General features: G+C 71.5%; 12 protein-coding genes and 1 pseudogene (1 of these 13 cut by a window edge). 12 read left to right on the forward strand and 1 reads right to left on the reverse strand.

Annotated features, from left to right (window positions below; genetic code table 11):
* From ACIQBL_RS45375 to ACIQBL_RS45420, 10 genes and pseudogenes are all read left to right on the forward strand, one after another.
* On the forward strand, positions 1–262 hold the end of the coding sequence (locus ACIQBL_RS45375; protein ID WP_401954174.1) for a fatty acid desaturase. The gene continues 677 nt to the left of window position 1, outside the view; the window shows 262 of its 939 coding nt (coding positions 678–939); its start codon lies off the left edge, out of view; the stop codon is at positions 260–262.
* Positions 263–410: 148 nt separating this feature from the next.
* Positions 411–1,487 carry a pyridoxal-phosphate dependent enzyme gene (locus tag ACIQBL_RS45380; RefSeq protein ID WP_401954177.1) on the forward strand — a complete coding sequence of 359 codons (1,077 nt, stop codon included), beginning with the start codon at positions 411–413 and terminating at the stop codon, positions 1,485–1,487.
* A 104-nt stretch (positions 1,488–1,591) separates the two neighbouring features.
* Positions 1,592–1,804 (forward strand): annotated as a pseudogene (locus ACIQBL_RS45385) (MbtH family protein); the annotation flags it as partial.
* A gap of 83 nt (positions 1,805–1,887) precedes the next feature.
* Complete coding sequence (locus ACIQBL_RS45390; protein ID WP_401954179.1) at positions 1,888–2,856, forward strand: alpha/beta fold hydrolase; 969 nt, start codon at positions 1,888–1,890, stop codon at positions 2,854–2,856.
* 142 nt (positions 2,857–2,998) lie between these two features.
* On the forward strand, positions 2,999–4,075 hold the full coding sequence (locus ACIQBL_RS45395) for a sulfotransferase domain-containing protein (RefSeq protein ID WP_401954182.1): 1,077 nt from the start codon (positions 2,999–3,001) through the stop codon (positions 4,073–4,075).
* Entirely contained in the window at positions 4,042–5,973 is a 1,932-nt protein-coding gene (locus ACIQBL_RS45400) for an ABC transporter ATP-binding protein (RefSeq protein WP_401954184.1), read from the forward strand. The genes ACIQBL_RS45395 and ACIQBL_RS45400 overlap by 34 nt, the downstream gene beginning before the upstream one ends.
* A gap of 88 nt (positions 5,974–6,061) precedes the next feature.
* Positions 6,062–7,648, forward strand: coding sequence for an MBL fold metallo-hydrolase (locus ACIQBL_RS45405; protein ID WP_401954187.1), 1,587 nt, complete (start codon positions 6,062–6,064; stop codon positions 7,646–7,648).
* A 3-nt stretch (positions 7,649–7,651) separates the two neighbouring features.
* Positions 7,652–9,394 carry an acyl-CoA dehydrogenase family protein gene (locus ACIQBL_RS45410; RefSeq protein ID WP_401954189.1) on the forward strand — a complete coding sequence of 581 codons (1,743 nt, stop codon included), beginning with the start codon at positions 7,652–7,654 and terminating at the stop codon, positions 9,392–9,394.
* Complete coding sequence (locus ACIQBL_RS45415) at positions 9,384–11,054, forward strand: acyl-CoA dehydrogenase (RefSeq protein WP_401954192.1); 1,671 nt, start codon at positions 9,384–9,386, stop codon at positions 11,052–11,054. Before ACIQBL_RS45410 ends, ACIQBL_RS45415 begins: the two co-directional genes overlap by 11 nt.
* A gap of 11 nt (positions 11,055–11,065) precedes the next feature.
* The gene (locus ACIQBL_RS45420) at positions 11,066–11,365 is read left to right on the forward strand and encodes an acyl carrier protein (protein ID WP_401954194.1); all 300 of its coding nucleotides are present in this window, start codon (positions 11,066–11,068) and stop codon (positions 11,363–11,365) included.
* 84 nt (positions 11,366–11,449) lie between these two features.
* Here ACIQBL_RS45420 and ACIQBL_RS45425 read toward each other — a convergent pair whose 3' ends face one another.
* A complete protein-coding gene (locus ACIQBL_RS45425; protein WP_401954197.1) occupies positions 11,450–13,171 on the reverse strand; it encodes a fatty acyl-AMP ligase in 1,722 nt (573 codons plus the stop codon).
* A gap of 366 nt (positions 13,172–13,537) precedes the next feature.
* Between ACIQBL_RS45425 and ACIQBL_RS45430 the strand changes: the two genes are divergently transcribed.
* Positions 13,538–32,617: a non-ribosomal peptide synthase/polyketide synthase gene (locus tag ACIQBL_RS45430; RefSeq protein ID WP_401954199.1), complete on the forward strand. Its 19,080-nt coding sequence runs from the start codon at positions 13,538–13,540 to the stop codon at positions 32,615–32,617.
* Positions 32,614–50,405, forward strand: a 17,792-nt coding sequence (locus ACIQBL_RS45435; RefSeq protein ID WP_401954201.1) for an amino acid adenylation domain-containing protein, incomplete at its 3' end; no start/stop codon positions are given. The genes ACIQBL_RS45430 and ACIQBL_RS45435, both read left to right, overlap by 4 nt.

Here is a 50,405-nt window from a genome sequence, read left to right on the forward strand (position 1 = left end):
CGGCTCCAAGACCGTGTTCGAGTCGACCGTGTCCAACCTCGGGCTGTTGCAGCGATTCCTCATCCACCCGCACGGCGACGGCTACCACACCGCGCACCACCTCTGGCCGGGCGTTCCGCATCACCGGATCCGGAAACTGCACCGGAGTCTGGTGGCGAGCGATCCGGAGGGGTACGCGGCGCAGCTTCGTCACCGGACTCGTTTTCTTTCTCAGCCCGTCCGGGGGCTCCGGCAAGCGGGTCGCGCAGGACCGCAGGACTGAGCCGGTCCGATCTGCGTGAGTCCGTGCGAGCGGGCGGAACGCCGGCGCCGGTGGCGCGACGGCTCTTCGACCGGCACGTCCCGGGGTGCTTCGCGAGAACAGGCTCGCGTCGAAGCGAATATTCGTCAGTTCTGCTGGAGGTTAGACAATGGGCCGGACTCCGGCGCGCAGTACGGCCTCGATTCTGCAGAACAGCCTCAGGCCCACACCCACGGTGATCGCCACCTTCGAGTACCTCGGCAGACGGCGCAGGTTTCTGCTCAAGCTCGAAGCCGAGAACATCACCGGATCGATCAAGGATCGAACGGCGATCGGCCTGATCCTCATGCTCGAACGCGAAAGACCGCTCACTCCGGGCACTGTCGTCGTCGAGTCGACGTCGGGCAACCTCGGCATAGCGATGGCGTCACTGCTGCGGCAGATCGACTGCCGTTTCATCGCGGTCATCGATCCGCGGACACCAGGCGCGACACGCGAGCGGCTGACGCGCCTTGGCGCGGAGACGGTACTCGTGGACACGCCGGATCAGTACGGCGGGTATCTGATCAGCCGCCTCAACGAAGTAGCGCGCCTGCTCGAACTCCATCCCGGCTACCGGTGGCCCGACCAGTATCGCAACAGCGCCAATCCCCGGATTCACGAGCGCACGACCGGCCGGGAGATCGCCGAGCAGGGCGGTTCCGCCTGCGACGGTGTCTACGTCGCCGTTTCGACCGGCGGCACGCTCGCCGGTGTTTCGTCGTACCTTCGCCGCCACCGTCCTGACATGCACATCGTGGCGGTCGACGCGGCGGGGTCGCAGGCGATCACCGAGAGCGCGGGCCGGCGGGTGGTGCCCGGCATCGGGTCCAGCCTGCGATCGAGCTTTCTCGACGCGAGCTGCTACGACGATTTCGCGGCGGTCGGCGCGGCCGAGTCCTTCGCGATGTGCCGGGTACTGAGAGAGGACCTTGAGCTCGCCGTGGGCGGTTCGAGCGGCTGTGTGATCAGCGCGATGGTGGCGGCGGCGGAGCGGCGGAAAACACTGTTCCCGTTGTGCCTCTGCCCCGATGAGGGCACCAAGTACCTGGATACCTTCTACTCGGATCGCTGGCTGGCGGATATCGGACTGTTCGGCGAAACGGTCGCGGCGATTGACCGGCTTCGCGCCGACGGGTTGCGGTTCAGGTGGGAGCGGCCGGATGCCGATCCACTGCCGGAACCGGTCCTCCACTTCGAAAGCTGAGAGTGTTTAGAATGTGCGCTGTTGCCAGCGATAAGGCAATCGGGCATTATGAAATCGAATTCCGGTTTTGGCCAAAAGGTCGGCGTAGGCAAAAGGAGCGGACAGTGGCGACGAACCCTTTTGAAGACGAGGACGCCCAGTACTTTGTTCTGATAAATGACGAGGGCCAGCATTCTCTTTGGCCCGCCTTCGCCGACGTTCCCGAGGGCTGGAACGCGATCTTCGGCGAGGACAGCCGGAAGGAGTGTCTCGACTTCGTCGAGAAGAACTGGACCGACCTACGGCCCAACAGCCTGATCCGGCAGATGGAAGAAGATGCCGCGGCGCGGCGGAACGGGTCGGCGACGAACGGGATGCCGGCCGGACCGCGGGCGGCCACGGAAGAGGTCGCAGACAGGAAGTGACCGCCCGCGGCGGATTCACGGCCGCGCCATCGCTGCCTGCGTGCAGAGAGAGTTCAACTGATTCGCCGCCGCAGTTGAACGAATATGCGACCGATGGCCGCGCGGAGGTCGTCGCGGTACGTCGAGCGGAGCGAGTGAATGGTGGTCTATCAATGCCGTATGCGTCTGTCAACGGTATCCGGCTGGCATACGAGCGAACCGGCCAGGGGGAACATGTTCTCTTGATCATGGGCCAGGCGGCCGGCGGGAACGTGTGGACGATGCATCAGGTGCCCGCGCTGAACCAGGCAGGGTACGAGACCGTCACGTTCGAGAACAGGGGAGTGCCCCCGTCGGACGTTCCACCGGGCAGGTACTTCCTCGACGATCTGGTGACCGACACCGCCGAGCTGATCGAGGCACTGGACTTCGGCCCGTGCCGGCTGGTCGGGACCTCGATGGGGGCGCTCATTGCCGCCGAACTCGCCGTCGCCCGGCCGGACCTCGTCACGTGCTGCGTGCTGATGGCCATGCGCTCCCGGGCGGACGTCCTGCGGCGTGCGCTGTACTCCGGGGAGCGGATGCTGGCGGAGAACGGTGTCCGACTGCCGCCTGCCTACGACGCGCCGAACTCGGTGCTGCAGATGTTCTCGCCGGCGACCTTGAACAGCGACACCGCCGTCGCGACGTGGCTGGACATCTATGAGATGTCGGCTTCCCGGAGAGGGGCGGCCGGCGGCCAGAGCTCCATCGACCTGACCTCCGACAAGCGCGATCTCCTCCGCCGGATCGGTGTGCCGTGCCGGGCGATCGCCTTCTCCGACGACCTGATGTGCCCGCCGTACCTGGTCGCCGAGGTCGCCGAGGCGATTCCGGACTGCGACTACGTCGAGATCGCGTCGTGCGGTCATGTCGGTTACCTCGAACGCCCGCACGAGGTGAATGCGGCGATCGTCGAATTCCTCGACAAGAACCGGTCGTGCTGACGTGTGGAAGCCGGTCCGCCGCGGCGGACCGGCCGACGTGGAGGCGACCCGATGGGATGGAAGTGACCGTATGGCTCCGCTGAGTACCGAGCAATCGAGAGTCGAGCTTTTCCACGAAGCGCTCAGGTGCGACGGGCCGGTCATGGAGGCGCAGCTGGCCGCTGCGGGATTCGGCGACATCACCTGGCCCGAGAACCTCGTCCTGCTCGGGTCGTACCTGCGCCGTCACGCCGTGCTGGACCTGCCCCAAGAGCTGGGGCTCGGCCCGGAGACGACGGATGAGCTGGCCGGCAAGCTGATCCAGCGCGGCTACCTCGGACCGGACGGCGCCACCGACCGCGGCCGCAGGGCGCTGTTGAGCACCATGGTCATCGTCCGCGCCGACCGGTGGAAGGCTCTACGGTTCCGGCCGGACGACATCGTCGTCTCCGCCCAGGTCAAGAGTGGAACGACCTGGCTGCAGATGATCTGCGCGCTGCTGGTCTTCCAGCAGCCGGACCTTGCCGCCCCACTGTCGGTGCTGTCGCCCTGGCTGGACGGGCCCGACGATCGCCGGGATGACGTGCTGGCCCTGCTGGAGGGCCAGCAGCACCGGCGGTTCATCAAGACACACAGCCCGCTGAGCGACATCACCCGCAGCCCGCAGGCGACGTACATCGCTGTCGGGAGGCACCCCCTGGACGCCGCCATTTCGCTGTACCACCAGCGGGCGAACATGCTGGATCGCGAGACCGGCGAGGCGCGGTCGTCCGAACACCGCGATCCGCCGCGCGAGTGGCTGCTGAAGTGGCTTCAGAAGGAGACCCGCCCACCGGTGCCGCCTGATTCGCTCGCCGGAATGCTCCGCCACATGTCGAGCGCCTGGGCCCTGCGGCACGAGCGCAACGTGGTGCTGCTGCACTACGACGAGCTCGCCGCGGACCTGACCGGCCAGATGCGCTACCTCGCGCAGCGCCTGGACATCACCGTCCCGGAGACCGCGCTGCCGGAGCTGGTGAAGGCCGCGACGTTCGACCAGATGCGTGATGCGGCCGGCCGCATCAAGCCGCTCGGCGGCGTGCTAGCCGACGACTCCGCGTTCTTCCGGTCCGGCCGGTCGGGCTCCGGAACCGAACTGCTCACCGACGACGAGCTCGCCGGATACTACGAGCGCGCGGCGCAGGAACTCCCACCCGACCTGCTGGTGTGGCTGCACGGGCGGTGTTCACGTTGTACGTAGCGGGCGGCATCGGCACGCGCAACCTGCGGCCGCGGATCGACGATTCGGTCACCCGGCAGAAGATCAAGCCGGGCACGGTCCGGCGCGTCATCCCTTACCTGTTGCGGCACCGCTGGTGGTTGGTGCTGCTGGCCTCGATGGCAGTTCTCGATTCCCTGGTGACCGTGGCGACGCCACTGCTGCTGAAGATGATCATCGATGACGGGATCATGGATCGGCGGCTGGCGGTCGTCGTCACCCTTTCGCTGGTCGCCGCGGGCCTCGCGCTGGTGGACGCGCTGGTCGTCTACGTCCAGGCGTGGTTGTCGGGGCAGATCGGTCAGGGGCTGGTGTGCGACCTGCGCATCGCGGTGTTCGACCACGTCCAACGCCAGCCGATCGCGTTCTTCACCCGGGCCCAGACCGGCTCGCTGGTGAGCAGGCTGAACACCGACGTCGTCTGGGCGCAGCAAGCGGTCAGTGTCCTGGTGGCCCAGGCGCTGTCGACCGTGCTGACGCTCGGCCTGGTTCTCGCGGCGATGTTCTACCTGTCCTGGCAGATCACCCTTGCCGCCGCGGTGCTGGTGCCGACGTTCCTTCTCCCCGGCAGGTTGATAGGGCGCAGGCTGCAGCGGCTGACCCGGGAGAACATGCAGCTCGACGCGGAGATGGGCTCGATGATGAACGAGCGCTTCAACGTGGCGGGCGCCATGCTGGCGAAGCTTTACGGCAGGCCGGAAGAGGATGCGAAGGCGTTCGCCGACCGGGCGGGCAGGGTCCGTGACATCGGGGTCTGGATCGCGGTGTACGGGCGGATATTCATGATCATCACCATGCTGCTCGCATCGCTGACCACCGCGCTGGTGTACGGACTGGGCGGCGGCCTGGTCCTGGCCGGCGCCTTCAAGATCGGCACGCTGGTGGCGATGGTCACCCTGCTGCTGCGGGCCTACGGTCCGGTCAACCAGTTGTCCAGCATGCAGGTGAGTGTCATGACCGCGCTGGTGGGTTTCGACCGGGTCTTCGAGGTGCTGGACCTGAAGCCGCTGATCACCGAGCGGCCCGGGGCGCTGGAGCTGTCGCTGGCGTCGGGCGAGAGCGCGCCGGAAATCGAGTTCGACCAGGTCTGCTTCAGATACCCGTCCGCTGCCGAGGTGTCACTGGCCTCGCTGGAGTCGGTGGCCCTGCCGGCACCCGAGATGTCCAGTGATACGCCCGTTCTGCAGGACATCAGTTTTCACGTTCCGGCCGGAAAGCTGACGGCGCTGGTTGGGCCGTCGGGCGCCGGGAAGACCACGATTTCTCATCTGGTCTCCCGTCTCTACGACCCCACTTCCGGGGCGGTTCGCATCGGCGGCCACGACATCCGCGATCTGACCCTCAATTCGTTGCGGCAAGCAGTCGGCGTGGTGTCGCAGGAGGCGTACCTGTTTCACGACACGATTCGTGCGAACCTGTCCTATGCCCGGCCCGAGGCCTCGGAGCGTGAGCTGATCGAGGCGTGCGAGGCGGCCCGGATCTGGGACACCATCTCGGCGCTGCCCGACGGTCTCGACACGATCGTCGGTGACCGCGGCTACCGCCTTTCCGGCGGCGAGAAGCAACGTGTCGCCCTGGCCAGGCTGCTTCTGAAGTCACCGCCGATCGTGGTGCTCGACGAGGCGACCGCGCACCTCGACTCGGAGTCGGAGGCTGCCATCCAGCGGGCGCTGAACACCGCCCTGCTGAGCCGGACCTCACTGGTGATCGCGCACCGTCTGTCCACTGTTCGCGAGGCCGACCAGATTCTGGTGATAAACGGCGGGCGGGTGCAGGAGCAGGGTACGCATGAAGAGCTGCTTGCCAGCCGTGGGCTTTATTCGGAACTGTATCTGACGCAGTTTTCCAGGCAGCCGGCGGACAGTCGATCGACTGCGTGAAATGCCGTTTCGATTCCGAATCGGCGAGCGCCGCCTGATCACCCGATGCCGGCCATGGTGAATCCAGCGAATAGATTGAGGAATGGGTATGGGTGAAGACGAGGTTTTCCTGCGGCAGGACGTGAACATCGAGCCGCTGGTGGACAGGTTCTACGCGTGGCTGCACACGGTCGCGCCGGTACAGGCGTCGATGAACCTCGCCTTTGTGCAGGTTCCGCTGCTGGAGTCATATCTTCAGTCGCCGCAGGTGCACGCCAATGCGAGCCGTAATCCGGAGCTGCGCGGCGGACTCTTCGTCAACGTCGACGGGGACCGGAGCAAGGAGATCGGCGAGCTCCTCGCCACCATCAAGCGGGACCGTGCCGACATGCTGAAGCTGGCCGGCGCGGTGGCACAGGCCGAGGACCTGGTGCGCCAGAGCGCGACCGGCTTCGACATGACGCCGCTGTATCCGAAGCTGCCGCCGGAGCTGTCGGGCCTGGTGGAACTGGCCTACGACACCAGCAACCAGGCGTCGGTCAGGTTCATCGAACCCCTGGTGTACGACAGCAAGGCCTACACCGAGGACCGGCAGTCGGTGCAGCTGTCGCTGGAGACGGGTGTCGAGCGGCCGTTCATTCTGAGCACCCCCCGGCTTCCGTCCGAGGACGTGCTGGAGCTGCCGGTCCCGTTCCGGCACCCAGGCCTGGACGAACTGCTCCAGGCGCGGATCCGGCCGACGACGGTCAACCGGCTGCGTGAGGCGCTGGGCCTCGACGACCAGCAGGTCAAGGGACTCGGTCGGCTGCTCACGAGCGCGCCGGACCTGGCGCCGGACCGGGAGATCGGCTCGGGCGCGCGGATCCGCTACTTCGGTCACGCCTGCCTGGTGATCCAGACGCCGGAGGCCGCGATCATGACCGACCCGTGGGTGAACGCCGACATCTCGGCGTCGGGGCGGTACACCTACCGGGATCTGCCCGACCACATCGACGTGGTGCTGATCACCCACGGACACCAGGACCACATCGTTCTGGAGACTCTTCTGGCGCTGCGCGGGCGTATCGGCACGGTGGTGGTGCCGCGATCCTCACGCGGGAACCTCACCGACCCGTCGCTCGGCCTCTACCTGGGGCAGCTGGGCCTGCCGGTGGTCGAAGTCGACGACTTCTCCGAGGTCGAGTTCCCCGGCGGAAGCGTGACCGCGACGCCGTTCCTCGGCGAGCACGCCGACCTGGACATCCGTGCCAAGTCGACCTACTGCGTGAAGATCGGCGGGAAAACGATCTTCATAGGCGCCGACTCGTCGGGCATCGACCCCGGGCTCTACCAGTACATACGGGCCCATGTCGGGGACGTAGACGTGGCGTTCCTCGGCATGGAGTGCGCGGGTGCCCCGCTGACGTGGCTGTACCAGGCGCTGTTCACCAAGCCGGTGACCAAGAAGATGAGCGACTCCCGGACCCTGTCGGGGTCCAATGCTGCCCAGGCCGCCGAGATCGTGAAGCAGCTCGGCGCCTCCGAGGCCTACATCTACGCGATGGGCGAGGAGCAGTGGCTGGTCGGACATGTCATGGCCACCACCTACAACGACGACTCGTTCCAGCTCCGGCAGGTCAAGGAGTTCCTCACCTGGTGCGCGGAGCAGGGCGTCAAGGCCGATCACCTCTTCGGCCAGCACGAATGGCGCTGGTGAGTGATGCCTCCCCGGACCCACGTGGGAGCGGAGGCGGCCGTCGAGGCCGCCCTCGGCCCTCCGGAGGAGACGCGGCGGGAGTCCGCCGCGCTGGATGACGCGGAGATGTTCCCGGCCGGGCTCTGCGCCCGGCTGGACGCCGTGGGTCTGCCCGCGTTCTACGTGCCGGCCGAGTGGGGTGGCCGGCTCGACGACCACGAGGTACTGCTCCGCCTGCTGCGGAGCGTTGCGCGCCGCGACGTCAGCGCCGCCGTGGCGCACGGCAAGACCTACCTCGGCACCGCCTGCGTCTGGATCGCCGGCAGTCCGGAGCAGGCCGCCTCGACCGCCGCCGCCGTCCTGGACGGCGGCCCGGTCGCCTGGGCGCTCAGCGAGCCGGAGCACGGCGCCGACCTGCTGGCGGGCGAGCTCACAGCCGTGTCCGGATCAGGCGGCTACCGGCTCGACGGCGTCAAGTGGCCGGTCAACAACGCGACCCGGGCCGGTCTGCTCACCGTGCTCGCCCGGACGGGGCAGGCCGGCAACCCCCGCGGCCACAGCCTGTTCCTGGTGGACAAGGCCGCGCTGGCGCCCGGCACCGTCTCGCACCTGCCCAAGGTCCGCACCCATGGCATCCGCGGCATCGACATCTCGGGAGTCCGGTTCGACGGCGCCTGGGTGCCGGCCGCCACGATGCTCGGGGCCGAGGGAACCGGGATCGCGACGGTGCTCCACGCGCTTCAGCTCACCCGGACCATGTGTGCCGCCCTCTCACTCGGTGCGGGCGAGCACGCGCTGCGGCTGACGGCCCGGTTCGCCGCTGCGCGCGTCCTCGGCGGCCGGCCGCCGGCCGGGCGCGCCCGCCCCGCCTCGATCCTGGCGAGATGTGCCGCGCTGCTCGCCGCGAGCGAGGCGGTGGCGCTCGCCGGCAGCCGTTCGATCCACAGCCTCACCGCGGAGATGGCGGTGACCTCCGCCGTAGTGAAGAGCGTCACCCCGACCCTGGTCGACGCGGCGCTCGGGGACCTGGCCGAGTTGCTCGACGCCCGCTCGTTCCTGACCGGCGGTTACGAGCACGGCGCGTTCGAGAAGCTCTGGCGCGACCACCGGATCGTCGCCATCTTCGACGGCAGCACACCGGTGAACCGGGCAGCCCTGATCCAGCAGTTCCCCAGGCTGGCCAGGGCGTTCGCGGCCGGCACCGTCAACTCCGCCGGACTGGCCGACACCGTCGCCGCCGGCAGCGGGCAGCGCCCGCTGGACCGGACGGCGCTCACGCTGACATCCCGTCACGGATCCAGCCTGGTGCAGTCGCTGCCCTCGCTCGCCCGGTCGCTCGCAGAGAGGCCGGTCCACCCGGGACTGGCCTGGCACGCGGAGGCGCTGAGTGCCACGGCCGAGGAACTCCACACCGCGATGGGAGCGGTTGCCCTGGCACGCCGCCCGGCGATGGCCGCGTACGAACTGGCCGCCGCCTACGAGCTCTGTTACGCGGGTGCGGCCTGCCTGTGGCTCTGGCAGACCGGCGCGGCGCGGCATACCGGGCAGCCGCTCTGGGCGGACGGACTGTGGGCCAGGTCCGCGTTGCGCGAGCTGCGGACCAGGGCCGCAGGCCTGTTGCGGACCCCCGAGCCGGCCGCCGCCCCCGGTGACGACGACATCGACGAAGCCCTGGCCGGTGTGGTCGTCGAGGCGGCCACCGGCGGCGCCGGGATCACACCGTTCGGGCTGCCCTTGCCGGTCCTGGGGAGCGACTGTGGGAGTTGAGAAGCTGGAGGCCCTGCTCGGCGATCCGCGCGATGCGGACAACCCCGTCGGCCACGCCGCCGTCCTGGCCGCGGACGAGCGGCAGGAGATGCTCGCCGAAGGTGAGCGGCTGCTGGACCAGTACGGGATGAACGCCGAGTTCGTACCCGCCGCGTACGGTGGCCGGCTCACCCGGGCCGACCGGCTGGCCGAGGTTCAGCGAGCCGTGTGGCGACGCGATCCCTCCCTCGGTGTCGGCCACGGGACCGGCTCGCTCCTCGGCTCGGTCGACATCTGGGCCGCCGGCACCCGGCAGCAGTGTCGCGAGGCGGCCGACATCCTGCTCGGCAACGGGCGGATCGCCCTCGCCTTCCACGAGTTCGGCCACGGCAACGACTCCGCTGACGCCGGTTGCACCGCCCGGCGGGCCGACGACGGCTGGCTGCTGTCCGGGCGCGAGGAGACCGTGACCGACATCCGCCGCTGTGAGGCCATGGTGGTGTGCGCCAGGACCGGCGACGCGGCGGGCAGCCACAGCCAGTTCTTCCTCAGGCGCCGCTATGTGCCGCCGGGCGGACTGCAGGACCTGCGGCGCCTCCGGAGCTCCGGCCTGCGCGGGGTGCAGCTCGGCGGTATCCGGCTGAGTGACTGCCCCGCGCCCGACCGCGACGTGCTCGGCCGGCCGGGTCAGGGCAAGGAGATCGCCCTGCGCTCGTTCCAGCTGACTCGCGCGGTGCTGCCCGCGCTGCTGCCCGGGCCGCTGGACACCGCGCTGCGGCTTGCCCTCGACTGCGTGCTGGAGCGCCGCCTCTACGGCGGGGTGGCCGCCGATCTGCCCTACGTGCGCGCCACCGCCGGACGGGCCCTGGCCGGTCTGCTGGCCATCGACGCGCTCTCCGCCGTGGGCTTGCGGGGACTGCACCTGGTTCCCGGTGCGATGAGTGTGTACGCGCCCGCCACCACGTACCTGACGTCACGCATCCTGCTCGAGACGATCGAAGACCTGCGGTTCCTGCTCGGCGCACAGTCCTACCTGCGCGAGGGCCGGTATGCGATGTTCCAGAAGCTGGCCCGCGATGCCGCGGCGGCCACCTTCGCGCACATCTCGCGCAGCGCCTGCCTGGTCACCATCTGGCCGCAGCTGCCCCGGTTCGCCCGGCGGTCCTGGCCGGACGGCGATGCCGCCCCACCGGAACTGTTCGACCTCGGCGGCCCGCTGCCCCCGCTGGACCTGACGCGGTTCACGCTCGGCCCGCCGCCCGGCGACCCGGTCATGGGCACCCTCTCCGAACTCGCCGCGACGGAGCCGGCCGGAACCCAGGTGGGCCGGTTCGCCCGGCGGTTCCAGGCCGAGCTGACCTCGTTGACCGGTCAGTGTGCCGCGCTCGCGCCGTCCGATCCCGCCATCGGCGCTTCGCCCGCCGCCTACGCGCTTGCCGGCAGGTACACAGTCCTGCTCGCGGCCGCGTGCTCGCTGGCGGTCTGGCGGTACGACGCGGGGCGCTACCCGGAAGCCGCGCTCCCCGGCGTCCTCGACCAGCTGGACCGCCGCCTCGGCGGCCCCGCGGTGCTCACCGAGGCCGAGCGGGAGAGCAGCGATCGGGCCTTGTTCGACCTCGCGCTGGATCGCCACCGTGAGAGCCGGCTTTTCGATCTGACGGAGCGTCAGATCGCAGGATGAGAGGTATTTCCGTGGCACTCAGCAACTCGGTGCGTCCCGGTGACTCACCCGAGGCCATCCAGACCTGGCTGATCGCTCGCATCGCCGAGTTTCTGGGGCTGCCGCCCGAGCACATCGAGCCGGACGTCTCGCTGGCCGACTACGGGCTGGAGTCGGTGTATGCGTTCGCGCTCTGTGGCGAGATCGAGGACACCCTGGGCGCGGTGATCGAGCCCACTCTGCTGTGGGACACCGACACGGTGAGCGCTCTCACCGCGCATCTCGTCAGCCAGTTCGCCGAGAACGGGCCGGTCGCAGGAGGCGACCGCTGAGCCCTGCGCGAGTTCGGCGCGGACGCACATCGGCCCCACGCCGGGCCGGGCTCGGCCCGGCGTGCTGGTGTCCGGCGGCTCGGCTCAACGGGGGCTGTCCGCGGTCATCCGCTGCACCGCGGGTTCGAGCCGGGTGAGGATTGCGCGGATGTCGCCGGCCAGGAAGCGCTCGCGCATCGCGGCCCGCCGGATCTTGCCGCTGGTGGTGCGGCGGACCGTGCCGCGGCGAACCAGCATCATGTTGCGGACCGGGATGCCGAGCGAGGTCGCCAGTCGTCGCGCGACCGCCGTGGCGACCTCGGGCAGTTCGGTGTGGGGCACTGCCGGACTGACCTCGTGGACGAGGACCATGCGCTCATCGGGTGCCGGGACGCCGAACACGGCGCCCGCGAAGCCGGCGAGTGCCTCGTGGGCGGCGCGGGCCTCGTGCTCGACATCCTGCGGGAAGATGTTGCGGCCGGCGATGACCAGCATCTCCTTGATCCTGCCGGTGATGAAGAGCTCGCCGTCCAGGAACGCCCCCAGATCGCCGGTGCGCAACCAGTTTCGGTGGTCGTCGGCGAACCGGGCACGGAAGATCCGCTCGGTGAGGTCGGGTTTGTCCCAGTAGCCGTTCCCGACGCTCCGCCCGTGGAGCCAGATCTCGCCGACCGCGCCGTCGGGCAGGCGGCGGCCGCTCGCCGGATCGACGATCCTGGCCTCGATGTCGCCCAGCGTGCCGACGCCGATGATGTCCCGGCCGCCCAGGGCGGGCACCAGCACGGCCTCCTTCGCGGCGGCGAGCCTGGCCGGGTCGACGGTCCGGATGACCGGCGGCTCGTGCCGCGGTGTGACCGAGACGTACGCGGTGGCCTCAGCGAGCCCGTAGCAGGGCGAGACCGTCTCGGGGCGCAGACCGTACTCCGCGAACCGGCGGGTGAAGGCCATCGCACTCTCCGGGTGGATCGGCTCCGAGCCGTTGAAGAGACGGCGGAGCCTGGACAGGTCGAGGCCGGTGAGCTTCGCGTCGGGTACGGCACGCAGGCACAGCTCGAAGGCGAAGTTCGGGCCTGCCGTGACGCTGCATCCGTAGCGGTCCAGCATCCGGAACCACTCGGCCGGGCGCCTGCTGAAGCCGACCGGCGACATCAGCACGACGTGGGAACCGAGGAGCATGCCCCCGAGGAACATGACGAACAGGCCCATGTCGTGGTGGAGGGGCAGCCAGCTGCCGAAGGCGTCGTCGGGGCCGAGTTCGCCGTGCGAGTGCATCGCCTCGGTGTGGGCGAGGATCGCGCCGTGCGTGATCACGACGCCCTTCGGCTCGCCGGTCGAGCCCGAGCTGTACTGAAGGACAGCGAGCGAGTCCCGGTCAGGCCGGGGGCCGGGTGAAGACGGCGCGTCGGGTCCGGGGGCGCCGATCGCCTCGACCGGCAGCTGCCCGAGCCCGTGGCTGTGCAGCTGCTCCTGGAGATCGTCGCGGCCCCCGGCCGTCGTGATGGCCAGCCGGGGCGCGCTGTCAGCCACGATCGACGCGACCCGCTCGACCGCGGTGGAACCGGTGGGTTCCGGAACCGGCACCGCGACCAGCCCGCTGTAGAGGCAGGCCAGCAGCAGCTCGGCGAACTCGGCGCAGGTCGGCAGTACCACCAGGACCCGCTCCCCGGCGCCGAACCGTGCGCCGAGTCGTGCCGCCCGGGCCCGGGCCCGGCGGTCGAGCTCGCCGTAGCTGAGGCTGCTGTGGGCGGCTGCCGCCGAGCCGTCGACGATGGTCAGGGCGACCCGGTCGGGATGTGCGACAGCGCACTCGGCGAACAAGTCGGCCACGTTCCGGAATCTGTCGAGGTCGAGCGCCAAGGCAGTACCTCCAAGCGGACCGATAAACGACCGGTGCGAATTCCGTGTTTACGGTAGAGCAATTATCGTCGTGTTCGGTATTGGGGTCCGACGTCTTACCGGGCTTCGCGGGAACGGTGTTCGACTGCGTTCTTTGCGCAGTTGAACACCGGCGATTACCGAGCCTCGGTGAAGCTGTTCATAATGCTCCTGCGGATTGATGAATCTGAGCGCATCGGGAGATGACCGAAGGGTTCTGGTTGGTGTGGAAGGCGCGGGGTGAACCGGGGTTCGCCCGGCCCGGGGCCGTCACCTGCCGCAGATTTTCGGTCTGCCGTGTAACCAGGAGGAACGAAAATGGGTGCGTCCGACATAGGACCGTGGGACCTGATGTCAGGTCAGCTCGGTATCTGGTACGCGCAGCAGCTCGCTCCGGAGAGCGCGGCCTACAACGTTGCCGAGTACACCGAGATTCGCGGTGAACTCGACGCATCGCGCTTGGTCCAGGCTCTGCGCCGCACCGTGGCCGAGGCGGAGGCCTACCGGCTGTGCTTCACGGTGGCGGGAGGAAGCCCGCGGCAGTATCTCGTGGACCCGGCGGATTGCCCGGTATATGCCGTCGACCTCAGTGATCGGCCCGATCCCATGGCGGCGGCGCAGGCCTGGATGTGGTCGGACCTGGAGCGCCCGACAGACCTCATCAGCGGGCCGCTGAGCCTTCATGCCCTCTTCACCCTTGCGTCCGGCCGGTATGTCTGGTACCAGCGGTCGCACCATATCGCGGTGGACGGGAACGGCCTGACGCAGTTCGCCTCCAGACTGTCCCAGGTCTACGACGCGCTGGGGCAGGGTGCCGATCCGTCCGCGGAGGCCCTCGAACCGCTGCACGTGCTGCTGGACGCGGAACACGCCTACCGCGGCTCGGCCGCGCTCGGCCGTGACCAGGAATACTGGCGGGACACGCTCGGTGAGCTCTCCCACCGGGAAGCCGAGGGAACGGATCAAGGCCACCTGATCGCGGGCGAGCCGGTGGTCCACGGCGCGGAGACCGCCCCGGAGGCCGTCGCCACGTTGCGCGCGGCCGTGAAGCGGTTCCGGACCAGTTTCGCGGGCCTGATGATCGGTGCCGCCGCCGCCTACCACCACCGGGCCACGGGCGCGAGGGACATGGTCCTGGGCGTTTCGGCCAGCGGCCGTACCCGCATGCGGGAACTCCGGATCCCGGCGATGACCGCGAACATCCTGCCGATCCGGCTCCAGGTACTGCCGGAGACGACGATCGGGGAAATCGCCCGGCAAACCCACTTGGCGGTCCAGGGCGCACTGCCCCACCAGCGCTACCAGTACCACGACATCGCCCGTGACCTGCAGCGGGTGGGCGGTCAGTCGCTCTACGACCTCATCGTCAATGTCATGACCGGCGGTCAGCCCGTCCGGTTCGGCGACTGCCAGGTCGTCCGCAACGGCCTCCGCAGCGCTCCCGCCGAGAACCTGAAGATCGACGTGTTCGGCCAGTACGGCGGCAGCGGTGGCCTGCACACCGTCGTCGAGATGAACCGTGCCCGCCATGACGAGACGGAGGCGCGGCGGGTCTGCCGGCGATTCCTGACCGCGGCGGACCAGCTCGCGACCGCCGATCCCACCGACCCGATCGCGCGCGTCGACCTGCTCGATCCGGCCGAGCGCCGACTGGTGCTTCAGACGTGGAACGACACAGGCGCCATGGAGGCGATCACTCCGGTGCCGGAGCTGTTCACCGAGCGCGCGGCACAGGCGCCGGACTCGGTCGCGCTGGTGAGCGACGACGTCCGGGTGACCTACGGCGAGCTGGACGCCCGGGCGAACCGGCTGACGAACCACCTGCGGACCCTCGGGGTGGGGCCGGAGTCGGTGGTGGGCCTGTGCCTGGAACGGGGAGACGACTTCGTCGCGGCGATGCTGGCGGTGTGGCGGGCCGGGGGCGCGTACCTTCCGCTGGATCCGGAGTACCCGGCGGAGCGGATGGCGTTCATGCTGGCCGACAGCCGCGCGGCCGTGGTGCTGGCGAGTCCGGCGGTGGCCGACGAGCTGCCGATGGGGCGGGCACGCGTGGTCGTACTGGACGATCCCCGGACGGCGGCGCTTCCGGCCGAACCACCGGCACCGGCCGGTGCCCACGGCGGGCGGCTGGCCTACGTGATGTACACGTCCGGGTCGACGGGCCGCCCCAAGGGCGTGGGGGTGACGCAGCAAGGACTGGCCGCCTATGTGGCGGCGGTGGCCGGCCGGGTGGGCTGGGGCACGCCCGGTGGCCGGTACGCGGTGCTGCAGGGCCAGGCGACCGACCTGGGGAACACGGCGATCTTCACGTCGCTGGCCAGCGGTGGGCAGCTGCACTTCCCCGCTGACGGGGTGGCGACGAACCCGGTGGGGATGGCGCGGTTCATGGCGACCGCCGGGATCGACTACCTGAAGGCGGTTCCGGGGCACCTGTCGGCGCTCGGCACGGGCGCCGGGCTGGCGGAGGTGCTGCCGGGCAGGTCGCTGGTGCTCGGCGGGGAGGCGGCACCGACGGACTGGCTGGTGCGGCTGGTGACGGCGGCCGGTGAGCGCGGGGTGTTCAACCACTACGGCCCCACCGAGACCACGGTCGGTGTGACCACGGCGGCCCTGGCCGAGCCGGTGGGCCAGGGCCGGGCAGCGCCCATCGGATCACCGCTGGCGGGATCCCGTGCGTACGTGCTCGACGACGACCTGCAACCGGTGCCGGTCGGCGCCGATGGCGAGCTCTACCTGGCCGGGGTACAGCTGGCCCGAGGGTATGTCGGGCGGCCGGGGCTGACCGCCGAGCGGTTTGTGGCCTGCCCGTTCGGCGGGCCAGGGGAGCGGATGTACCGGACCGGTGACGTGGTCCGGTGGGCGGAGGGGCCGGGGGACGGCCGGCTGGAGTTCCGTGGCCGGGCGGACGGTCAGGTGAAGATCCGCGGGTTCAGGGTGGAGCCGGGAGAGGTCGAGGCGGTGCTGGCCGGGCACCCGTCCGTGGAGCGGGCGGTGGTGACCGTCCGCCGGGACGCGCCGGGCGGAACGGCGCTGGTCGGCTATGTCGTCCCGGCCGGCGACGACGGTGCCGGGCTGGCCGTGACGGTGCGCGAGTACGCCGCGGCGCGGCTGCCCGACCACATGGTGCCCGCGGCGGTAGTGGCCATCCCCGCCATCCCGCTGACCGGCAACGGCAAGGTCGACCACTCCGCCCTGCGGGCACCGAGCCACGCCGGTGGCGCGGCCGGTGACCGGGCGCCCGCCACCGCCGTCGAGGAGCTCCTGTGCGGTGCGTACGCACAGGTGCTGGAGTTGGAGCGGGTCGGGCCCGACGAGAGTTTCTTCGACCTGGGCGGCCACTCGCTGCTGGCGGTGCGGTTGGTCGGCAGGCTCCGCGCGGTACTCGGCGTTGAAGTACCGGTGCGGGTGCTGTTCGAGGCGCCCACCCCGGCGCGGCTGGCCGGGCGCCTGGCGGGGGCGGGCCCGGCGCGGGCGTCGTTGGCCGCCCGGGAGCGCCACGAGCGGCTGCCGTTGTCGTTCGCCCAGCTGAGGTTGTGGTTCATCGCGCAGTTCGAGGGGCCGAACGCGCCCTACAACGATGTGGTGGCGGTGCGTCTGGAGGGTGAGCTGGACGTGTCGGCGCTGGGCGCGGCGCTGAACGACGTGATCGCCCGCCATGAGGTGATGCGCACCGTGTTCCCCGCCGTCGACGGGCAGCCGTACCAGCGCGTCCTGGAGCCCGGCGGGCTTGAGTGGGAGCTGCCGGTCACCGGCTTGGCCGGGGCGGACCTGGCCGGGTCCGTCGCCGAGCTGGCGGGGCGTCCGTTCGACCTGGCGGCGGAGATCCCGTTGCGGGCGAACCTGTTCGCCACCGCGTCGGACGAGCACGTACTGGTGCTGGTGATGCACCACATCGCCACCGACGGCTGGTCGGCCGACGTGCTCGCCAGGGAGGTCAGTGCCGCGTACGCGGCACACCTGCACGGCCGGGAGCCGGCCTGGGACCGGCTGCCGGTGCAGTACGCGGACTACACGCTGTGGCAGCGCGACCTGCTGGGGGACGAGGACGACCCGGAGAGCCTGCTGGCGCGGCAGGTGGCCTGGTGGCGGGACGCGCTGGACGGCGCGCCGGCCGAACTGACACTGCCCACCGAGCGGCCCCGCCCGGAGGCGGCCGGCTACCGGGGACACCGCCGCACGCTGGAGGTCCCTGCGGAGGTGCATGCCCGGCTCGCCGAGCTGGCGCGCCAGGAGGGCGTGACGCTGTTCATGGTGGCGCAGGCGGCGCTGGCGATACTGCTGTCGAAGCTGGGCGCGGGGACCGACATCCCGGTGGGCACCGTGGTGGCCGGGCGGACCGACACCGGCACCGAGGGCCTGGTGGGGTGTTTCGTCAACACGCTGGTGCTGCGGACCGATCTTTCCGGGAACCCGGACTTCGCGGAACTGCTCGGCCGGGTGCGGGAGTTCTGGCTGGGCGCGCTGGAGCGGCAGGACGTGCCGTTCGAGCGGCTGGTGGACGTGCTGGCGCCGGAGCGGTCGCCGGCTCGGCATCCGCTGTTCCAGGTGCTGCTGACCGTGCAGAACAACGCCCCGGCGGTGCTGGATCTGCAGGGCGTGCGGGCCACCAGGCTGCCGGTCGGCACCGGTGCCGCCCGGTTCGACGTCGACGTCGCGCTGCGGGAGGCATTCGGCGAGCAGGGCGAGCCCGCCGGCCTGACCGGGTCGGTGACCGTCGCCGCGGACCTGTTCGACGAGGATGCCGCCGCGGACATCGGTGAGCGGCTGGCCGGGATCCTGGCGGCGGTCGCCGTGGATCCGCGGGTCCGGCCGCACCAGCTCGCGCCGTTGCGTCAGGCCGAGCGGGACCAGGTCGTCTCACGCTGGAACGACACTGCGGCGCCGGTGCCCGAGGGGACGCTCGCGGAGCTGGTCGAGGCGCAGGTGGCGCGGACACCCGATGCGGTGGCGACCGTCTGTGGGGAGGTGCGGCTGAGCTATGCGGAGCTGAACGCCCGCGCGAACCGGCTGGCCCGAGCCCTGGTGGCGCGAGGGGCCGGCCCGGAGCAGGTCGTGGCGGTGGTGCTGGAGCGCTCCAGCGAGTTGATCTGCGCGCTGCTGGCCGTGCTGAAGACCGGGGCCGCCTACCTGCCGGTGGATCCGGGGTACCCGAGCGAGCGGATCGCCTTCATGCTCGCCGACGCCGACCCCGCCTGCACCCTCACCACGGGCGACCTGTCCACCCGGCTGCCGACGGCGGGGAGGACACCCCTCCTCCTGGACGAGCTGTGGGCCGACACGGACCTCGCGCCGGGGAACCTGAGCCAGGGCGAGCGCACCACGCCGGCCCGGCGGCAGCACCCCGCCTACGTCATCTACACCTCGGGCTCGACCGGCACGCCGAAGGGCGTGGCCGTCCCCCACGCGGGCATCGTCAACCGGCTGGCCTGGATGCAGGCCGAGTACGGGCTGGCCGCCGACGACCGGGTGCTGCAGAAGACCCCGGTCAGTTTCGATGTCTCGGTGTGGGAGCTGTTCTGGCCACTGCTGCAGGGCGCTCAGCTGGTCCTCGCCAGGCCGGGCGGACACCAGGACCCGTCGTACCTGTCCGGCCTCATCGCCTCGGCCGCGGTCACCACGGCGCACTTCGTCCCGTCCATGCTGGAGGCGTTCCTGAACGTGGCCGACCCGGCCGGACACGGGAGCCTGCGCCGGGTCGTCTGCAGTGGTGAGGCGCTCCCGGGGAGACTCGCCCAGCGCTTCGCCAGAACGTACGCGGCGGGCCTGCACAACCTCTACGGCCCGACGGAAACCTCGGTCGACTCCACCGCATGGGCGTGCACCGACACTGCTGACAACCCGCCGATCGGCGCGCCCATCGCCAACACCCGGGCGTATGTGCTGGACCAGTGGCTGTGCCCGGCGCCGGTGGGCGTGGTGGGTGAGCTGTACCTGGCGGGCGCCGGGCTGGCACGCGGTTACCTGGGCCGCACGGCGCTGACGGCGGAACGGTTCGTCGCGTGTCCGTTCGGCGGGCGGGGCGAGCGGATGTACCGGACCGGAGACCTGGTGCGGTGGCTGCCCGGCGGGCAGCTGGAGTTCGCCGGCCGGATCGATGACCAGGTGAAGATCCGGGGGTTCCGCATCGAACCGGGAGAGGTCGCCGCGGTGCTGGCCGGAACCCCGGGAGTGGGCCAGGCGGTGGTGACGGTCAGGGAGGACCGGCCAGGGGACAGACGGCTGGTCGCCTATGTGGTTCCGGCCGGGGGAGAGACCGGCGGCACCCTCCCGTCGGCGGTGCGCGAACACGCGGCGGAACGGTTGCCGGACTACATGGTCCCCGCAGCCGTGGTCGTGCTCGGGGAACTGCCGCTGACGGCGAACGGGAAGCTGAACCGGAAGGCGCTGCCGGTCCCCGACCACTCTCCGACGGGCGAGGGCCGGGCTCCGGCCACGGTGCGCGAGGAGCTGCTGTGCCAGATCTTCGCCGACATCCTCGGCGTGCCGAACGTCGGTCCGCAGGACAGCTTCTTCGCGCTGGGCGGCCATTCACTGCTCGCCGTGCGGCTGGGCTCGCGGATCCGGTCGGTCCTGGGCGTCGAGCTGACGGTGCGGGAGGTGTTCGAGGCCCCGACCCCGGCCGGGCTGGCGGCCCTGGCGGAGCGGGCGGACCCGGCGCGGTCGCCGCTTGTCGCCAGGGAGCGGCCGGAGCGGGTGCCGCTGTCGTACGCCCAGCAGCGGCTGTGGTTCATCGGGCAGCTCGAGGGGCCGTCCGCGACGTACAACAATGTGGTGGCTCTCCGGCTGGTGGGCGAGCTGGACGTCGCCGCGCTGGAGGCCGCGCTGGGTGACGCGATCGGCCGCCACGAGGTGCTGCGGACGGTGTTCCCGGTCAGTGACGGGCTGCCGTTCCAGCACATCCTGCGCCCCGACGAACTGGGCCGGCCGCTGGACCGGACGCAGGCCAGGGGGACAGAGGTCGCCCCGATGGTGCGGCAGTCGGCCGCGCAGGGCTTCGACCTGGCGACGCAGATTCCGTTGCGGGCGCGCCTGATCGCTGCCGCACCGGGCGAGCACGTGCTGGTGGTGGTGCTGCACCACATCGCCGGTGACGCCTGGTCGACGGGGGTCCTGGCCCGCGACATCGGCACGGCGTACGCGGCGCGGCGGGCGGGTGAAGCGCCACGGTGGGACCGGCTGCCGGTGCAGTACGCGGACTACGCGCTGTGGCAGCGGGAGCTGCTGGGCGACGAGGAGGATCCGCGGAGCCTGCTGTCCCGGCAGGCGGCGTGGTGGCGCGAGGCCCTGGACGGCGCGCCGCCGGACCTCCCGCTGCCCGCCGACCGGCCCCGCCCGGTGATCGCCGGCCACGAGGGGCACACCATGCCGGTCGACATCCCCGCGGACGTGCATGCCGCGCTGGCCCGGCTGGCCCGCGAGCAGGGCGTGACTCTGTTCATGGTGCTGCAGTCCGCCCTGGCGGTGCTGCTGAGCCGGCTCGGTGCGGGGGACGACATTCCGGTCGGCACCCCGGTGGCGGGGCGGACGGACTCGGCGCTGGACGACCTGGTGGGTTTCTTCGTGAACAACCTGGTGCTGCGTACCGACGTGTCCGGCGATCCGCGGTTCACCGCGCTGCTGGGCCGGGTGCGGGAGTTCTGGCTGGGCGCACTGGAGCATCAGGACGTGCCGTTCGAGCGCCTGGTGGAGCTGCTGGCGCCGGACCGGGTGACCGGCCGCCCCCCGCTGTTCCAGGTGATGCTCACCCTGCACAACACCGCACCTGCGGTGCTGGAGCTGCCCGGTGTGGACGTGAGCGAACTGCCGACAGGCGAACGGCCGGCCAGGTACGACCTGCACGTGATCATGGGTGAGACCTTCGCCGAGGCAGGTGTCCCCGCCGGGCTGCGCGGCACGGTGACGGTGGCCGCCGACCTGTTCGACCCCGGCACGGCGACGGTGATCGCGGCCCGGCTGGGGCGGTTGCTGGCGGCGGTCGGAGCCGGCCCGCACTCGCGTCTGCACGAGCTGCGGGTCATCGACGAGACGGAGCGGTGGCAGGCGGTGACCGGCTGGAACGACACGGCCCGGCCGCTGCCGCAGCGCATGGTGCCCGAGCTGATCGAGGCGCAGGCCGCCCGCATCCCGGACGCGGTGGCGGTGTGCACCGGGGATACCTGGCTCAGCTACGCCGAGCTGACGGCCCGCGCGGACCGGCTGGCGAGGGCGCTCGTGGCCCGCGGCGTCGGTCCGGAGTCGGTGGTGGGGGTGCTGCTGGGCAGCGGCGGGGCGCTGGTGACGGCGCTGCTTGCGGTACTGAGGGCAGGGGCCGCGTACCTGCCGGTCGATCCGGCGTACCCGGCGGAGCGGGTCGCGTTCCTGCTCGCCGACGCCGGGGTGACCTGTGTGATCACCGAGTCGGGCACCGTGGCCGGCACGGGCGGGCTTCCTGTCCTCACCACCGCCGAGGAGGGCCCGGCCACCGCTGTTCTGCCGCGGTGGCCGCACCCCGAGCAACTGGCCTACGTCATGTACACCTCGGGTTCCAGCGGGGTGCCGAAGCGGGTCGGGGTGACGAACGGCGCGCTGGCGAACTACCTGCAGTCCGCGCCCGGCCGGGTCGGGCTGGGCGCGGGCCGCTACGCGCTGCTGCAGGCGCCGGTCACCGACCTGGGGAACACGATCATGTACGGCTCACTGGTCTCGGGCGGTGTGCTGCACGTCCTGGACCAGGCCGTCGTGACCGACCCGGAGACGGTGGCCGGATTCATGGCGTCGCGTGCCGTGGACTACCTGAAGGCGGTGCCGTCGCACCTGGCGGCGCTGGCGGCGGCCGGCGGACTCGAGCGGATACTGCCCCGCACGTCGGTGGTGCTCGGCGGCGAGGCCGTACCGCCACAGCTGGCCCGTGAGCTGCGGGCCCATACCGAGGTCAGGGCGTTCAACCACTACGGGCCGACCGAGGCCACGATCGGAGCGACCGCCGCCCCGCTGTCGATACGAACCGGCGGGACAGTGCCGATCGGGACGCCGTTCGGGAACACCCGCTGCTACGTCCTCGACAACTGGCTGGAGCCGGCTCCGGCCGGTACGCCGGGCGAGCTGTACATCGCCGGCGAGGGCCTGGCCCGCGGCTACCTCGGCCGCGCCGGGCTGACCGCCGAACGGTTCGTCGCCGGCCCGTTCGGCGGTGCGGGGCAGCGGATGTACCGCACCGGTGACCGGGCGAAGTGGACGCCGGACGGCGAGCTGGTGTTCTGCGGCCGGGCTGACGACCAGGTGAAGATCCGCGGGTACCGGGTCGAGCCGGGAGAGGTGCAGGCGGTGCTGGCGAGCCATCCCCAGGTCGCCAGGGCCGCGGTGACGGTACGTGAGGACACCCCGGGGGACCGGCGGCTGGTCGGGTATCTGGTCCCCGCGCCGGACTGTGCCGACGCGGACCTGGCGGCGCGGGTGCGCGACCACCTCGCCGCCCGGCTCCCCGGGCACATGCTCCCCGCCGCCCTGGTCGTCCTGGACGGGCTGCCGCTGACCTCGAACGGGAAGCTGGACCGCAAGGCGCTGCCCGCTCCCGCCTACGAGGGCCAGGCGGAAGCCAGGGAGCCTGAGTCGCCGACCGAGGAGATACTCTGCGCCGCCTTCGCCGAGGTGCTGGGCGTACGGCGGGTAGGTCCCGACGACAACTTCTTCGCCCTCGGCGGGCACTCACTGATGGCCGTCATCCTGGCGGGCCGGCTGCGGGAGCTCGGGATCAAGATCGCGGTGCGGGTGCTCTTCGAGTCGCCGACCCCGGCCGGCCTGGCCGTGGCGGCGGCCTCCACCGAGGTCACGCCGCCCCCGAACCTGATCCCGCCCGGGGCAGAGACGATCACACCCGAGATGGTGCCGCTGGCGGAGCTGACCGAGGCGGAGATCGCGGGGATCACCGCGCAGGTGGATGGAGGAGCGGCCAACGTGGCCGACATCTATCCGCTGGCGCCGCTGCAGGAGGGCATGTTCTTCCATCACCTGCTGACCAGCGAGGGCGATGACGCGTACCTGTCGTCGTCGGTCCTGCGGTTCGACTCGCGGGAACGCCTGGGCGACTTCCTGACCTCGCTGCGGCGCGTGGTGAACCGCCACGACATCTACCGGACCTCGGTCGCCTGGCAGGGGCTCGCCGAGCCGGTCCAGGTGGTGTGGCGGCGCGTCGAGATACCGGTCACCGAGGTGGCCGTCGACGAGGGCGCCGATCCGGTGGCCCGGCTGGTGGCCGCCGCCGGGCCGTGGATGGACCTCGGGCGGGCACCGTTGCTGCGGGTGCACACCTGCGCCGAGCCCGGGACCGGCCGGTGGCTGGCGCTGCTGCAGGCGCACCACCTGGTGCTCGACCACACCAGCCAGGAAGTGATGCTCGGCGAGATCGCGGCGATGCTGGGTGGGGGGGCGGACGGGCTCGCCGAGCCGCTGCCGTTCCGTGACTTCGTGGCGCAGGCCCGGTTGGGTGTGCCGCGGGAGGAGCACGAGCGGTTCTTCACCGAACTGCTCGCCGATATCACCGAGCCGACGGCCCCGTTCGGGCTGCTCGACACCCGCGGGAACGGCGCCGCGCTTGAGCAGGCCCGGCTCGCGATGGATTCGGACCTGGCGGTACGGCTGCGGGAGCGGGCCCGGGCGTTCGGGACGAGCCCGGCCGTGCTCTGCCATCTGGCGTGGGCGCGGGTGTTGGCGGCGCTGGCCGGGCGCGACGACGTGGTGTTCGGCACGGTGCTGTTCGGCCGGATGCAGAGTGGCCGCGGTGCGGACCGGGTGCTCGGCCCCTTCATGAACACCCTGCCGGTCCGGGTGGCCACCGCCACGCCGACCCTCGCCGAGGCGGTGGCCGCGACGCGCTCCCAGCTGGCCGGCCTGCTCGCCCACGAGCACGCACCGCTGGCCCTCGCCCAGCAGGCCAGTGGCGTCCGACCGCCGACGCCGCTGTTCAGCTCCCTGTTCAACTTCCGGCACAGCCGGCAACGGGCCGCTCTCACCGGAAGCCTCGACGGCATCGAGATTCTGCGGCACCGGATGGGCACCAACTACCCGGTCACCGTCGCGGTCAACGACACCGGCACCGGCTTCGGCATCGTGACCGACGCGATTGCCGCGGCCCGGCCGGAGCAGGTGTGCGACCTGATGCACAACGCGATCAGCGGCCTGGTGACCGCGCTGGAAGAGGCGCCTGACACGCCGTTGCGCGACGTGCCGGTACTGGGGGACGAGGACAGGCGGCAGCTGCTGGCCGGATGGAACGGCAGCGCGACACCGCCGGCGGCGCCGGTGCCCGAACTGTTCGTGGCGCAGGCCGCCCGGTGCCCCGACGCGGTGGCGGTGACCTGCGGCGACGAGCGGATCAGCTACGCCGAGCTGGCGGTGCGGGCGACCCGGCTGGCCGGCCGGCTGGCCGAGGCCGGAGCGGGCCCGGAGTCGGTGGTGGGTCTGTTCCTGCCGCGCGGCACGGCGATGGTCACCGCGGTGCTCGCCGCCTGGCTGGCCGGGGCGGCGTACGTGCCGCTGGACCCGGACTACCCGGCACACCGGTTGGCGTTCATGCTGGCCGACAGCCACGCAGTGGTGGTGGTCACCACGCGGTGCCAGGCGAGTGACCTGCCGACGGCGGTCCCCGCCACGGTCCTGATCGACGACCCCGCGCCGGAGACCGTGCCCGTCCCGGTGCGACGACCCGCCACGGACCAGCTGGCCTATCTGATCTACACCTCCGGATCGACGGGCACCCCGAAGGGCGTCGGGGTCGGCCACGGGGCGCTGGCGAACCTGGTGGCATCGGTCGGGCCGGTGCTGGGCGATGCGGGTCCCGGGCCGGTGCTGCAATTCGCGTCGTTCAGTTTCGACGCGTCGGTACTCGACATGGCGGTGGTCCTCGCCAGCGGTGGGACGCTCGCGGTGGCGACCGCGGCGGAGCGGTCGGATCCCGAACTGCTCGCCGGGATGATCCGCGCCACCGCGGTCCGGGCGGCCAGCGTGGTGCCGTCGCTGCTGAGCGTGCTGGCTCCCGGCGCGGTGCCGGAGTTGGCCGTGGTGCTGACCGGCGCGGAACTGCTGACCGCGGAGCTGGCCCGCCGCTGGCAGGGTGGCCGACGGCTGGTGAACACCTACGGCCCGACCGAGGCCGCGGTCATGGTGACGACCGGCGACGTCGGGACCGTCAACGGGCAGGCACCCCCGGTCGGGTCGCCGAACGCCAACACCCGGTGCCATGTGCTCGACCGGCGGCTGGAACCTGTGCCGGTGGGTGTGGCGGGCGAGCTGTACCTGGCGGGTGCGCAGCTCGCGCGCGGTTATGCGGGCCGGTCCGCGCTCACGGCCGAGCGGTTCACGGCCTGCCCGTTCGGGCCGGCAGGGGAGCGGATGTACCGGACCGGCGACCTGGTGAAATGGACACCGCAGGGGCAGCTGGCATTCGTGGGCCGGGCCGACGAGCAGGTCAAGATCCGGGGATTCCGGATCGAGCCCGGCGAGGTCCAGTCCGTGCTCGCCGCATACCCGCACGTGTCCGACGCGGCCGTGACGGTTCTGACGGACGGGGCCGGTGAGCCCCGGCTCGTCGGCTACGTCGTTTCCGCCGAAGGCGGCGGCGAGGGTCTCGCCGCAGCCGTTCGCGACCACGCGGCCGCCCGGCTGCCCACGTACATGGTCCCCGCGGCGATCACGATCCTGCCGGCACTGCCGAGGACCCCGAACGGGAAGCTCGACAAGGCGGCCCTGCCCGTTCCGCAGTACCCGGCAGCGCCGACGGGCGGCCGTTCTGCCTCGGTGCGGGAAGAGATGCTGCGCGCGGTGTTCGCCGACGTGCTCAGGGTGGATTCGGCCGGTCCTGACGACAGCTTCTTCGACCTCGGCGGCCACTCGCTGCTGGCAACCCGGCTGGTCTCCCGGATCCGCGCGGTCATGGGCGCCGACCTTCGGGTTCGTGCCGTGTTCGATACACCGACCCCCGCCGGCCTGGCCACCGTCCTCGGGCAGGCCGACCAGGCCAGGCTGGCGCTCGCGGTGCGGCAACGGCCGGAGCGGGTGCCGTTGTCGTTCGCCCAGCAACGGCTCTGGTTCATCGCCCAGTTGGAGGGGCCGTCCGCCACCTACAACAACGTGGTGGTAGTGCGGCTCGCAGGGACACTCGACGTCGCAGCCCTCGGTGCGGCCTTCGACGACGTCATCGCCAGACACGAGGTGCTCCGTACGGTCTTCCCCGCCGTCGACGGCAAGCCGTACCAGCGGATCCTGGGCACCGAAGAGCTGGACTGGCGGCTGGAAACGGCGCAGACCACCGACGAGGGCGTCGACGACGCGATAGCCGACACGGCCGGAAGCCTGTTCGACCTCTCCGTAGAGATTCCGTTGCGGGCGCGGTTGCTCTCGGTGGGGCCTGATGAGCATGTGTTGGTGTTGGTGTTGCATCACATTGCGACGGATGGGTGGTCGACGGGGGTTTTGGCGCGGGATGTGAGTGTCGCGTATGCGGCGCGGGTGCGGGGTGGGGTGCCGGGGTGGGGTCGGTTGCCGGTGCAGTACGCGGACTACGCGCTGTGGCAGCGGGAGTTGCTGGGCGACGAGGACGACGCGGAGAGCGTGCAGTCCCAGCAGGTGGCGTGGTGGCGTGGTGCGCTCGAGGGTGCGCCGGTGGAGTTGGTGTTGCCTGTCGATCGGCCGCGGTCGGCGGTGGGGAGCCATCGTGGGCACGTGGTGCGGCTTGCGATTCCCGCGGATGTGCACGCTGGGTTGGCGGCGTTGGCGCGTCGTGAGGGTGTGACGCTGTTCATGGTGTTGCAGGCGGCGCTGGCGGTGTTGCTGTCGAAGTTGGGTGCGGGGGAGGACATTCCGGTCGGTACGGGTGTCGCGGGTCGGACGGATGCTGCACTGGATGATCTGGTGGGGTTCTTCGTCAATACGTTGGTGTTGCGGACGGATGTGTCCGGCGATCCGGAGTTCACTGGGTTGCTGGGGCGGGTGCGGGAGTTCTGGCTGGGTGCGCTGGAGCATCAGGACGTGCCGTTCGAGCGGCTGGTGGAGCTCTTGGCGCCGGACCGGTCGATGGGACGGCATCCGTTGTTCCAGGTCAACCTCACCCTGCAGAACAACGACCCCGCCACGCTCGACCTGCCCGGCGTACAGGGAAGTGCGCTGCCGACCGGAGCCGGGATGTCCCGGTTCGACCTGGAGCTGAGCCTGGCCGAAGCACCTGGCAGTCCGGACGGGCTGCGCGGCCAACTCACCGCCTCGGCTGACCTGTTCGACCCGGCCGGCGCCGCCGCGATCAGCGAGCGCTTCGCCCGGCTCCTGGCCGCCGTCGCCGTCTCGCCGCAAGTCCGGCTGAGCCGGCTGGACATCCTGTCCGGTGCCGAACGGCGGCAGGTGCTCGGCACCTGGAGCGGCAACGTCCAGAACGTGCCGTCGGCCACGCTGCCGGATCTGTTCGGAGCACAGGTGGCGCAGTACCCGGACGCGGTCGCGCTGATGTCCGGGGGCACTGCGGTGACCTACCGGGAGCTGAACGCACGGGCGAACCGGCTGGCCCGGGTCCTGGCCGCCCGTGGCGCGGGGCCCGAGTCGGTGGTGGCGGTCGTGATGGAGCGCGGCACCGGCCTGATGACGGCCTTGCTGGGGATCCTCAAGGCCGGGGCCGCCTATCTGATGGTCGACCCTTCCTACCCGGCCCAACGGATCGACTACATGTTGCGGGACGCCCGCCCGGCGGTGGTCATCGCCTCCGCCGAGAGCGCCGACGATCTGCCGACGCTGATCGGCGTCCCGGTCCTCACCGACGCCGAGCCCGGGCTGGCGGCCGAACTCGCCACAGCGCCGGACCACGACCTCACCGACCACGACAGAACCGCGCCGCTGAAGACCTCCCATCCGGCGTACGTGGTGTACACGTCGGGCTCGACCGGAAAGCCCAAGGGCGTCCTGGTGTCGCACGCCGGATTCGCCGACCTGGCGGCAGGCCACGCCCAGGGGATCGGTGTGGGCGCCGGGCACCGGGTGGCGCAGTTCGCCTCGGCGAGCTTCGACACCTTCGGTTGGGAATGGTGCATGGCGCTGCTCCAGGGGGCGACCCTCGCGGTCATCCCGCAACAGCGCCGACTGGGCGGCGAACTGGCCGGGTTCCTGTCCGAGACCGGAGTGACGCACGCGACGCTGCCCCCGGCGGTGCTGGCGACGCTGGACGAGAGCCCGGTCGGCCGGGACATGGTGGTGGTGACGGCCGGCGAGGCCTGCCCGCCGGAGGTGATGGCCCGGTGGTCGCTGGACCGGGTCATGTTCAACTCCTACGGCCCGACGGAGACCACCATCGACGCGACCCTCTGGCGGTGCCGCAGCGGCGCCGGCGAGGTGCCGATCGGCTCGCCGGTGATCGGCGCGCGGGTGTTCGTGCTGGACCAGTGGCTCGGTGCGGTGCCCGCTGGTGTCGCAGGGGAGCTGTATGTGTCAGGGGAGGCCCTGGCTCGCGGCTATCTGGGGCGGGCAGCCCTCACCTCGGAGAGGTTCGTGGCGTGCCCGTTCGGCGGGCCGGGCGAGCGGATGTACCGGACCGGAGACATGGCCCAATGGGCCGTCGACGGGCAGCTGGTGTTCGCGGGCCGGGCCGACGACCAGGTCAAGATCCGCGGCTACCGGATCGAGCCGGGCGAGGTCGAGGCGGCGTTGACCGCGTGCCCGGATGTGGCGCAGGCCGCGGTGACCGTTCGCGAGGACGCCGCCGGTGAGAAGCGCCTCGTCGGCTACGTCGTTCCGGCCGATGACGACGGCGGGGACGGACTCGCCGAGGCAGCGCGCGAGTACGCGGCGGCACGGCTGCCGGACTACATGATCCCCGGCGCGGTCGTAGTGCTCGACAAGCTGCCACTGACCACCAGCGGCAAGCTCGACAAGGCCGCACTGCCCGCACCCGACTACGGACCGGGCGCGGACGACGGGCAGACACCCACCTCGGTGATCACCGACCTCGTGTCCGGCCTGTTCGCCGACGTGCTCGGCCTGGACCGGGTCGGGCCGCAGGACAGCTTCTTCACGCTCGGCGGGCACTCGCTGCTGGCGGTCCGGCTGGCCAGCCGGGTCCGTGCCGTGCTGGGAACAGAACTCGCGGTGCGCACCCTGTTCGAGGCGCCGACCCCGGCCGGGCTGGCTGCGGCCCTGGCGCAGTCCGACGCGGCACGACTGCCACTGGCGGCGCGGCCGCGTCCGGAGCGCGTGCCGCTGTCGTTCGGCCAGCAACGGCTCTGGTTCGTCCACGAGCTGGAAGGACCGGGCCTGGCCTACAACAGCCCGATGGCGCTTCGGTTGTCCGGGCAGTTGGACGTCGATGCGTTGGGGTTGGCGTTGGGTGATGTGGTGGGTCGTCATGAGGTGTTGCGGACGGTGTTTCCCGCTGTTGACGGTGTGCCGTTCCAGCGGGTGTTGAGTGTGGGCGAGCTGGACTGGCGGCTGGAGCGGGCGTGGGTCGCCGAGGAGGAGCTGGCGGACGCGGTGGCTGCGGTGGCGGGCGTGCCGTTCGACCTTTCCGCGGAGATTCCGTTGCGGGCGCGGCTGTTGGTGCTTGGCCCGGATGAGCACGTGTTGGTGTTGGTGTTGCATCACATCGCCACTGATGGCTGGTCGACGGGGGTTTTGGCGCGGGATGTGAGTGCTGCGTATGCGGCGCGGGTTCGGGGTGGGGAGCCGGGGTGGGATCGGCCGCCGGTGCAGTACGCGGACTACGCGCTGTGGCAGCGGGAGTTGCTGGGTGACGAGGGGGATCGGGAGAGTCTGCTGGCGCGGCAGGTGGCGTGGTGGCGGGACGCGTTGGAGGGCGCGCCGGCCGAGTTGACCCTGCCCACTGAGCGGTCGCGGCCGGCGGTGGACAGTCACCGTGGGCACACGGTGCGCTTGATGGTCGGGGCGGATGTGCACGCTGGGTTGGCGGCGCTGGCGCGGCGGGAGGGCGTGACGCTGTTCATGGTGTTGCAGGCCGCGTTGGCGGTACTGCTGTCGAAGTTGGGCGCGGGGGAGGACGTCCCGGTCGGTACGGGTATCGCGGGCCGGACTGATGTGGCGCTGGACGATCTGGTGGGGTTCTTCGTCAATACGTTGGTGTTGCGGACGGATGTGTCCGGGGATCCGGAGTTCACTGGGTTGCTGGGGCGGGTGCGGGAGTTCTGGCTGGGTGCGCTGGAGCATCAGGACGTGCCGTTCGAGCGGCTGGTGGAGACGCTCGCTCCGGACCGGTCGATGGGCCGCCATCCGTTGTTCCAGGTCAACCTCACCCTGCAGAACAGCGACCCCGCCGTGCTCGACCTGCCCGGCGTGCAGGGGAGTGCGTTGGCTGCTGGGACGGGGGCGGCGCGGTTCGATGTGGATGTGAGTGTGCGTGAGCGGGCTGATGGGGAGGGGCGGCCGGCTGGGTTGTCGGGCTCGGTGACGGTGGCGGCGGATCTGTTTGACCTGGCCACGGCTGAGTTGATCGGTGAGCGGTTCGTGCGGGTGCTGGGTGTGGTGGCGGCTGATGCTGCGGTGCGGGTTGGTCAGGTGCCGGTGCTGGCTGAGGCCGAGCGGCGGCAGGTGCTTGAGGGGTGGAATGCTGCGCCTGCTCCGGAGGGTGCGGTGTTGATGCCGGAGTTGTTCTGGGCGCGGGTTGAGCGGTGTCCGGATGCGGTGGCGGTGTCTTGTGGGGATGAGTGTGTGAGTTATGCCGGGCTTGCTGTGCGGGCGGGTCGGGTGGCGGGGTTGTTGGTGGCTGCTGGTGCGGGGCGGGGGTCGGTGGTCGGGCTGTGTTTGCCCGATGGGCTGGACATGGTGGCGGCGGTGCTCGGTAGCTGGATGGTGGGTGCCGCTTATCTGCCGTTGGATGTGGGGTATCCGGTGGAGCGGTTGGCGTTCATGCTGGCCGACAGTCGTGCTGCTGTGGTCGTGGGTACCGGGGATGTCTTGGACGAGTTGCCTGCCGGCCGGGTGCCGACGGTGGCGCTGGACGATGATCTGCTGACTGCGGAGCCGGTTTCCGATGTGGTGTCGGTGGTGGCTGGTGAGTTGGCGTATGTGGTGTATACGTCGGGGTCGACCGGGGTGCCGAAGGGTGTGGCGGTCAGTCACGGTGGCGTGGCGGCTTATGTGGCTGGGGTGGCTTCCAGGGTTGGTTTGGGTGGGGGCCGGTATGGGCTGTTGCAGGCGTTGGTGACGGACCTGGGGAACACGATGGTGTTCGGGTCGTTGGCTTCGGGTGGGGTGCTGCATCTGCCGGGTGTGGGGTTGGAGGTGGGTGACCCTGCTGCGGTGGCGGGTTGGTTGTCGTCGCGTGGTGTGGACTACCTGAAGATTGTGCCGTCGCATCTGGCGGCGTTGGCGGCCGGGGATGGTGTGGGTCCGGTGTTGCCGGCACGGACGCTGGTGCTGGGCGGGGAAGCGGTGTCTCAGCAGTTGGCTGGTGATCTGACGGCAACGCCTGGGCTGGCCGTGTTCAACCATTACGGTCCGACGGAGGCGACGGTCGGTGTGGTGGCCGGGCCGTTGGAGGTGTCGCCTGGTGGAGCGGTGCAGCTCGGGACGCCGGTGCCGGGGACGTCGGTGTACGTGCTCGACGGATGGCTGCAGCCGGTCCCTGCTGGGGTGGTGGGTGAGCTGTATGTTTCCGGGCCGCAGTTGGCGCGGGGCTATGTGAACCGGACTGGATTGACGGCGGAGCGGTTTGTGGCGTGTCCGTTCGGCGAGTCGGGCGAGCGGATGTACCGGACCGGGGATCTGGCGAAGTGGACCGTCGACGGGCGGCTGGTGTTCGCGGGCCGTGCTGATGATCAGGTGAAGATCCGGGGTTATCGGGTGGAGCCGGGTGAGGTGCAGGCGGTGCTGGCCGCGCATCCGCGGGTCGCCCAGGTGGCGGTGGCCGTCCGTGAGGATGTCCCGGGCGACAGGGGCCTGGTCGGGTATGTGGTTCCCGCCGATGCCGGTGATGATGACGGGCTGGCCGACGCGGTGCGGGAGTTCGCGGGCGGCCGTCTGCCCGCCCACATGGTTCCGGTGGCTGTCGTGGTGCTTGACGCGTTGCCGTTGACCTCCAGCGGAAAGCTCGACCGGGCCGCCCTGCCGGCGCCCGACTACGCGGGTCGGGCCGGCCGGGAGATACGGCCTCCGGCGTCGGTGGAGGAGGAGGTGCTGTGCGGCGTATTCGCCGATGTCCTGCGTATCGACACCGTCGGTCCCGATGACAGTTTCTTCGACCTTGGCGGGCACTCGCTCCTCGCGACCCGTCTGATCAGCCGGATCCGTACCGCGCTGGGCGCCGAGATCAGCGTCCGGACCATCTTCGAGACACCGACCCCCGCCGGACTCGCCACCACCTTGGCCCACACCGAAACCGGAAAGACAGCAAGGCCGGCATTGCGGCCGATGCGCGAACGGAAGGAGCCGTCATGATCCCGTTGTCGTTCGGCCAGCAGCGGCTGTGGTTCATCGCCCAGTTGGAAGGACCGTCCGCCACCTACAACAACGCGACGGCCCTGCGGCTCTCCGGCGAGCTGGACGCCGCCGCGCTCGGTGCCGCATTCCGGGACCTGCTGGAACGCCACGAGGTGCTGCGTACCGTGTTCCCCGCTGTCGAGGGCACTCCGTCACAGCGGATCCTCGGCATGGACGAGATCAGCTGGGAACTGGAGACCGCGCAGGTCGTCCAGGACGGCGTCTCCGATGCGGTGGCCGAGATGGCGCGACAGCCCTTCGACCTCGCCAGTCAGATCCCGGTGCGGGTGCGGCTGCTGACGGTCGGTCCGGAGGAGTACGTGCTGGTGGTGGTGCTGCACCACATCGCCACCGACGCGTGGTCGACCGGTGTGCTGGTCCGGGACGTCACCACCGCGTACGAGGCGCGGCGGCACGGGCGGGTGCCGGATTGGGAACCGTTGCCGGTGCAGTACGCGGACTACGCGCTGTGGCAGCGGGAGCTGTTGGGCGACGAGGACGATGCGGAGAGCGTGCAGTCCCAGCAGGTGGCGTGGTGGCGCGGAGCGCTGGAGGGCGCGCCGCCCGAGCTGGAGCTGCCGACGGACCGTCCCCGCCCGCAGGTCGTCAGCCACCGTGGCCACACGGTGCGGCTGGAGGTCCCTGCGGATGTGCACGCCGGCCTCGCGGCACTGGCCCGGCAACAGGGCGTGACGCTGTTCATGGTCGTTCAGGCCGCGCTGGCAGTGCTGCTGTCGAAGCTGGGCGCGGGCGAGGACATCCCGGTCGGGACGGCGGTCGCGGGCCGGACCGACACCGCGCTGGACGACCTGGTCGGGTTCTTCGTCAACACCTTGGTGTTACGTACGGATGTGTCCGGCGATCCGGAGTTCACCACGCTGCTGGGGCGGGTGCGGGACTGTTGGCTCGATGCGCTGGAACACCAGGACGTGCCGTTCGAGCGGCTGGTGGAGGCGCTCGCTCCGGACCGGTCGATGGGACGGCACCCGCTGTTCCAGGTCAACCTGACCGTGCAGAACAATGCTCCCTCGGTTCTCGATCTGCCCGGTGTGCGGACGACCTCGCTGCCGGCCGGTGATCCGGTCGCCCGGTTCGACCTGGACATAGTGGTCACGGAGTCCTTCACCGCCGGCCAGGCTCCGGCCGGCCTGCACGGCTGGGTGACCGTGGCGGCCGAGATGTTCGACCCGGAGTCGGCCGTGACCATCACCGAGCGGCTGGTGTCGGTACTCACGGCCATTGCAGCAGACCCCTTGACAAGGCCACACGAGATACCGGTGCCCGATGCCGAGGAGCGAGACCGGCTGCTCCGCGAATGGAATGACACCGCCACCCTGGTACGTGACACCACCGCAGCCCAGCTCTTCGCCGAACAGGCCATCCGTACCCCCGACGCGGCAGCCGTCGCGTTCGGTGAACGGCACCTGACCTACGCGGCACTGGACGCCAAGGCGGACCGCCTCGCCGGTCAGCTGCTGGCCGCCGGTGCGGAGCCGGAGCAGGTCATCGGACTGTGCCTGCCGCGCGGCCTGGAGATGATCGCCGCGGTGTTGGCGGTGTGGAAGGCGGGCGCTGCCTACCTGCCGCTGGACCCCGAATACCCGGGGGAGCGGCTGGCGTTCATGCTGGCCGACAGCCAGGCGCCACTCGTGCTGGGAACTCAGGACACGCTGCGGAACCTGCCGCCCGGGCAGGCCCGGCTGGTGGTACTGGACGACCCAGGATTAACGTCGGTACCGGCCGGGCTGCCGGAAGCCGGTCCGGCACCGGCCCAGCTCGCCTACGTGATCTACACCTCCGGATCGACCGGGACCCCCAAGGGCGTACAGGTTTCGCACGAAGGCCTGGCCAGCCTCGCGGCGGCCCAGATCGACCGGTTTCAGGTCACGCCGGGATCGCGGCTGCTGCAGTTCGCCTCGCCGGGATTCGACGCTTCGGTGTCGGAGCTGGTGACCGCGCTGTGCGGCGGTGCCTGCCTGGTGACGGCGGCGCAGGACGCACTGCTCACGCTGCCCGACCTGGTGGCGCGCCACGGGGTGACCCACGTGACCCTGCCGCCGTCGCTGCTCGCGGTCACCGACCCCGGCAGCCTGCCGTCGGTGACCACCCTGGTGTCGGCGGGCGAGGCGCTGGGCGCCGGGCAGCCGGCCCGGTGGGCCGGCGGGCGCCGGTTGATCAACGCCTACGGGCCGACCGAGACCAGCGTGTGCGCCACCATGAGCGGGCCGCTGCACGCCGGTGACCGGCCGCATATCGGCAGACCGATCGCGAACAGCCGGGTGTTCCTGCTCGACGAACGGCTGCAGCCGGTTGCGGTCGGAGTGACCGGCGAACTGTATGTGGCGGGTGCCGGCCTCGCCCGGGGGTATCTGGGCCGTCCGGAGCTGACCGGCGAACGGTTCGTCGCGTGCCCGTTCGGCGGGTCGGGCTCGCGGATGTACCGGACCGGTGACCAGGCGAAGTGGACGCCGGACGGGCGGCTGGTGTTCCGAGGCCGCGCCGACGGGCAGGTGAAGATCCGTGGGTTCCGGATCGAGCCCGGCGAGGTCGAGGCCGCGCTGGCCGCCGGCCCGGAGGTGGCGCAGGCGGCGGTCGCGGTCCACGAGGACGCCGTCGGCGACCGGCGGCTGATCGGCTACGTCGTGCCGGCCGCCCCCGGCGCCGACCCTTCCGAACTGGTCGGCCGAGCCCGGGAGTATGTGGCCCGCCACCTGCCGGGCCACATGGTGCCCGCCGCGATCGTGGTGCTGCCGCGACTGCCGCTCACCCCGAGCGGCAAGGTGGACCGCGCCGCGCTGCCGGAGCCCGACTTCGCCTCGTCCACTGGCGGGCGCGCGCCGGCGAGCGCGCGCGAGGAACTGATTTGCGGACTCTTCGCCGAGGTCCTGGGGCTCGACGCGGTCGGGGCCGAGGACAACTTCTTCGAGCTCGGCGGCCATTCGCTGCTGGCCGTTCCGCTGGTGGAGCGGCTGCGCGAGCGCGGCGTGGCGGTGAGCGTAAAGGCCTTGTTCGAGTCGCCCACACCGGCGGGCCTGGCAGGAGGGGCGGGCCCGGACGACGTGGCCGTACCGCCGAACCTGATCCCGGACGGCGCGGAGACGATCACGCCGGAGATGGTTCCGCTGGCGGGACTGACCGCGGCGGAGTTGACCGAGGTCGTTGCCGGTGTGGATGGCGGGGCACCGAACGTGGCTGACGTGTATCCGCTGGCGCCGCTGCAGGAAGGCATGTTCTTCCACCACGTCATGGCGCGGGAGGCCCGGGAGCGGGACGTCTACCTGTCGCCGGTGGTGCTGCGGTTCGAGTCGCAGCAGCGGATGGAACAGTTCCTCGACGCGCTGCGGCAGGTGATCGGTCGGCACGACATCTACCGGACGTCGGTGGCGTGGCAGGGGCTGCGGGAGCCGGTGCAGGTGGTGTGGCGGCACGCGGAGCTGCCGGTGTCGCAGGTGACGCCGGGTGAGGGTGAGGACGCCCAGACCGTGCTGCTCGCGGCGGCCGGTCCCTGGATGGACCTGACGAAGGCCCCACTGATTCGCGTGCACACTGCCGCCGAGCCTGAGGGCGGGCGCCGGCTGGTGCTGCTGCAGGTGCATCACCTGGTGCTGGATCACACCAGCCAGGAGATGCTGCTGCGGGAGATCTCCCAGATCCTTTCGGGCGATGCGGCAGGCCTCGACGATCCGCTGCCGTTCCGCGACTTCGTGGCGCAGGCGAGGCTCGGGGTGCCGCGCGAGGAGCACGAGCGGTTCTTCGCCGAGTTGCTCGGGGACGTGACCGAGCCGACCGCGCCGTTCGGGCTGCTGGACGTGCGCGGCGACGGCAGTGACATCGAGCGGGCGCAGCTGCCGGTGGCCGACGACCTGGCGGCCCGGCTGCGAGAGCGGGCGCGCGCCGCCGGAGTGAGTCCGGCGACGCTGTGGCACGTGGCGTGGGCGCGGGTGCTGGCGGTGCTGTCCGACCGCGACGACGTGGTGTTCGGAACGGTGCTGTTCGGCCGGATGCGGGCCGGCCGCGGCGCGGACCGGGTGGTCGGCCCCTTCCTCAACACCCTGCCGGTCCGGACCGACACGGCCGCACTCGGAGTGGCGGAAGCCGTCACCGTGATGCGCGGTCGGCTGGCCGAGCTGCTGGTGCACGAACATGCGCCCCTGGTGCTGGCGCAGCAGGCCAGCGGCCTTCCGGCGCAGGTGCCGCTGTTCACCTCGATCTTCAACTACCGGCACAACCCGCGGTCCGCCGCGGGCGGCACCGGCCGCCGGCTGGGCATCGAGACGACCTTCTCCCAGGACCGCAACAACTACCCGGTCACTGTCACCGTCGACGACCGAGGGGACACGTTCGACATCACCGTTGACGCGGTCCCCCTGATCGGCTCGCGGCTGGTGTGCGAGCTTGTGCACACCGCCGTCGGCAGCCTGGTCACCGCGCTGGAGGACGCCCCGGGCACTCCGCTGGGCGGGCTCGGTGTACTCGGAGGAGCACAGCGGAGGCAACTGCTGCGGGAGCGGAACGACACCGCTGTCGAGACGCCCGGGGCGGGCTTGGCGGAGCTTTTCGAAGCGCAGGCCGAGCGCTGCCCCGACACGGTGGCGCTGTGCTCGGGCGATGCCTGGATCACCTACCGGGAGCTGAACGACCGGGCGGACCGGTTGGCCCGGGTACTGGCCGGGCGCGGTGTGGGCCCAGAGTCGGTGGTGGGGCTGTGCCTGGCCCGGTCGGTCGAGTTGATCACGGCGATCCTGGCGGTGTTCAAGGCCGGTGCGGCGTACCTGCCGGTGGACGCTGCCCTGCCCGCGGAGCGGGCCGCGTTCGTCCTCGACGACGCGCGGGCACGGGTGGTGGTGACCAGCCGGGCGTGGCCGGGGCAGCTGCCCGAGGCGCGGAGCACGGTGGTGCTCGGGGACGAGGAGCTGCCGGCAGCCGAGCCGGAGAACGGCAGGCCGGAGGCGGCCGGTCGCCTGGCGTACGTGATGTACACGTCCGGGTCGACCGGCCTGCCGAAGGGCGTGATGATCGAGCAGCGCGGCATGGTCAACCACCTGTTCGCCAAGGTGGCCGACCTCGGGCTGACGGCCGCCGACGTGGTCGCGGCGACCGCGTCGCCCTCCTTCGACATCTCCGTGTGGCAGTTCTTCGCGGCGCTGCTGGCCGGCGGCCGGGTGCAGGTGCTGCCCGACGAGATCGCCCACGACCCGGCCCGGCTGCTCGCCGAGACCGAGCGGGGACGGATGAGCGTACTGGAGGTGGTGCCCTCGCTGTTGCGGGCCATGGTCGCCGAGAGTTCCCGGATGAACGGCGACCGGCCGGACCTGACCGCGATGCGCTGGCTCGCCGTGACCGGTGAGGCGCTGCCGGCTCCGCTGGCCCGGGCCTGGCTGGAGGTCTATCCCGGGGTTCCGCAGCTCAACGCCTACGGGCCCACCGAATGTTCCGACGACGTGACCCATCACGCGATCACGGTCCCGCCCGGACCTGAGGCGACCGGGGTGCCGATCGGGCGGCCGCTGGCGAACACCCGTCTGTACGTGCTGGACCGGCGTGCCGAGCCGGTGCCGGTGGGAGTGACCGGCGAGCTGTACGTGGGCGGTGCCGGAGTGGGCCGCGGCTATCTCGGCCGGCCGGGGCTGACCGCCGAGCGGTTCGTGGCCGACCCGTTCGGCGGCGAGCCGGGAGCCCGCTTGTACCGGACCGGTGACCTCGCGAGGTGGGCTGCCGACGGGTCGCTGGAGTTCGCCGGGCGGGCCGACGGCCAGGTGAAGATCCGCGGGTTCCGGATCGAGCTGGGCGAGATCGAGGCGGTGCTGGCCGGCGCGCCAGGGGTGAGTCACACCGTGGTGACCGTCCGGGAGGACAGCCCCGGCGACAAGCGGCTCGCCGCGTACGTCGTCATGTCGGGAGACGCCGCCGGAGCCACCGCGGCGGTCCGCGACCATGCCGCCCAGCGCCTGCCCGAGTACATGGTGCCCGCGGCGGTCGTGGTGCTCGACGAACTGCCGTTGACCAGCAACGGGAAGGTGGACCGCAAGGCGCTGCCCGCGCCGGACTACTCGGCCTCTGGCCACCGCGCGCCGGAGCAGCCGGTCTCGGCGCTGGAGGAGCTCCTGTGCGGGGTGTTCGCCGATGTGCTGGGAGTGGACCGGGTCAGCCCCCAGGACGGCTTCTTCTCCCTTGGCGGGCACTCGCTGCTGGCGATCTGGCTGGTCAGCCGAGTCCGTGCGGCGTTGGGTGTGGAGCTGCCGGTACGGACACTGTTCGAGGCGCCGACCCCGGCCGCGCTGGCGGCCGTGGTGGACCGGGCGGGCCCGGCTCGGCTGCCGCTGGCCGCCCGGGAGCGGCCGGAGTCGGCCCCGCTGTCCTTCGCGCAGCAGCGGCTGTGGTTCATCGCCCAGCTGGAGGGACAGGACCCGACCTACAACAACACGGTCGCGGTGCGCCTGTCCGGGCGGCTGGACGCCGCCGCGCTGCGGGCGGCGCTGGCCGATGTGATCGCCCGCCACGAGGTGCTGCGCACCGTGTTCCCCGTCGTCGACGGCCGGCCGTACCAGCGGATTCTTCGGGCCGACGAGGCGGACTGGGAACTGGAAACGGTGGTGACGACCGAGGACGGCCTGCCCGGAATGGTGGCCCGGCTCGCGGGCGAGCCGTTCGATCTGGCTGCTCAGCTGCCGCTGCGGGCGCGGCTGCTGGAGGTCGGGCCGGACGAGCACGTGCTGGTGGTGGTGATTCATCACATCGCCACCGATGCGTGGTCGACGGGCGTGCTGGCGCGGGAACTCGCGGCCGCGTACACGGCGCGGATGGGCGGCCGGGCGCCGGCCTGGCAGCCCCTGCAGGTGCAGTACGCCGACTACGCGGTGTGGCAGCGCGAGCTGCTCGGCGCGGAGGAGGACCCGGAAAGCCTGCTGTCCCAGCAGGTGGCGTGGTGGCGGGCCGCACTCGACGGTGTGCCCGCTGAGCTGGTGCTGCCGACGGACCGGCCGCGGCCGGCTGTGGCCTCGCACCGGGCGCACGGGGTGCGGCTGGACGTCCCCGCCGACGTTCACGCGGGTCTCGTCGCGCTGGCCCGCACCCAGGGCGTCACCTTGTTCATGGTGGTGCAGGCCGCGCTGGTGGTGCTGTTGTCCAAGCTGGGCGCGGGTGAGGACATCCCGGTCGGGACCGGCACCGCGGGCCGGACCGACACCGCGCTCGACGACATGATGGGGTTCTTCGTCAACACGCTGGTGCTGCGCACCGACGTGTCCGGCGACCCGGAGTTCACCACGCTGCTGAGCCGGGTGCGGGAGTTCTGGCTGAGTGCCCTGGAGCACCAGGACGTGCCGTTCGAGCGGCTGGTGGAGACACTGGCGCCGGACCGGTCGGTGGGACGCCACCCGCTGTTCCAGGTGATGCTGACCGTACAGAACAACGCCCAGTCGGTCCTTGAGCTGCCCGGGATCCGGGCCACCGCCATGCCGAGCGGCAAGCGCGCCGCCCGGTTCGACGTCGACGTGATGCTCACCGAGACCATGGACGCCGACGGCCGGCCCGCCGGACTGCGCGGGTCGGTGACGGTGGCCGCCGACCTGTTCGACGTGGCGTCGGCGGAGCTGTTCGCGGAGCGCTATGCGCGGACCCTCGCGGCAGTGGCGGTCACTCCGACGGCACGGGTGCACGAGCTGGAGATCCTCGACGACGCCGAGCGGCGTCAGCTGGTGGCCGACAGGGAGGGTGCCGCCCGGCCGGAGACGCCGGCGCCGGTGCTCGAACAGTTCCAGGCTCAGGTCGCACGCCGCCCCGACGCGGTGGCGGTGACCTGCGACGACGAGCGGACAAGCTACGCGGCGCTCGCGGCGCGGGCGGCCCAGGTGGCGGATCTGCTGGCCGGAACAGGCGGCGGGGCGCTGGTGGGCCTGTGCCTGCCGCGCGGCACGGAGATGGTCGCGGCGGTGCTGGGTACGTGGCTGGCCGGTGCGGCGTACGTGCCGCTGGACCCGGAGTACCCGGCGGACCGGCTGGCGTTCATGATCGCCGACAGCGGTGCCGGCGCGGTGCTGGCCCGGCGGGGACAGACGGGGAACCTTCCGGAGGACCTGGCCGCCCGGGTGGTGTGGCTGGACGACACCGCCCCGTCGGCGGCCCCGGCTCCCGCGGTACGCCCGGACGAGGGTCGGCCGGCGTACGTGATCTACACGTCCGGCTCGACCGGCATCCCGAAGGGGGTGCAGGTCAGTCATGCGGCGATGGCGAACCTGGTGGCCTCGGTGGCGCCGGTGCTCGTTCCCGAGGTGGGCTGCCCGGTCCTGCAGTTCGCGTCGTTCAGCTTCGACGCGTCGGTACTCGACATGGCCGCGACTCTTTCAGCCGGCGGGACACTGGCCGTGGTGGCCGGAGCGCAGCGCTCCGATCCGGAGCAGCTGGCGGGCGTGATCCGCCGTACCGGAATCCGGGGCGCCAGCGTGGTGCCGTCACTGCTGGAGGTGCTGGACCCGGAGACGGTGCCGGGACTGTCGGTGGTGCTGTCCGGCGCGGAACTGCTGACCGCAAAGACGGCCGGCCGATGGCGGCGCGGCCGGCGGCTGGTGAACACCTACGGCCCCACTGAGGCCGCGGTGATGGTGACGACCGGCGACGTCGTGCTGCGTGACGGGCAGGCGCCACCGGTGGGGTCGCCGAACGCGAACACCCGGTGCTACGTGCTGGACCGGTGGCTGAGGCCGGTCCCGGCAGGGGTGGTCGGCGAACTGTACGTGGCCGGAGAGCAGTTGGCCCTCGGCTACCTGCGACGGGCCGGGCTGACCGCCGAACGGTTCGTCGCCAGCCCGATCGGCGGATCCGGCAGGCGCATGTACCGGACCGGGGACCTGGCCAAGTGGACCCGCGACGGACAGTTGATGTTCGGGGGCCGGGCCGACGAGCAGGTGAAGATCCGCGGGTTCCGGATCGAGCCGGGTGAGGTGCGGGCGGTGCTGGCCGGCTGCCCGGGCGTCGCCCAGGCGGCCGTGATCGTGCGGGAGGACACGCCGGGAGACAAGCGGCTGACCGCGTACGTGGTCCCGGCCACCACCCGGAGCGCCGGGCGTGGAGAGCTGGCGGCGACGGTGCGGGAGTACGCGGCGGCTCAGCTGCCCGAGCACCTGGTACCCGCCGCGGTCGTCACCCTGGACGCGCTCCCGCTGACCTCCAACGGCAAACTCGACCGGGCCGCGCTGCCGGCGCCCGACCAGGCCTCCGCGAACGCCCCGGCCGACCCGATGCCGGCCGACCCGGCCGTGGAGATTCTGTGCGGCCTGTTCGCCGGTGTGCTCGGCGTCGACCGGATCGGACCGAACGACAGCTTCTTCGACCTCGGCGGGCATTCGCTGTTGGCGACCCGGCTGGTCAGCCGGGTGCGGGCCACCCTCGGCGTCGAAATCGAGATGCTCTCGATCTTCGAGGCACCGACACCGGCCGGCCTGGCCGCCCTGCTGGCTCAGGCCGGACCCGCGCGGCTGACGCTCGCGGCGCGCGAACGGCCGGAGCGGCTGCCGCTGTCGTTCGCCCAGCGGCGGCTGTGGTTCATCGCCCAGCTGGAGGGGCCCGGAGCCGCGTACAACAGCACGGTCGCGCTGCGTCTGTCCGGTGACCTGAACACCGTCGCGCTGGAGGCGGCGCTGGCCGACGTGATCGCACGCCACGAGGTCCTGCGCACCGTGTTCCCGGACGCCGGCGGCGAGCCCTGCCAGCGGATCGTCCCGCCGGAAGACCTGGGCTGGACCCTTCAGAGGGCACAGGCCGCCGACAGCGAGCTGCCCGGGGCCCTGGCCGAGATCGCCGGGCGCGGATTCGACCTGGGGACCGAGATCCCGCTGCGGGCGCGGCTGCTGGAGGTCGGGCCGAACGACCACGTGCTGGTGCTGGTGCTGCACCACATCGCCACCGACGCCTGGTCGACGAGCGTGCTGGCGCGCGACCTGTCGTCGGCGTACGCGGCGCGACGCGCGGGCCGCGCTCCCGGCTGGGACCGGCTGCCGGTGCAGTACGCGGACTACGCGACGTGGCAGCGCGAACTGCTGGGGGACGAGGAGGACCCGGGCAGCCTGCTCGCCGCCCAGGTGGAGTGGTGGCGGTCCGAGCTGGACGGCGCTCCGCCGGAGCTGGCCCTGCCCACCGACCGGCCGCGCCCCGCGCAGGCCGGCCACCTGGGGCACTGGCTGCGGCTGGAGGTGCCCGCGGACGTGCACACCGGGCTCAGGACGCTGGCCCGCGAACACGGCGTCACGCTGTTCATGGTGGTCCAAGCGGCACTGGCCGTACTGCTGTCCAGGCTTGGCGCCGGAGAGGACATTCCGGTCGGTGCTCCGGTGGCGGGCCGCACCGACGCGACGCTGGACGACCTGGTCGGCTTCTTCATCAACACGCTGGTGCTGCGTACCGACGTGTCCGGTGACCCGGAGTTCACCACGCTGCTCGGCCGGGTGCGCAGGCGCTGGCTGGGTGCGCTGGAGCACCAGGACGTGCCGTTCGAGCGGCTGGTCGAGGTGCTCGCGACCGAACGGGTGCGCGGCCGGCACCCGCTGTTCCAGGTCATGCTGATGGTCCAGAACGCCGGTCGGGCCGAACTCGACCTGCCAGGTCTCCGGGTCGCCAGCCTGCAGGCCGGACAGCCGACCGCGCGGCACGACCTGCACATCGGCCTGCAGGAACTCACCGGCGACGACGGTCGGCCGGGTGGGCTCGCCGGGGCGGTGACGGCCTCGGCCGACCTGTTCGATCCCGCCACCGTGGCCGCCATCGGCGGGCGGTTCGTGCGGGTGCTGGCGGCGGTGGCTGCCGCGCCGGCGGGGCGCGTGCACGAACTGCCGATCCTGGACGAGGACGAGCGGCGGCAACTGGTCGCGGGGAACCGGACGCCCGCCCCTGGGTCGCTCGCCCTGCCGCAGCTGTTCCTCCAATGGGTCGCGACCTGCCCGGACGGGGTGGCGGTGACGTGCGGGGACCGGAGCGTCAGCTACGCGCAGCTCGCCGTTCGGGCCGGCCGGGTGGCCGGGCGACTGGCCTCTGCCGGTGTCCGGCGAGGCTCGGTGGTGGGCCTGTGCCTGCCCGACGGCCTGGAGATGGTCACGGCGATGCTGGGCGTCTGGTGGCTGGGCGCGGCCTATCTGCCGCTGGACCCGGGATATCCGGCGGACCGGCTCGCGTTCATGCTGGCCGACAGCGGTGCGGCTGTCGTGGTCGCCGGTGAGGGAGTGGCCGACACATTCGCCGACATGTCGGTGGCCGTCCTGCGACAGTCCGGCGCGCCGGGTGAGGCGGTGGCTCCGACGCCGCCGGCCGAAGACGACCTGGCGTATGTGGTGTACACGTCCGGGTCGACCGGGGTGCCGAAGGGCGTGGGTGTCGGCCACGGGGCGGTGGCCGCCTATGCGGCCGGGGTGCCGTCGCGGGTCGGGCTGGGCGCGGGTCGGTACGGGCTGTTGCAGGCGCTGGTGACCGATCTCGGGAACACGATGGTGTTCGGGTCTCTGGCTTCGGGTGGGGTGCTGCATCTGCCGGGTGCGGAAGTGGAGATCGGCGATGCGTCCGCGGTGGCGGGTTGGTTGTCGTCGCGTGGTGTGGACTACCTGAAGATCGTGCCGTCGCACTTGTCCGCCCTGGCGGCCGGTGGTGGTGTGGGCGCGGTGCTGCCGCGCTCGTCGCTGGTCCTCGGTGGTGAGGCGGTCCCGCCGCGGCTGGCGCGCGACCTGGCGTCGGTGGCCGGTGTGGCGGTGTTCAACCATTACGGTCCGACGGAGACGACGGTGGGTGTGGTGGCCGGGCCGCTTGAGGTGTCCCGCGACGGAGCGGTGCCGCTCGGGAGGCCAGTGCCGGGGACGTCGTTGTTCGTGCTCGACGGATGGCTGCAACCGGTCCCGGCCGGGGTCGTGGGTGAGCTGTATGTCTCCGGGCCGCAGCTGGCGCTGGGCTATGTGAACCGGGCCGGGTTGACGGCGGAGCGGTTCGTCGCGTGCCCGTTCGGCGAATCGGGCACGCGGATGTACCGGACCGGGGACCTGGGGAAGTGGAGCCCGGACGGTCGGCTGGTGTTCGCGGGGCGGGCTGATGACCAGGTGAAGATCCGCGGGTTCCGGATGGAGCCGGGTGAGGTGCAGGCGGTGCTGGCCGGCCATCCGCGCGTCGCCCAGGCCGCCGTGGTGGTCCGCGAGGACGCCCCCGGCGACTGGCGCCTTGTCGGCTATCTCGTTCCCGCCGGTGCGGAGGGCGCCGCGATCGGCGGACTGGCCGAGGCGGTGCGGGAGTTCGCGGCGGAGCGGGTGCCCGGACACATGGTCCCGGCCGCCCTTGTCGTCCTGGACGCGTTGCCGTTGACCTCCAACGGCAAACTCGACCGGGCCGCCCTCCCGGCGCCCGAGTACGCCTCCGAGCCGGACGGCGACCGGCCCGCCTCGGTGACCGAGCAGATCGTGTCCGGCGTCTTCGCCGATGTGCTGGGCGTGGACCGGGTCGGACCGGATGACAGCTTCTTTCGGCTGGGCGGGCACTCGCTGATGGCGATCATGCTGGTAGCCCGGCTGCGCAGCGTGCTGGACGTCGAAGTGCCGGTGCGGGCCGTGTTCGAGTCACCGACGCCGGCCGGGCTGGTCGCGACGCTGGCACAGGCGTCCCGGGCCCGTTTGCCGCTGGCGGCCCGACCGCGGCCGGAGCAGGTGCCGTTGTCGTTCGCCCAGCAGCGGCTGTGGTTCATCGCCCAGCTGGAGGGTCCGTCCGCGACGTACAACAACGCGATGGCCCTGCGGCTGACCGGCGACCTGGACGTCGCCGCGCTGGAACTGGCGCTGCGCGACGTGATCGGGCGCCACGAGGTGCTTCGTACGATCTTCCCCGTCTCGGGCGGGGAGCCGTGCCAGCGGGTGCTGGACCTGGCCGAGTCCGGATGGCGGCTGGGTACCGCGAGCGTCGCGCCGGACCAGCTCCTGCGGGCGGTGGCTGAGGTGGGCGGAGAGCCGTTCGATCTCTCGGTGCAGATACCGGTTCGCACCCGGTTGCTCTCGTTGGGAGAGCGGGAGCATGTCCTGGTGCTCGTGCAGCATCACGTCGCCACCGACGGCTGGTCGACGGGCGTGTTCGCGAGGGACGTGTCGGTGGCGTACGCGGCACGGCGCGACGGCCGTGCGCCCGGATGGTCACCGCTGCCGGTGCAGTACGCGGACTACGCGCTCTGGCAGCGGGAGCTGCTCGGGGCGGAGGACGCCCCGGACAGCCTGCTGGCCGCGCAGGTGCAGTACTGGCGGACCGCGCTGGAAGGTGCGCCGCTGGAGCTTGCGCTGCCGACCGACCAGCCGCGCCCGCAGGTCCCGGGTCACCGCGCGCACGTCGCGCCGATAGAGCTCTCCGCAGAAGCCCATGCGGGACTGGCCGCGCTCGCCCGGCGGGAGGGCGTGACCCTCTTCATGGTGGTCCAGGCGGCCCTCGCGGTACTGCTGTCCCGGCTGGGAGCCGGGGAGGACATTCCGGTCGGCACCCCGGTGGCCGGGCGGACCGACGCCGCGCTGGATCACCTGGTCGGCTTCTTCGTCAACACTCTGGTGCTGCGTACCGACGTCTCCGGTGACCCGGAGTTCACCATGCTGCTGGGGCGGGTACGGGAGTGCTGGCTGGGCGCGCTGGAGCACCAGGACGTGCCGTTCGAGCGGCTGGTGGAGGTTCTCGCGCCGGAGCGGCAGATCGGACGCCATCCGCTGTTCCAGGTGATGCTGGCGGTGCACAACACCGCGAGCGCCGAGCTCGGCCTGCCCGGCCTCGTGGGCAGCGTGCTGCCGGCGGGCGAGCCGGTCGCGCGGTTCGACCTGGACGTGAGCCTGCGCGAGCACTTCGAGGACGGTCGGCCCGGTGGGCTGCGAGGAACGGTCACGGTGGCGGCCGACCTGTTCGACGCGGAGTCGGCGGGTATGTTCGCGCGCAGGTGCGCCCGGGTCCTGGACGCCGTCGCGGCCGACCCGGCGGTGCGGGTGCACCAGCTGCCCGTTCTCGACGACGGCGAGCGGCGGCAGGTCGTGGCGGCGTGGAACGACACGGCCGCTCCGATGGCGCCGGTGACCGTGCCGGAGCTGTTCCGGACGCAGGTGGCACGTCGGCCCGACTCGATCGCGGTGACCTCCGGGGACGCCTCCCTGACCTACGCCGAGCTGAACGCACGGGCCAACCGGCTGGCCCGGCTGCTCGCCGGACAGGGCGCCGGGCCGGAGACGGTCGTGGCGCTGGCCCTGGAACGCGGCGTCGACCTGATGGTGGCGCTGCTCGCCGTGGTGAAGGCCGGCGCCGCCTACCTTCCGATCGACCTGAGCTACCCGGCCGAGCGGATCGAGTACATGCTCGCCGGCACCCAGGTGGTCTGCGTGCTCACCGCGGCCGCCGTGGCGGACGGACTGCCGGACGCCTCCGGCGCGCCCGTCCTTGCGGTGGACGACCCAGGCCTGATCGCACGCCTGGCGGACCTGCCCGACTCCGACGTCACCGACCACGACCGCACCGGGGTGCTGCTGCCGGCGCACCCGCTGTACGTCATCTACACGTCGGGGTCGACCGGCCGGCCCAAGGGCGTTGCCGTGACCCACGGCGGGTTCGCGAACATGACCGCTGCCATCGCCCGCTTCGGCTCCGGGCCGGGCGACCGGGTCGGGCAGTTCACCTCGGTCAGTTTCGACGTCTTCGGGACCGAGTGGTCGATGGCGCTGCTGTGGGGCGCGGCGCTGGTGGTCATCCCCGACGAGCGGCGGCTGGGCCGGGAGTTGACCGGCTTTTTCGCCACGACCGGGATCACCCACCTGTCGCTGCCGACCGCGGTGGTGGCGACGCTGGACGCCCGGGAGGTCAGGCCCGGTGTCGTGCTGGAGGTCGCGGGCGAGGCGTGCCCACCGGAGGTCGTCGAGCGGTGGTCGGCCGGCCGGGTCATGTTCAACACCTACGGCCTCACTGAGACGACCGTCGACGCCACGGTGTGGCCGTGCCCACCGAACGTCCGGGAGGTCACCATCGGCAGGCCGATCGTGAACATGCGGGTGTTCGTGCTGGACAAGTGGCTGGAGCCGGTGCCGCCCGGCGTTCCCGGGGAGCTGTACATCGCCGGAGCGCAGCTGGCACGCGAGTACGCGGGTCGGCCCGAGCTGACCTCCGAGCGATTCGTCGCGTGCCCGTTCGGCCCGGCCGGAGAGCGGATGTACCGGACCGGGGACCTCGCGAAGTGGGGCCGTGACGGCCTGCTGATGTTCGTCGGACGGGCCGACGACCAGGTCAAGATCCGTGGGTTCCGCGTCGAGCCCGGCGAGATCGAAACGGTGCTGGCGGCCCACCCGGACGTGGCCCAGGCGGCCGTGATCGTACGGGAGGACTCTCCGGGCGACCGGCGGCTGGCCGCCTACCTCGTTCCGGCCGAGGGCGCCGGTGCCGACGGCCTGGTCGCGGAGGTGCGGGAGTACGCGGCGGCCCAGCTTCCCGCGCACATGGTGCCGGCCGGTGTCGTGGTCATGGACGCGCTGCCGCTGACCAGCAACGGCAAGCTGAACAAGGCCGCGCTCCCCGTACCTGTCTACACCTCCGACGGCGCCCGCAGCCGTGGCCCGGCCAACCCGGCCGAGGAACTGCTGTGCAGCGTGTTCGCCGACGTGCTCGGCCTGGACGCGGTCGGGCCGGAGGAGAACTTCTTCGCGCTGGGCGGGCACTCGCTGCTCGCGGTGCGGCTGGTGGAGCGGCTGCGCGAGCGGGGCGTCGGCGTCAGCGTGCGCGCTCTGTTCGAGACACCGACGCCGACCGGGCTGGCGGTGGCGGCGGGTCCCGGCGAGGTGGCCGTACCGGCCAACCTGATCCCGCCCGGAGCTGAAACGATCACGCCGGAGATGGTGCCGCTGGCCGGGCTGAACGAGGCCGAACTGGCCGCGGTCGTCGCGGGAGTGGACGGCGGCGCGGCGAACGTGGCCGACATCTACCCGCTGGCGCCCTTGCAGGAGGGCATGTTCTTCCACCACCTGATGGGCGGAGAAGCGGACGCCGACGTGTACCTGTCGCCGTCGGTGCTCCGCTTCCGCTCCCGGGCCCGGCTGGAGGAGTTTCTCGCCGCGCTGCAACGGGTGGTGGACCGGCACGACATCTACCGGACGTCGGTGGCGTGGCAGGAACTGCGCGAGCCGGTACAGGTGGTCTGGCGCCGGGCCGAGGTTCCGGTCACCGAGGTGACCATTGACGACGGCGCCGATCCGGCGCAGGCCCTGCTGGGTGCGGCGGGGGAGCGTATCGACCTGGGCCGGGCACCGCTGCTGCGGGTCCACCTGGCAGCCGAGGCCGACAGCGGCACCTGGCTGGCCCTGGTCCAGGTCCACCACCTGGTACTCGACCACAACAGCCAGGAGCGGATGCTCGAAGAGATCTCGGCGATGCTCTCCGGCGACGCCGCCGACCTCGCCGACCCGCTGCCGTTCCGTGACTTCGTCGCGCAGGCCCGGCTGGGCGTGCCGCGGGAGGAGCACGAGCGGTACTTCGCCGGCCTGCTCGGCGACGTCACCGAGCCGACCGCGCCGTTCGGGCTGCTGGACGTCCGCAGCGACGGGACCGGCGCCGGTCAGGCCCGGCTGGCGGTGGACGAGGACCTGGCCACCAGGCTGCGGGCACATGCCCGGACGCTGGGGGTGAGCCCGGCCACCGTTCTGCACCTGGCGTGGGCCAGGGTGCTCTCGGTGTTGGCCGGACGCGACGACGTGGTGTTCGGCACGGTGCTGTTCGGCCGGATGCAGTCGGGGCGCGGCGCGGACCGGGTGCTCGGCCCGTTCATGAACACCCTGCCGGTCCGGGTCGGCGTCGGCACCTCCGGTGTCGCCGAGGCGGTGGCCGCCATGCGCTCCCAGCTCGCCCGGCTGCTCGCGCACGAGCACGCCCCGCTCGTCCTCGCACAGCAGGCCAGCGGCCTGACCGACCAGGCGCCCCTGTTCACCTCGATCTTCAACTACCGGCACAGCCCTGCCCAGACGCGCTCCGGCACCGGCCTGGCCGGTATCGAGCTGGTGTTCAACCGTTCGCTCAACAACTATCCGGTCACCGTCTCCGTCAACGACACCGGCACCGGCTTCGTCATCACGGTCGACGCGGTCGCTCCCGTCGACCAGGAGCTGGTGTGCACGCTGATACACACCACCGTGCGCGGACTGGTGACCGCGCTGGAGGAGGCTCCCGCGACCCCGCTGCGAGACGTGCCGGTGCTGGCTGAGGCTGAGCGGTGGCAGTTGCTTGAGGGGTGGAATGCTGCGCCTGTTCCGGAGGGTGCGGTGTTGATGCCGGAGTTGTTCTGGGCGCGGGTTGAGCGGTGTCCGGATGTGGTGGCGGTGTGTCGTGGGGATGAGTGTGTGAGTTATGCCGGGCTTGCTGTGCGGGCGGGTCGGGTGGCGGGGTTGTTGGTGGCTGCTGGTGTGGGGCGGGGGTCGGTGGTCGGGCTGTGTTTGCCCGATGGGCTGGACATGGTGGCGGCGATACTGGGTGTGTGGATGGTGGGTGCTGCCTATCTGCCGTTGGATCCGTCGTATCCGGCGGACCGGTTGGAGTTCCTGCTGGCTGACAGCGGAGCGCGGTTGGTGCTGGCGCGGCGCGGTGATGCGGGGAATCTGTCGGGCGTGGGTCTTTTCAGCCCGGTGTGGCTGGATGACGGCCTGCTGGCTGCGGAGCCGGTTTCTGGTGTGGTGTGTGCGTCGGTTGACTTGGCGTATGTGGTGTATACGTCGGGGTCGACCGGGGTGCCGAAGGG

It is taken from the genome of Streptomyces sp. NPDC088350 (genome assembly GCF_044753545.1).
Lineage (GTDB): Bacteria > Actinomycetota > Actinomycetes > Streptomycetales > Streptomycetaceae > Streptomyces.

What these genes read in the sequence shown, in the direction of transcription:
- ACIQBL_RS45380 (WP_401954177.1), top strand. Translation starts at nt 411, where the DNA reads ATGGGCCGGACTCCGGCGCGCAGTACGGCCTCGATTCTGCAGAACAGC.
- ACIQBL_RS45395 (WP_401954182.1), top strand. Translation starts at nt 2,999, where the DNA reads ATGGAGGCGCAGCTGGCCGCTGCGGGATTCGGCGACATCACCTGGCCC.
- ACIQBL_RS45405 (WP_401954187.1), top strand. Translation starts at nt 6,062, where the DNA reads ATGGGTGAAGACGAGGTTTTCCTGCGGCAGGACGTGAACATCGAGCCG.
- ACIQBL_RS45410 (WP_401954189.1), top strand. Translation starts at nt 7,652, where the DNA reads ATGCCTCCCCGGACCCACGTGGGAGCGGAGGCGGCCGTCGAGGCCGCC.
- ACIQBL_RS45430 (WP_401954199.1), top strand. Translation starts at nt 13,538, where the DNA reads ATGGGTGCGTCCGACATAGGACCGTGGGACCTGATGTCAGGTCAGCTC.